This window comes from Nitrospira sp., from assembly GCA_030692565.1.
Classification (GTDB): Bacteria; Nitrospirota; Nitrospiria; order Nitrospirales; family Nitrospiraceae; genus Nitrospira_D.
On sequence record JAUYAO010000056.1, the window covers coordinates 1 to 56,074 of the forward strand.

Genomic DNA, 56,074 nt, shown 5'->3' on the forward strand with positions numbered 1-56,074 from the left:
CCAGACAGACCTGACGGACCGAACAGACGAGACAGACAGATACACGGCCTTTGGCTATCTATCTCATTCTCGGAGTCGAGTCGAACCCCGGTGGCAGTTTCTTTTGTGCCTGTTCCTCGGGAGTGTCTATGCCGAGGATCACCCGGTCGCCTTCTTTCACTGGTCCTTCGGTAATTTCCGTAAACAGGGAGTCTGCAATACCGGTGCTGACGTCGGCCTGATGGGTTGTGCTCTCCAGATCCAACACCCAGACCCGCGACGCTTTCTTGTCCACTGGAATGTTAGGCATCCGGAACCGTAGCGCGCCGTTCGGCACGCGCAGCGGAGATTCTTTCTTGGCGGTGACGATGGTTACGTTGGCCGTCATGCCCGGCTTGAGCTTCAGGTCTTTGTTGTCGACCGTGATGACGACATCGTATGTTACGACGTTCTGCACGCTGATCGGCGCATTCCGCACCTGTGTGACGGTTCCATCGAAGAAGTGTTTCGGATAGGCATCCACGCGAAAGCTGGCCGTCTTTCCTTCAGCCACGCCGCCGATATCGGACTCGCTGACATTGGCGTTCACCTGCATCCTCATCAGGTCCTGCGCGATGACAAAGAGGGTGGGTGTTTGAAAGCTGGCCACGACGGTCTGACCGATGTCCACGGTGCGGGAGATCACGATGCCGTTGACCGGCGAGTAGATGGTGGTATAGCCGAGATCCAACTCGGCGGAGGCGAGCGTCGCCTGCGCCTGGTCCACCTGCGCCTGCATCACCTGCACATTGGCTTCGGCGTCGCGATAGTTTGTTTCGGCCAGATCGAGGTCCGCCTGCGAGACGAAGGCCTGCTTTCGAAGAGTGGCCATCCGGTCGCGCTCTCGCTTTCGCTGGGCTCCCATGTTCGTGGCCTTGGCCAGGTTGCCGGCGGCGCTTTTCACGCCGGCACGCGCCTGGTTGACGCGTGATTGGAATGGGAGTGGATCGATCTGGGCAAGAGGTTGGCCTTGTTTGACCACGGCGTTGAAATCTACGAAGAGCTTCGCAATCTTGCCGGACACCTGACTGCCGACCAGGACGGACATGACTGGATTGACGGTTCCGGTGGCGGTGACGAGGGATGTGATAGGGCCCCGGTCGGCGAGGGCTGTCTTATACTGGATCGGGGGGGGACCGCCGTTGAACCAATACCAGATGCCGGCGCCGATCAGGAGCAGTGAGGCCATACCACCGAGCAACCAGGGGCGCCCCGATCTGGCTCGTCTCTGCGGGAGGGGAATCACGGTGATGGGGAGCGGACGTTCATGTTCTCGTGCTGGATCGGATGGAGGCGAGACCGCCGGGCGTGGGATCACCTCGCTGACGGGGACATGCCGGGTTGGCTCATTCGGGTCGTCGGTCATAATGCACTCGCTTTCTGTACCAGGTCAGTCGGCGCACGATGACGCAGCCTGTTCGCAATGATCTTACGAGCTTCCTCTGCCAATAACAGCATGAGGGCGCCCAGCGCGAGCGGACCGAAGATCCAGGCAGGCACAGGGCTCGTTCCAAAAATCTCGTGGCCTATCGGCGTATAGGCAATGGCGGCCAGCAGCGTCAGCTCGACAGCAATGCCCCAGAGGATGAGGGGGTTGCTGAACCAGCCACTCCTGGTGGCGCTGAGTCGATCGGACCGGCAGGCAAACACATTCGCCACCTGGGCTAAGACGATTCCGGCGAAGGTCACGGTCGTGGCCTCCTTATAGAGGGGTGAAGACCAATCCAGATGAGTGCCCCAGGTCCATCCCTGGCTCGTGAGGTAGAGAAAGAATCCACTCATCGCCACGATGGCTTCGATCAGACCGAGAAACAGGTACGCGCGCAGCAGGAGCGGGAGATTCAGGAGCCGTTCGGATCTCGGGCGCGGCGGAATATCCATGACGTCGGCCACCGGGCGTTCTGTGCCGAGGCCCAGCGCCGGAATCATGTCGGTGCCGAGATCGACTGCCAATACTTGCGGAATCGTGAGCGCCAGCGGGATGCCGAAGAAGCCATAGCCCAGGAACGGCACAATTTCAGGGACGTTGCTGGCCAGGATATAGCTGGTGAATTTGCGAATGTTTTCATAGACCGCCCGGCCTTCTTCGATCGCACCGACGATCGTGGCGAAGTTGTCGTCGAGTAAAATGATATCCGCGGTTTCCTTGGCGACATCGGTTCCGGCGATGCCCATGGCCACTCCGATGTCGGCTTTCTTAAGGGCCGGCGCATCGTTGACGCCATCGCCGGTGACGGCCACCACGTGACCCATATCTTTGAGCGTTGAGACGATGCGCATCTTATGGCGCGGCGCCATACGGGCAAACACCGGATCCGGCTCTCCCGATCGCGACGGGGTCAGTAGTTGGCGAAGCACGTCATCGCTCATGCCGTCGAGCTGTGTCCCCTCGATCACCGGGATAAAGCCGGTCAGTTGTTGCGGTGCCTGTTCCGGCGCCAGGCCGATCTTGCGGGCAATCGCCAGGGCGGTGAGGGGATGATCGCCCGTGATCATGACCACACGCACGCCGGCTTTGCGGCATTTGAGGATCGCCTCGGGGACTTCCCGGTGCGGCGGGTCCATCATGGCGATGAGTCCGAGAAACGTCAGATTCTCCTCGATGGTCTCCACTTCGATTTGTTCGGGCTGATGGGCGACTTCGCGCATCGCCACGGCGAGCACGCGGTATGCCTGTTCGGCGAACGTCCGGTTTTGATTCAGGATCCGCGCCCGCTCGTCCGGTGTCATGGAGATGGCTTCGCCATGAACCAATGCTGTTGTACAGAGTGTGAGCACGGCTTCCGGGGCGCCCTTGGTAAAAGCTACGAGACGGCCTTCTGACCAGTGCAGGGTGCTCATCCGTTTGCGATCGGCATCGAAGGCCAGTTCTCCCATGCGGCGCAACGGGGGACGGTGGGCCAGCCCATGCTCGATGGCAAATTCCAGGAGCGCGACTTCCGTCGGATCGCCCGTGACGACGAACCGTCCGTCCGAGTGCCGGACGCGCTTGGCGTTGTGGCAATTGACGAGGGCGTCGAATAAGGGTTGCCACTGTTCGGCGTCCGCCGTCGTGATCAAGCGGCCTCTGGTGAAGAGGCATCCCTCGCGCGATTCGATCACGAGCCCGTCGGTGCAGAACCGATCCACTTTCATCCGATTTTCCGTGAGCGTGCCGGTCTTGTCGGTGCAGATGACCGTTGTGCAGCCGAGCGTTTCGACGGAGGACAGGTGCTTGATCAGGGCGTTGCGCTTCGCCATCCGTTGGCTGCTCATGGCCAGGGCGAGGGTGACTGTCGGCAGGAGACCTTCGGGCACGTTCGCCACGATGATGCCGATGCCGAAAATCGCGCTGATCCAGAAGCCGAGTCCGGTGCCCATTCCGATCACAAAGAAGGCCGCTCCCATGGCCAGAGAAATGGCGGCGACGATGCGGGTGACAGTAATAATTTCTTTTTGCAGCGGGCTGAGGCCGATGGCGACCGAGGTCGTGAGATTGGCGATTTTGCCGAACTCTGTGTGCATTCCGACCGCAAATACGACCGCGCGCCCATGGCCGGAGAGGATGGTGGTGCCGGCGAAGACGATGTTCGGGAGGTCGAGCCAATGGCCATCCTTAGTAGATTCGGCAATCCGTCGCTTCGGGTTCGATTCACCAGTCAGAGCGGCGTTGTCCACTCGCACGCCGGTGGCTTCGATCAAGCGCGCATCTGCCGGGATTCGTTCCCCTTCCTCCAGGATGAGGATGTCGCCCGGTACGATGTCACTGCGAGGACGTTCAAGCGGTTGTCCTCCTCGCATGACCCAGGCCTTCTCTGGCAGCAGGCGATGGAGTGCCTGCACGGCGCGCTCGGCTTTGTACTCTTGAAAGAAGGCGAACACAGCATTGATGACGATGACACCGAGGATGGCCCAGCCCAGGGTGGCCATGCCCTCGCCGGGTTTCAAGAAGTCGGCGGCGAATGCGAGGCCGGCCGCGATCCAGAGCAATAGAGCGAGGAAGTGGGTGAAGTGGCGGGTGAGTCCTCGCAGGAGGGTGTAGCGATCAGGTCCCGTGAGCCGGTTGGCGCCGAATTGGACAAGCCGTTGCTGGGCCTCTTCCGGCGTGAGGCCGCCGGTGGCGGTCTCAAGCCGCTTCAGCACCTCGTCGAACGCGAGGGTTCCAATATCGTGGTACCGGAACTCAGGCACGTGTGCCTCGCACGAGGAGGACCGAACAAGGCGCGTGGCGCAGAAGCGTTTCGGATACGCTGCCGAGATGCAGTCGCTCGGTCTTGGTCAGTTCACGAGAGCCGAATACCAGGAGATCATCGTGTTCGGCCTCCACGTGTTTGACGATGGTGTCGATCACATGATTCATCCGCACGTGGGGCACCGCCGGGTATCCGTCCTTGATAAAGTCCTCCCGCAAGGCATCGACGAGGCTGGAGGCGCGATCCATGACCGGTTGGGTCAGGGCTGTCAATTGCGATTCCGACAGATAGCGGGAGGCAAGGTCTGTCACCGGGCTTTCGGCGGAAGTCAGAATCGACACCGTCGCGGAGTCCGGAAGAATGCGGGTTCGGAGAAAACGGGCTGCGGCCCGTGAGGGTTTCGAGTCATCCACTGCGAGCGTCACATGGCTGAACCTAGTGAGGGGCTGTTTAACCACCAAGAGCGAACAGGGGGCGACGGCCGCCACTTGCCGGGAGGTGCTGCCCAGCAGAAAGGCTTTGATGTCGCTTAATCCTCGAGACCCCATCAGGATGAGATCCGCCTTCAACCGTTTAGCCTGCCGGGCGATCGTCTTGGCAAAGGGACCGTGCGCGAGGATGGTCTGGAATTTTGTGCGAGGGCCGGTGCCCGCTTGGCTGAGGGCGACCCGTGCTGACCGTTCCGCTTCACGTAAGAGTAATGTGCCGGCCTTCTCTAAGGCAGCGAGGGCGCGTCTGACGGCCACCGGATTTCTCCCTTTGGCCGCCTGGAGCAGCGAAGGATCGACGACGTGCAAAAGCACCACATGCTCAGGTTCCCGGCTGGCGAGCGCTTGGAGTGCCTGGACTCCCCACTGAGCATACTCTGACCCATCGACCGCACAGACAATGCGCATGAGAGACTCCTTCTTCTTCTAAAAAGCTTCAGCGACCGCGAACATGTCAGGTATCTAATCTGCATTGGATATGCCTGTGGAGTCTGGCAATGGCTGTGGTGAATCTGCATGGTTTCCAGGGTTTGAAGGCAATCGATGCCTCCATCGAACGGAGTACTGCGGCTTTTTGCAGCAGAGTCGAAATGGTGACTGTGGTGATTGGCCTCAGTCTTCCCAGGGGGAGGACGAGTTGAATTGGGAATGCGCGTGCCTGTGTGGAAATCCTGATTCCGAGCGATGGCACGTTATGGCATTGTCATTGCGTGAGTGAAGGAGTGAGCCAAAAGGAGGACGTATGAAACGAAGTCTTGTATGGATGGTCGGGTTTTCAGCAGTCTTCAGCGGGGAAGTGGGGCTGGCCGATGGCGGCGCGGTGGCACGGATCGGGGCTTCAAGTGAGTTTGTCGAGTTGAGTCATCAGATTGAAGGCCGTACGACGGTCGACTTGCTGCCTCTTCACCGGGCCGGCGACGTGCGGTATTTCAGTGCCGGTATCGGCCTTGAAGAGCGGGCGGCCCAGTACCCGCCGTTTTCGTTGAAGCTCGTCTTTACTGCAGGAGGGAAACCGTTCCTCTCTGGGGTCTCCGTGACGATCCAACCGGTCAAAGGCGGAGCCGCCGTGACGATCCCTCAAGAACAGGTGGAGGGGCCTTGGCTCTTCGTTGATTTGGCGCCGGGTAGCTATAACGTCACGGCGATCCATCGGGACCGGAAGCAGGAACTAAAGGGGATTACAGTTGTAGCGGGGAAACAGAAAACGATGCATCTCCGATGGTCAGAGGATCGCGGCCTTGCCGGAGCGTGGCCGGCCGAATAAATGACCCCGTAGGTTGGTACTGTCTCTGCAATATGACCAAAGAAGGAGCGTGATGTCATGCCGAAGACGATGAACAAGAAGCCGGCAAAGAAGCCGGCAAAAATTTCGAAAGTGCCGGACTTTGCTTCGATACTGGTGAAGCCGGTGATGGAAAAACGGGTGCAGTCCGCCCGCGTGAAGACGAAGGGTGATGTGATTGCGTCTCTCATGATCGAGGGATTTGGCGCGGTCCCGGTGGTGGATGGCGCGAGAAAGCTGATCGGGATTGTGAGTGAGCATGACCTGCTTGCCGCGATGGACGATGGGCACGCACTGGGGGAGCTGACGGCGGCTGATGTCATGACGGGGAATCCCTATTCGGTCCGGCCCGAAACGACGCTGGGAACGCTGGTGCATGTCTTACGGGCCAGCGATCTTGTCCGTGTGCCGGTCGTGGATGCCAAGGATCGACTGATCGGTATCATTGCCCGGCGCGATATCTTGCGAACCTATTTGGGCGGCGGTTCAGCCAGAAGAAAGTGAGGGAAAGGCGATGCGACAAACAGAATTTTTCCTGAAAGCCTGCGATCCAAAAACCTTGACCGTCGGTCAGTTGATGCAGGACTCGGTCACACGCTGTACGTCGCGGACGGACGCGCTGACCTTGACCCACATGATGACCCATCGGAATTTCGGGAGTCTGCCCGTGGTGGAGGAGGATGGGACGCTGGTGGGCGTGGTGAGTGAATACGATCTCTTGCAGGTGATGATCGAAGGGCGGGATCTGCGCAAGGTTCTGGCGACCGAGATCATGTCGGCCTATCCAGTGACGGTGACGGAAGACCAGACTCTCGTGCAAGTGGCCGATCTGTTCCAAGACCGGTATCTCACGCGAGTGCCCGTCGTGCGGAACGGCAAACTGGTCGGTATTCTGGCGCGACGGGATCTGCTGTTCGGGTATACGCAGGCCTCCCAGTATTGGTCTTAGTCGGCTGTTGAAAAGGCCCGCCAGCGGCGTTGCCGGGCAGTCAGTTTGAGCGCAGCTCGACCGTGCAGGTTAAGGAGTACTCTATGATGATCGATCACAATCACCGTCTCCGGGCCGAGTTGGATCAGCATGAGCTGGCGGCGCTTCAGCGTTTCATGGTGGCGATTCAGGAGGAGCCGTATGAATCCAAACCCCGTGTCGATGTTACGGAGGTGTTTCGCGGATCGGAAGGGCAGATCTTCGTGCCGGTGACTGTTGCCGGAGAGAGCCCTGACCCGCATCTCGCGATGCTGATGGGGCACAAGGCGGAACAGTTCTATAAACAGAGCGGGTGCCGGTTTGTTCTCCTGCAGCGAATCGACAGCGATCCTTCGCGGCAAACCTATGTGTGGGATGGGGCGGCTTGGAAGACGGTGCCGTAGTCCGCATGCGTCGTGAGTGTGTCTGCTATTTGCCGCCGGTCGGGCTAGGGGCGAGTGGCTAGGGGCGAGACAAGATCCTCATTCGTCAATGGTCATTCGTCAATCGGCGGAAAACGCATGTCGAGTTCGTCTCGCCGTTCCCGCTTGTCGGGCGATTCTCGCTTTGCTCGTGATGCTGCTCATCGCAGTGCTTTCTCCCGCCGCCTATTCGGAGCCTTCCAAGAAACATCCCAGCCCCTGTCAGATCGCCTATCCCAGCGATGCGACTATCGAGTGGGACTGTCGGACGGCGCGATGTCCGCCAGGATGCGGCGTGTTTCGTCGAAGGGCACGACGAGCACTCCCCCCTGTCGCGCCAGGTGCTCCGTGAGCAGTCGCTGGGCTTTCGTCTGGATCTCGTCAACGAGCTGAGCCAGGATCACCGACTCGATTTCTGGTGACGGCGCTTCGTCAAACGAATGGATCTGGGTGCTCTTGGTGATCGGAGCTTCGAGAATGATGGGTTCCACGACGACTTTCAGCGGGAGTTTCTGGGCCGCACCTGGTGATCCGCCCAAACCGGCGCAGCCGGATAACGCAACAGAGATCAGACAGATTCCGCCAAACAGAGATCGGGTCAAGAAATCCTCCTACAATCCGAGTCGGAGCTGGCGGTTTGTCAACAGTACGCTACTCAAGATGACCCGGGCGAATTGGTGCTCCGGCTTAATGGACATGCCCGTGTCCGTCATCCACCAAGCCCGTCTTTCCGGGAACGTGCACATTCCGTAAGGGTGGGGAATTCCAGATGACAGTGTGGCCCGGCGCCAAGTTCGCGGCCTCGATAAAATGGCGATCTCCTTCTTTGAAGTCTTTCAGTTTGTACAGCGCCATCCCGAGATTGTAATGGGCCTCCGCCAGGCCCGGGGCTGCCGTGATCGCGGCCTCGAAATGTTGTCTCGCTTGCGGCCACTGATTCTGCTCGTATGCCAGGATGCCCGCTTCATGGTGCTGCACCGCCGTTGTGATCGTGCCCGTCGGCGCGGACAATGGCTTGCGCGCGGGGACCGATTGGCATCCGCTTGCCAGGGCAAGCCCGATCACGAACGCGAGCATCACACCTACTGTACTGTGCATGACTTTCCTCCTTTTCTGAACGATCCCGTCTCCAGTGGTTCGTACACTTCCAATGGCCTCATCGCCTGTGTTGGCGCCGCGTGCCGGCGCTGTGGCAGAGCGTGCTGTTTCCTCCAACACCTCCGACGGCCAGCTCGGGGCGCGCCCTCACTCTGGTTTCTTCAAGATCAGGAGGAGGCGCGCTGGCTGACCATTCCCTGTGACCGCTGCGGCAAGCTCCCACCCAGTACTTCCATGCTGACTCAACGCGGCTTGCACTCTTTCGGCATCGGCCGCCACGTCAATCACCTTGTACTCGAGCGGCTTGGAGTGGTGTGGCCACACGGCCAATACGATGGTCGCCACCAGCAATGTCCCGGCCACACCCCATATCCAATTGAAGCCATCAGGTTTCATGACAGACCTCCTCCTCTCGTCACTTGCTTCATCCCAGCAGTTGATACCCGAACAGGCAACAAAACCGGAACGTGTGTGCCCATCATTTGGTACAAGGGGCAGGACTTTGAAGCTCTACCCGTTGCCTCATCGCTTCTGCCAGCGCTGCTGGCGTCGGCGGATAATTCTCTACGGCATCATGACTTCCTTCTCTTTCGCGAGCCGGCTCAGGCTACTCTCACAGAGGCGCCCCCGTGTCGAGACGTGGTTCCCTGTGCCAACCGACCCGCAGTCCATTCGCGACGGCCAAGAGTTCGCTTGTCTCGTGAGCGAGGACCACAAGAGCGACGCTGAGCAAGCCGCTGACTGCCAGAGGGATCAGCACAGCGAGGAGCAGGAGGGAGAACGCGATGTTCTGCGCACTGATTTGTCTGGCCTTGCGTCCCAGTCGAAGCGCTTCGATCACCTTGGAAAGGTCGTCGGCCATCAATGCCACATCTGCCGCTTCAATAGCCGCATCCGTGCCGACTGCACCCATCGCCACGCCGCAGGTGGCGGCCGCCAGGGCTGGGGCGTCGTTGATCCCGTCCCCGACCATCAGCACGGCGCCATAGCGGGCTTCCAGGTCCTGCACTGCTCGGACTTTGTCTTCCGGCTTGAGCTCCGCCCGGTAGGAATCGATACCCAACTTCTGGGCCACGCTCTGCGCCGTTCGCGCATTATCTCCCGTCAACATGACAATGCGGACGTGCATCCGGTGGAGATCGGCAATGACGTTTCGCATCCCCTCGCGGATACGGTCCTGCAGCGCCAGCAGGCCACGCAGTTCTTGTTGTCTCCCTACCAGCACTACAGTCTTCCCGTCTGCCTGTAACGCTCGCAGACGGTCCTGCACCGGCTTCAGGTCCACGCCAAGCTCTTGGAACAGATCGGGACTCCCGACGTACCAGCTCTGATCTCCCACCACCGCCGTCGCGCCAGCGCCTGTGAGCGCCTGAAACGCTCGCACTTCAACAGGGACGATTCCCTCAGTCCGCGCCCGGTCCACGATCGCCCGCGCCAGCGGATGCTCGGAGCCATATTCCACACCAGCAGCAATCGCGAGGATCTCAGCTTCTGAGCCGGTAAGGGAAATGAAGTCGGTCACGACTGGCTTCCCATACGTCAGGGTGCCGGTCTTGTCGAACGCGATCACGCGAATCCCTCCGAGATGCTCCAGGTGCACCCCACCCTTGATCAAGATCCCGCGCTTCCCCGCGGTGCCGATCGCGGCCGCGGTCGCGACCGGCGTGGACATCACGAGCGCGCAAGGCGCAGCCGCGACGAGAAGCACCACGGCTCGCCTCGCCCAGTCGGCCAGTGGCCATCCCAAAAGCCACGGCACGAGAAGACACCCAAAGGAGGCGAGCAGGACCAGCGGGCTATAGCAGCGACCGAAGCGCTCAATCCATTGCTGTGCCGCGCCCTTCCGTTCCTGCGCGTCCTCAACCAGATGGATGATCTTGGCCAGGGTATTGTCCTGAAACGAGGCCGTCGCCTCCACCACTAAGAGTCCTTGTCGATTGAGCGAGCCGGCGAACACCTTCATCCCTGGGCTCTTGTCCACCGGAATAGATTCTCCCGTAATCGGGGATTCATCGAGGCTCGAGCTGCCTGATCGGATGATCCCGTCGGTGGGGAGCGCCTCGCCAGGGCGAATCAGGAAGTGATCGCCCACTTGGAGGCGGTCAGCCGGGATGGTCAGCTCCTCTCCGTTGCGCAGGACATGGGCTTCCTTCGGTGCGAGATCCAGCAAAGCCCGAATCGCCGACCGCGTCCGGGCATAGGTGTACTCCTCCAAGCCTTCAGCGGACCCGTAGAGAAAGACGAGAAAGGCCGCTTCATCCCAGAGGCCCAAGATGCCGGATCCCACCGTCGCTGCGAGCATCAAGAGGTCAATCCCCACGACCCGGTCGCGAACCAGTGCTTCCACAGCCTCGCGACTCCAGTGATACCCGCCTAAGGGGATCGCCAGGAGGTAACACACGTCCTCGGCTTGCGAAGAGATCAGCCCCAGATGGGCGAGGACGAATCCCGCACCAGCCAGCGCGCCAGCCATGAGCGCGTTGCGAAGCACGGGGTAGCGCCACCATGGCCCGTCAAAGCCGTCCGTGTGATCACGTCCTTCCGGCATCACTGGGCTCATTCTGCTCTTACACATGCTGTTCCTCCCTTGGTCGCCCAGACCAGTCACGCTCAGGGGTCTCTTCCTTTTGAGCGTCGCCAACCCCCCTCTGATGCGGGAGCTTCCCGGCGTGCCAATCAGCGCTATCCGAAGTCCTTAAAGAAGATCCTTGCGCTTCTCTTCGAATTCCTGCTTATTGATCTCCCCACGGGCGTAGCGCTTCTTCAGAATCTCCAGGGCCGATTCCGGCTCGCGAGAGGATGACCCAAATCCCTTTTGTTCCAACCACGACTTCATCCACAGCACCACAGCGACCGTCCCCACCGCCCAGAAGATAACCATCAAGACATAACCGACCCAGCCCCAAAGCCCCACCATTGGTTCGTGCATGGCTGTCTCCTTCAGCTTTCCATTAACTCCTCATCGCCGCGTGTCTCCGGGTTCCTGTTCGGGACCACAAGGCTTCAGTCGAAGCGACTGGCCCGCTGCATCCGCAACGTCTCTGATGGCGCGTTCCAGGTTGACCCCAAGTTGGACCTCTTTCCGCCGTCGCTCTTCGGGAGGGAACACGGCGAGAGTTTTCCCAGGAATCAGGACCATGACCGTCTGCGTACTCCAAAGCGGTCCGCCACAGGGTCCTGTCTGCACGGCCTCGACTTGGACCCGCACGGGTCGAAGTCCCCACCCAAAGGCATAGGCCCCGCCCCACCAAAAGGGCAGATCCGTGGAAAGATCGAGAGCCATGAAGCCGCCCACGACGGCCGGGTTCCAGCCTGAGGCGAACCCGACAGTCATGAGATGAGCGGTCGCCGTCATCGCCCAACCTCCCACCCAGTACTGCCAGTGCACGGCACCATAATCCGGGAGGCGTCCTGTGACAATGATATCGGCCCCGCTCTCGTCGGCAAGGGCACGGAGTTGCGCTTCACTGAGCCGTTCCCGCCGAACGCCGAGATTGCCGAACATACGCCTGGTCTCGCCGAATGGCACGACCCGGAATCCCGGTTGCGCAGCCAACTGTTCCGTCAACAGCCGCTGCGCTCTGAGCTCTACCTCCTCGATAAGCTGAGCCCGGATGGCCGGTTCGACCTCTGGAGACGGCGTCTCCTCGAACGTCTGCATCTGCGTACTTTTTGTGATGGGCGCGTCCAGCGTGACCTGCACCACAAGGAGCTTGAGCGGTGGATCAGGCGGAGGCAGCTCTCCTGACCACCAGCCTGCGCACCCGCCGCTAGGCAAGACCACGAACAGGAGTAGGGCGCTATGCAGGAGAAGCTCTCCCCGCTTCCCCTCCCGTTGCTCGGAACGTCCCGGCCAACCCACTTTCAGCCCGATAACACTTGAATAGGTCACTGTGCACTTCCCTTCGCGAGGTTCTCTTCTTACTGCGGCATACAATGCTGGAAGATGTCCTCACAATGCTCATGCGACTCCGATGATTCCGGCATCGCCCGATACTGCACCTCGATGACGCGATGGTCTTGCAGCGTCAGGATCGCCGTGCAACTGTGCTTGGCTCCCTCGGGGCGGCTGCCTTTGGTCCCAGGAAATGATCCTTCGAGCGATCCACTTTCTTTTGAGTAGGTCAGGATTCTCACATTGTCATGGGATGCGACTGTCCGCGGCGGGCCCGCGCAGACCACAACCTCCGCTTCGGACTTGCCGATCAGCGTCTGCGTGACATAGAAGGGTTGCGGGGTCGTCTCGACGCAGCCGAGATACGCGAGCGGGACGAGTGTGACAACGAGGACCGCAAGAACCTCTCGACAGTCGGCACGGTACAAGCGCGTCATGCTGTGCCTCCATAATGGCGTAGTCGTCATAGTCAGCACGGCGCCAGGTCTCATCCCCCTCATCACGGACGAGTCGCGTACATGATCATCCCCATGCCGGCCGGGCAGATGATCGCTCCCATGGCATCGAAGCGATCCGGTTTGGTTCCGTCGAAGCTCCAGCCCCAGAGAAGCGACAGTACGATGAACATCCCACCGTAGGCGGCGTGCACCCGGCCGAAGTGCGCCGGTTGGAAAGTCGGAATCACGCCGCACAGGATCAAGATGGCCGCCCCGGCAACGGCATATCTCCAGTGATGACCTTCCCTGAATGAGCGCCATACGAGATCGCCGCCGCCGATTTTGCACAGCCGGCGAGTACAAATGATCCCAGTGAACCGGGCGGACTCATGGTGATCTCTTCTCCATCTATACAGGCATAGGCAGGCGCAGGATGCACACGCATCGGAACCTCACCTGATTCCTATTCGATCTGAACCGGGTTCGATCGTTCCTCCACGATCTGCAGCGTGACATGGTCAATTCCGAAGCGATCTTGCAACAGCTGTTGCAAGCGCCCCAACACGGCGTCCCGATCCGCTCCAACAGAGACGATCACGTGGGCACTCAGGGCGTCGAGGCCGGAGGTGATGGTCCAAATATGCAGATCGTGAATCCCTTTCACGTCGGGCACGCCGGCCATGGCTTGTCCGACCTCTTTGGCGTCCAGATGAGTCGGCACGCCTTCCATGAGCACATGCACGGCCTGAGTGAGCAGTCCCCACGTGCGCCAGACGATAAAGATACTGATGCCCGCGCTCAGAAAAGGATCGATGAGCAACCACCCGGTGAGCCAGATCGTGACCCCCCCAAGGATGACTCCGACCGAACTGATCGCGTCGCTGAGCACTTCTAAATACGCACTGCGAACATTCAGACTCGACGCGGATTCGTCAGCGAGCAGCTTCATGCCTGCGATATTCACGGCGAGACCGACGAGTCCGATGAGTAGCATCGGCACGCCCAGCACGTGGGGCGGCTCGAAGGCACGCCGGTAGGCCTCGTACAGAATCCAGATGGCCAACAGCAACAGCACCACCGCATTGATGACCGCGGCGAGGATCTCGGCGCGGTGATATCCGTAGCTCTTCTCCGGCGTCGAGGGTCTGGCCGCCATCCACATGGCAAAGGCGCTGAGTCCAAGGGCTGCTACATCCGTCAACATATGGCCTGCGTCGGCCAACAGGGCCAAACTTCCCGTGAGCAGACCGCCGACCACCTCGATGACCATGAATGTTCCGGTCATCAGCAGGACGATCAGCAGGCTCCGTCGTTTCTGCGTTCTATCTTGTCTCGAGTCTTCCACAGAGCCCTCCAGTGCTTCACTCAGAAACACACCATCCTATTTGTCGATCGACACCCGTTGTGCATTCAACGAGTACAGTGGGCTCCAATCTTTAATGCGAATGGGGAGGCCATTCATCATGAGTGTGGTTGGCAATGGCATGGTGCACTTCGCCAGAAGCCGTGGCCGGGTCAATATGAATGGTGGCATTGGAGAGGTATTGCAACTCATGCAGGAGATTGTGGCGCACCTCCTTGGCAATGTCATGGCCTTGCTCCACCGAGAGATCCGCCCGCACCGCAACATTGACCTCAGCATGGAGCCGATGGCCCAACCATCTGACTCGGACTTCACTGACGTCACAGACCCCTGAGGTGTGATGGACGGCATGAGTAATCTCATCAATGACCTCGGGATCGATCCCATCCAGCAGCCGCGTGAAGACGGCCTTGCCGGATTGCCAGACGATGCGCACGATGACTGCCGTGATCACAAGACCTACAATCGGATCTGCCAACGCATATCCCAGCCAGACGCCGACCGCACCGAATAAGACCGATAAACTCGTCAAGCCATCGGCCCGGGCGTGGTAGCCGTCGGCGATGAGCGCGGTGCTGCCGATCTCTTTGCCTACCCGTATGCGAAAGATCGCCACCGCCTCATTGCCGACGAACCCAATCAGTGAGGCGGCGATCACAGCCCCCACATAGGAAATCGGTTGGGGGTGCAGCAGCCGCTCCACGGAAAGATAGCCAGTGATCAGAGCGCTGAGCAACATGATGCCGACAATCACGACGCCGGCTACGTCCTCTACACGCCCGTACCCGTAAGTGAATCGCCTGGTGGGTTGCCATTGCCCGAGCCTGAATGCGATCCAGAGCGGAATAGCCGTCAGCGCGTCCCCGAGGTTATGAATGGTGTCGGCCAGCAGGGCGACACTTCCCGTGATCCCCACGATGAGAATCTGCAACAGGGCCGTGGCGGCCAATCCGAGGAATGACCATTTCACGGCCCACATTCCTCGTTGCGTCGTCAAGAGCGCGGGATCGATCGCTCCGTGAGTATGGCCGTGTGTCTTCTCTGCGTGGGACGCATCAGATGGTCTATGGTGGTGGGACTCGTGTTTACGCATCTGTCGACCCTCCGCTGATTGTCTGCTCCACCCCTTGGAGCTTATTAGAACGTTTCTCACCGATTCTGCCATAGAGCGCCGGGATGACCAGCAACGTTAAGATCGTCGATGTGATCAATCCCCCGATGACGACGGTGGCGAGGGGCCGCTGGACCTCGGCTCCCATGCTGGTCGCCACAGCCATGGGGAGAAAGCCGAGGCTGGCGACGAGTGCGGTCATGAGCACGGGCCTGAGCCGGTCCATGGCTCCCTGCATGACAGCCTCATCAGTTGGGAGCCCTTCTGCTTCGAGTTGTCGGATGTGGCTGACCAGCACCACACCATTGAGCACCGCAATGCCAAACAGAGCGATAAATCCAATGACCGCTGAAATACTGAGTGGCAGGCCACGCAGCCAGAGGGCGAGCACACCACCGGACAACGCTAAGGGCACATTGAGAAAAATCAGCAGCGCGGGGCGCATAGCCCCGAAAATGACCGACAGCACACCCAGGATTAGAAGGAGGGTGATGGGCACGACCACGGCTAATCGGCTGGTGGCTTCTTGAAGATGCTGAAACTGTCCACCCCATGTCAGTTCGTACCCTGTCGGGAGCGATACCTCACGTGCCACGACGCGTTGAGCCTCTGCCACGAAGCTTCCCAAGTCCCTTCCCCGGATGTTGTTCTCCACCACGATGCGACGCTGCACATGCTCCCTGCTGATCTGAGCCGGTCCCGTGTCTACTCGGATGGCCGCCACGCGGGAGAGGGGGACAAGTTCACCCTGACCGGTGGGGATGAGCAGATTGCCCAACGAAGCAGGATCTGCCGAGGCACTGTCGGCTAACCGGACGACGAGATCGAACCGCCTGGGGCCTTGAACCACGGTGCCGACGACGCGTCCCACACGGGTCGTTTGCACGAGGGTCAGCACGTCGTCTGCCGTCAGCCCATAGCGCGCGATCTGTTCACGGTCCACAATCACTCGCAGAAGTGGAAGGCCCGCCACTTGCTCGACTTTGACGTCTGCTGCGCCGCGGACAGTTTCCAACGCACGAGCCACTGCCTCGGCCTGTTGCTTGAGGACCTCCAGGTCAGGACCGAAGATCTTGACCGCCAGATCGGAGCGCGTCCCCGCGATCAACTCGTTGAAACGCATCTCGATCGGTTGCGTAAAGCCGAGGCCGACACCCGGAACCGCATCGAGAATGGCGGGCTTCATCTTGGCGATCAGATCTTCGCGCGTGCCGGCCGTCGTCCATTCCTGCTGCGGCTTGAGAATGACAAACACATCGGACAGCTCCACTCCCATCACGTCGGTCGCCACCTCAGGGCTCCCGGTCCTGCTCACCACCTGCACGACTTCCGGAAACTTCCGAAGCACTCGTTCAACATCCAGGGCATTCTTGACCGACTCACTCAGCGACACGCTGGGCAATCGCCAGATTTGAATGGCCATGTCCCCCTCGTCGAGGCGCGGCACAAACTCGATGCCAAGCCAGGCGCTCAATCCGAGGCTCACGACGAACAGACTGACCGCCGGCGTCACCACCCAGGCCGGGCGCGCCGTCGCCCATCTGAGACAGGGTTCATAGGTACGGCGCAGCAATCCGAACAGGCGCGTGTCCTCGTGTCCCGATTGAGCCCGCACAAACCAGAAGGCGAGCAGAGGCGTCACCGTCACCGCGAGGAGGAGCGAGCCGGCCAGCGCCAGGATGACGGTGAGGGCCATCGGCCGGAACATCTTCCCCTCGATCCCGGTCAGCGCCAGGATAGGCACGTACACAAGAATGATGATGGTGACGGCGAGGGTCATGGGACGCAGGACCTCGCGGCCGGCTGCCAAAATCTCGTTCAATCGCTCCTCCTGGCTCATCACGCCCTTCTTCGCCAATCGTCGAAGAATGTTATCGATCATCACGACCGAACCATCCACGAGCAACCCGAAGTCGATCGCGCCGAGGCTCATCAGATTGCCGGAGAGTCCGGCCTGCATCATTCCGCTGAATGCGATCAGCATCGACAAGGGAATGGCGGAGGCCACGATCACACCGGCGCGAAGATCGCCGAGAAAGAGGAACAGCACGGCAATGACGAGAAGTCCTCCCTCCAGCAGATTATTGCGCACGGTATGGATGACCTTCGAGACCAACAGCGTTCGGTCATAGTAGGGTTCGATGGTCACACCTGGGGGGAGGGTCGCTTCAATCTCTCTCACTCTGGTCTTGACCCGCTCGACGACCTGTTGCGCATTCTCGCCCGCCAACATCTGCACCATGCCGATGACGGTTTCGCCTTCTCCCATCGCAGTCGCCGCGCCGATGCGAAGCGCCGAGGCCTCCTTCACCTCCGCGAGGTCTGCAATGTAGATCGGTACTCCCCCGGAGCCGTGCGCCACGACAATCCTTGCAAGGTCGGCCACCTGCGTCGCTAAGGCTTCACCGCGAATGAGCAATTGTTCGCGTTGACGCTCAATGTAGCCGCCGCCGGCGATGGCATTGTTGCGTTCGAGCGCCTCAAACACGTGCCGAAGTGACAACTTGTAGGACAGGAGCTTGGCCGGGTCCACGATGACTTGGAACTGTTGCGGTTCTCCTCCCCAAATATTCACTTCCACCACGCCCGGCACCGCCCGCAGCCGCATCCCGATCTCCCACTCAAGAAGCGTTCGCAGCGCCATGGGGCTATAGCCATTTCCTTTGAGTGTGAATTGATAGACTTCGCCCAATCCGGTCGTCAGCGGTCCCACGATTGGACGGCCATACTCGACCGGGATACGTTCCATCGCGCGGGTCAGCCGTTCGGTGACCAACTGTCTCGCGCGATAGATGTCCGTCTGATCTTCGAAGATCACCGTGACCACTGAGAGCCCATAGCGCGACACAGAGCGGAGCTCGCGCAGGGCAGGCAATCCGCTCAGCGAGGCCTCGATCGGAAATGTGATGAACTGCTCCACTTCAACTGGGCCGAGCGCTGGTGAACGGGTGAGGATTTGGACCTGGACCGGCGTCAGATCCGGCATGGCGTCAATGGTGAGGTGGGTGAAGGACCACAGGCCCAGAGCGATCACGAGGATGATCGCCACCAGAGTGAAGAAACGGTAGCGCAGCGAGAGGGTGAACAGCCGTTCCATTTTATTCTCCCTCTCCGGACCCGATGTGTTCTTTGAGTAGGACGTTCTTCAGATCAAAGACGCCGTCGATCACCACCTGCTCGCCCGCAGTCAGTCCTTTCTTCACTTCAACCCAACCCCCGCCCTCGCGGCCGGCTTCGATCGGCACGAATACATACCCGGTCTCGCGCTGAACGAAGATCCCGCGCACGTTGTCCACCACCGTCAGGGCCGACAGGGGGACCGCCAAGGTTGGTGGACTCACGGTAGCCAACTGAACGTCCACATACTCCCGTGGCTTCAGGCTCTGCTGCTGGTTCGCGACCTCGAAGCGAACTCGAATCGTGCGGGTCGTCTCGTCCGCGACCGGCGCAAGATAGGTGAGCGGAGCCGTGACCGGCTCGCCGCCCTTTGGCAGGATCGTTCCCACATCGCCCTCCTTGAACTTTCGGGCCTGCTCGATCGGCAGATTGGCAAAGACCCAGACTCGGCTCGTGTTCACGACTTCGAATAATGCGTTTCCCGGCGCCACACCCTGGCCGCGCACGGCATTCTGTGCGATGACCGTTCCAGCGATCGGCGATGTCAATGTATAGCGATGACTCTCCTCATGCTGGCCTCGCTCAAGCGCGGTCAGTTCCGCCATCGAGAGGCCCATGTTCAGGAGTTTTTCGCGGATATGCTGGTATCGTGCCTTTGTTTCCAAATATCGCCCCTTGTCTTCGATGAGCTTCCGCTCGGTCACGATGTCGTCGGCTCGCAACTTCTCCGTGCGCCGGAAGCTGTTCTCGGCGACATCGGCCTGCGCCTTCCCGACAAGGTATTCTTCGATGAGTTGATCGAGCTGCAAGCTGCCGATGGCCGCCAGTGGTTGACCTGGCTTGACTCGATCACCCAATTGGACGTGGATCGTTTCAACCTGCCCTTCGATACGTGAGGTGATCTTCGCCACCTGCTTCAAATCCAGTGCGACCTCGCCGGGAGCCGTGACCACATCGGGAATCTGGTGCAGGGTGACGGATTCTGTTCGTAGGCGATCTCGGACGACGGAGGGCGGTTGGAGTCGGTGGGGGGCCGTCGTGCTAGTCTTCGACCCTGCGGCCGAAGGGTGTTTGGGCGGCTCTGTTCCTCGATCGCCACAACCTGCAAGAATCAGGATGATTGTAGCGATCATTCCAGTTATCGGTGTTCGTGGTGTCATTGGGATACTCCCGTCTCATCCATCGGCAACTGTGACGTACTCATAGCGGCGCACCCAGGGATCGCTCCAACCGGACGAAGGCGATTGAGAGATCCGCGCGCGCCTGGGCATATTCCAGCAGGGTCTGCCGGTAGACACGCTGGGCATCCAGCACATCCAACAAACTCGCCGCGCCCTGCCGGAAGCTAGTGCGGGCCACGGTCAAGGTCTGTTCCGCTTGTTTGAGCAAGCCGGTCTCAAAGACGTGAAGTTGATCCTGTGCCGTGCGGACTTCTTGCACATGTTGAGTGATCGCTTGTTCCAACTCATTCTGGGCCCGCAGCCGCTCAGCCTCCGCGCGGTGTTTCGTGCCCAGGGCGGTCTCAATCTCCCCCTGCCGTCGATACCAGAGGGGGAGCGGCACGCTCAGCCCGGCGGTCATCGACTCATCGCCGGCTTCCCGGTGATATTGTCCTTGCACACTGATGTTGGGCACCCGGGATTCTCGCTCAAACCGCACGGTATGCTCGGCCTGCTCCGCGAGCTTGGTCAGACGCCGCAGGGAGGGGTGTTGCTCAAATGCCTGAGCGGTCAGACGATCCAGATCCAGTCCTTGTTTCGGAGACTGGAAGTCCCCTTGGATGGAGAACTGTTTTCCCAATGCACCGGCGGTAAGGGTATTGAGGCGGGTCTTTGCTACCAAGAAGGCATTCTGTGCGCGGGCGACGTCTTTCTGGGCCTTCTGTACCTCGACGCCGGCTTTCATCGTATCGAAGGAAGTCGCTTCGCCCGCCGCGACCCGTGCTTTCACCGTACGCAACACCTCTTCGACCGTGGTCACGTTCTGCGCGGCGAGCTCAGCATCACGTTGGGCGAAGAGCAGCGAATAAAATGCCACTTTGACATCGGCGAGGAGCGTCAGTCGGGTTTCTTCCAGCGCCGCACTGGCGCCAGCAACGCCGGCATTCGCGGCCTCTTGGCGGGCCTGCCGCTTGCCTGTCCATTCAAGCGGTTGTTCGACCGTCACGGTCCGTTCGGTGATGCGCACACCGGTGCTGGGGTCGCGAATGGCGCCGCGGCCGGCACTACCTGAGACCGACGGATTCGGGTAGGCCCCTGCCGCGATTTGTTGCCCGTGACTTTGTCTGACGAATCCCTCAGCGCCGGCCAGGGTCGGACTGCGCTCGATGGCCAAGGCCACGATGCTGTCGAGCGAGTAGGTGCCGGTGAGGGGATCGGCTGCCCACGCCGTTTCGGCTGTCTGGCTTAGACCGCTCACTCCGCATAACAGCACGAGAGAAACGAGTATACGAGTAATCATCTGAGCCTCCTCTGCTCAACAGATACCGGGCTCAACTCGTGAGGAGTGAGCCTGCAATGCCACGATGCCTGTGATGGCGTGGATTCGTACCGACGGATTTAGAGAAGGAGTGAGGGGGGCGCACGGGAAGGGAACTGATGCACAAAGAGGGTGGACACCGGAATGGCAGCCAGGTCTTCTGCAGCTCGTTCGCGGCACTCTATGGTGGTGGTTTCTCCGATAGGCGGCACTATGGTCTGCACGAGAAGCGGCTTTAGATCTGTGCGATGGTGCGAGTCGGTGAGCAGCGAGAATCCCAACTCCGAATGCTCGAACCAGGTATGTGAAAGATGAACGGACTTGTCGGCAGCGGAGTGGGTCGACGCCTCGTGGATGTCGAACTCACCGTCGAGGTCGGCAGAAAATACGGTGTGCACGGTTCCGCTATGTATAGCTTCATCGTGACCTGAGTGCTCGGCAGATTCGGGATGTACGTGGAACAGAGGGACCGAGAGGACCCACAGCACGACCCACACCCGAATGATCATGGGCGCCAGCCGGTGCGTTAGGATATGAAGAACGTTACGCATCGTGTCCTCTCGTCTTCAAAACTACGCTATCACAATCGCGGTCCACTGTATATGCGATCTGTCGATCGATGGAAATGAAGTGTGCCTATTCACGGTTCGGTGATGATGCGTCCGTTCGAGCGCTCTTCGCCTTCGCCCCATTCCGCGACGGCCTGTGCCATTTCGGCGAGGGGCCGAAGAGCGAATGGTGATGATGTTCGATGCCGGTCAGTTCGTCGATCAGTGAGTTCGGTCATCTATTGATTCAGTCAAGGCTCTCAGCGCGTCAGAGATTCGTACTTCGTAAGGAGCGGCTATTTCGAGTTCCCGCAACAAAGCAGGGAGTTCTGTTAGTTGCGCAGCGGCGCGGGTGCGGCTGGCGGCGAGGGATGGGAGCGGGGCGATGAGCTGGCCGTCGCGCATGACCGGTTGGAGGAGGCCTTGTCCTTCGTGTCGATCCGTACTCGTCGTCAGCAGATCGTAGGCCCATTGCCCGTCGGCGGCGCGTTCCCGATAGACCTGTTTGCGTCCCGGCCAAGTGGCTTTGCCTTCGGACCGTTTGCGGCAGGGCCGACCGGCGTATTCCTGCAGTTTATAGGCGCAGTCCAGCGAAGGCGCATCGGCTGACGTCGTCATTGCCGTGCCGACGGCAAAGCAGTTGATCGGCGCGTGGCTTTGGATCAACTCTCTCAATCGGTGCTCATCGAGATTGCCGCTGGCCAGGATCGTTGCGTGCGGCAAGCCGCCCTCGTCCAGAATCTTTCTGACCTTCCTGGCATGCTCGGCAAGATCGCCGCTATCTAGTCGAATGCCTTTCACGGGGATGCCTTTGGCGAGGAGCGAGGGCGCGAGTGCCACGACTTTATGCGCAGCGGCTTCGGTGTCGTAGGTGTCGATCAGCAGCACGACGTTATCCGGCTGCGCCTGCGAGAAGTGGGTGAAGGACTCGGATTCGTCCTCGTGGGCTTGGACGAACGAATGGGCCATGGTGCCGAAAATGGGGAGGCCGAATGCTTTGCCTGCCAGGACGGTGGCGGTTCCGGCAAAGCCGGCGAGGTAGCTGGCGCGAGCGGCATAGAGACCGGCCTCGGCGCCGTGCGCGCGGCGAAGACCAAAGTCGATGAGCGGCTTGCCCTCTGCGACCATGACCGAGCGCGCGGCTTTTGAGGCGATCATCGTCTGGAAGTTGAGCAGGTTCATGATGCGGGTTTCGACCAGTTGCGCTTGTGGCATGGGTGCGACGATGCGCAGAATCGGCTCGGTGGGAAAAAAGATTGTTCCTTCTGCCATCGCCTCAACCGATCCGGAGAAGCGCAGTGTTTCGAGATAGCGCAGGAGCGTCGGCGAGAGGCGGCCGGTCTGTGCGAGCCAGGCGATGTCGTCGGAGGTGAAGCGTAAGGTGGAAAGATAATCCACGACCTGCGGGAGTCCGGCAGCCATGAGGAAATTGCGATGGGGCGGCAGGCGGCGGACGAAGAATTCGAAGACGGCCGGTTTCTCCATCCCCTGCTCCAGATAGGCTTGGGCCATCGTCAACTGGTACAGGTCCGTTAGGAGTGCGTGGTTGGATGGATTCATTGAGCGAGCTGTTCCAACCGGATGGGGACAGCGCCGCTGCGGATCATTTCGTCGATCGCCCGCTGACCGTCTCCCGGTTGACGATTGACGGCGGCGATGCCGTCGAGCAGGAGGCAGGTCTCGTAGCCGAGTCTGCGCGCGTCTCTTACGCTGTAGAGCACGCAATAGTCGGTGGCCAGGCCGCCGATGAAGATACGCCGCACATGATCGCGCTGGAGCAGTTCATGCAGCGGCGTGTCTTCGAAGACCGAGTAGACGTCTTTGTCCGGTGTGGTGGCTTTGTAAATCGTCTCGACGGTCGATGGGATTGGGAACTGCGTGGGTGCCAGCGAGCCGGGCGTATCTGCCACGCAGTGCACGGGCCAGGGGCCGCCTTGTTCTCTGAACGAACAATGGCGCGGCGGATGCCAATCGCGCGAGAAAATGATTGGGAGGCGGCGTGTCACGAAACGGTCGCAATAGTGGCGCAGAACCGGCAGGAGCCCGTCGCCTCCGGCAATGCCGAGTGCGCCGCCGGGAAGAAAATCATTCTGCAGGTCCACGACCAACAGCGCATCGCCCGGCGCGAGGACGACATGGTTAGACGATGGAGTTGCCGGATGGGTCGAGAGCAGCGTCATGGGTATTCCCGCTAAGCAGGCGGTCAGGCCAGTGGAGTCTCGGTTGCTCACGGTTCCGTGATGATCCGTCCGCCGGGTCGTTCCTCGCCTTCACCCCATTCCGCCACGGCCAGGGCCATTTCGGCGAGGCGTTGAGCGGCACGGCCAAACACCGTGTCGGGAGGATAGTCCCCGTCGATACCGCGTTCTCCGGCCGTCACGCCGGTGAGCAATTCAATGGCCTCTTCCAGCGTGTTCACCGCGTAGACGGTGAACTGTCCCGATTCCACCGCTTCGACTACATCGCGGCGAAGCGCGAGATGTTTCGTATTACGCGCCGGAATGATCACGCCCTGTTTGCCGGTGAGGCCGCGCCGTGAACAGGATTCAAGAAATCCTTCGATTTTCTCGTTGACGCCGCCGATAGGCTGGACTTCGCCCAATTGGTTGACGGATCCGGTAACGGCAAGATATTGCCGGATCGGCAGATCGGCCAGGCTGGACAAAATTGCGGTCAACTCGGCGACAGCGGCGCTGTCTCCTTCAATCTCGGAGTAGGTTTGTTCGAAGGTCAAGGACGCGCTCATGGCGAAGGGGTGTAGTCCGGCGAACTTGCCGGCCAGATAGCCGGCGATGGTCATGACGCCCTTGCTGTGGATGTTGCCGGCGAGTTCCGCTTCCCGTTGCACATCGATGACGCCTTTGGTGCCGACATAGGTGCGCGCCGTTATGCGGGTGGGGCGGCCGAACGCATAGTCGCCGAGTTCATGGACGGAGAGACCATTCACCTGGCCGACGCTCTCGCCGTCGAGATCGACCATCAGGGTACCTTCTTTGATTTCGTCCTGGATCCAATGTTCGGCCAGATTCGACCGGTGGCGTTTGTGCGCGATGGCCGCGTCCACATCTCCGCGCGTCACAAACGAATGACCTTCTTTCCTGGCCCAGTAGCCGGCCTCGCGGATGAGGTCGCTCACGAGGCTGAATCGCAGTGACAGACGGTCGTGCCGATCGGCAAAGCGGAAGGCTTGCCGAATCACTTCGGCGACCGCATCGGCGCCAAAGTGCGGCAGCCCTTCTTCGCGGCAGAGCTTTGCGATGAAGCGGGCGTACTGGCGATCCTGCCGTTCGCTTCGGACCACTTCCGTGTCGAAGTCCGCCTTCACTTTAAAGAGCTTGGCAAAGTCCTCTTCGTAGGCCTGGAGCAGGTGGTAGATCATGGGCGGCCCGACCATGATGATTTTCACCGTGACGGGGATGGCTTGCGGCCGGAGGCCGGCGGTGGAGAAACCATAGAATTCGGCGGGGTCTTCGATTTTCACTTCAGCCGTTTTGATGACTCGCTTCAGCGCGTCCCAGGAAAAGGGTTGATGCAACATGTCCAGCGCGTTCACGATCAGGTAGCCGCCGTTGGCTTGGAGGACGGCGCCGGCACGGATTTCAGTGAAATCCGTGTACATGACGCCCATATGGGCGCGGCGTTCGATTTTGCCGATCAGGTTGGTGTAAGTCGGGTGCGATTCGTCGATGACGGGCGCGCCGCCGGTCGAGTCATGCTCGACGATGAGATTCACGAGATAGCGGGTCATGTCAGGCCGACGGAGTTCCAAGCCGGGAATGGGTAATGCCGGTCCTTCATGGGGAAGAAAGTCTTTGTAATGGTGGATGACGTTGTCTTTCACTCGCTCGAGATAGGCGGAGACCGCCGGTAGACTCTGGTAGGACCGCAGTAAGGTCTCATACCGGCCTTCGAGCACGTTGGTCACCACCTGGTGATCGAGGTGGCGGAGCTGGTGCTCCATTTCTTTATCGAGTCCGTGGAGGCGCACATGAAAGTCACGGATCTCGCCTTCGAGGGCGAGCCGGCGTTCGGTGAGGTCCCGTTGCTCTGATTCGGTCATGGCCTCCATGGCTTCGTCGGTCATGGGATGTCCGTCTTTGAGCGGCACGAGTCCGAATCCCGCCGGCGTTTCGTCGAACCCGAACCCGCGGGCGAGACTCAACTTGGTGAGCTCTTGGAACAGCGTTTTCTTCTTGGCCTCAGTTTCGTCATGCAGCTTGGCTTTGCCGTCGAGGTACTTCTTGCTTTCGAACGCGGCAGGGATGTCACGCCGGAAGCTCTCGATGAACGTGGCCATGTCCCCTTTGAAGGCACCGCCTTGTCCGGCGGGAAACGAGAGACTGACCGGCCGTGAGGGGTCCTGAAAATTGTTGACGTAGCACCAGTCGGAAGGAGCCTGGGCTGTCCGGGCCAGCCGTGTCACCATCTGACGGACTAGGGTGGCTTTCCCTGTGCCGACCGGGCCGGAGACGTACAGATTGAACCCCGGGCTCTTCATCGAGAGACCGAACTCCAGCGCTTCGACCGCCCGTTCCTGGCCGATAATATCGGTGAGCGGTTCGAGTTCGCTCGTGTCTTCGAACCCTAACTGCGCGGGATCGACTGTGGGCGACAGCATCGAAACGGGAACTCTAAATTTGTCCGTGCTCATCTACACTGCTTTCGTTGCGACCACCGGAGGTGGCTGTACGGTTGTGGCCTGGGGGCCTTTCTTGCCTTGCTCCACTCCGAACACCACTTCTGTTCCGTCTTCGAGCTGCTCAAACGTGAGGCTGTGAAGTGCATTCGCATGAAAATACACTTCCCCGCCGCCCTCCTGGAGGATGAACCCATAGCCCTCCTTCGGGAAGAGCTTGCAGATCACTCCGCGATTAGGCGGAACAGGTGAGAGGCGTACTTCGGTCTGTGCGCGTTTCTCACGAAACTTCCGCAGTTCAATCGTCACGGCTTCAAAGGCGCTCCGGATGGCTTCTTCGAATGTCTTATCCTCCTTCCGGGCCGTCAAAGTATGCCGACCGGGTAGCGTGACGACCACGAGCGCCTCGGCGACATGGTCCTGCTTTTTGTGATGGCGGTTCTTTGTCAGCGTGACACGACCGTGTGTGAGGTCATCATGACCCCGCCGGAGATCCTCGATGCGCGCTTCGATTTCTGTCTTCCAACGGGGCGTCATCTCAACATTGCGGCTTTGGATTTCTAAGTCCATCTGGTGCCCTCCTTTTCTTCAGTTCTAACTATCAGCAAGCAGGATGCCGCTTGCGTCAAATCCACCGGTTGGAGAATGGCCTCAGAAAGAGGCCATCGTTTACGCCGTTTTGCGAATGGCCATACTTTTCACGCGGTGAATGACAAGGCAGACTGGCGCATTTCTCCTCAGTGATCGTGATGCGGGTGAAGCGCAATGCGTCACTTGCAGCACCGTGAGAGGAGGTAGGAGATGGCGAAAGCGGAAATGTATCGTTGGGATCGCTGTTACAGGCGGTCGTTCAGATGGCTGTTCGATTGGAATGTGACTTGCGTGTCATTTCTGTATGCCGACGCTGAGAAAACAGGCTCTCGAAGAGTATCTCCAGTCGCGTTTTGGACCTGACGTTACGTTGCTGTCGTTCGGCGTGATTGGAAAGGCAAGTTCAGAAGGTGCGCATAAACAATACGGCTATGGGATACCGGTCAAGCTGACGTTCCGTGTCGGCAACGATGTACGGTCGGCTGTGTTGGAAACTATGAAGCCCGGTCCCTTCGGGCACGAGCACATGGCTGATCGGGCGCAGGCGATGTTGTGGGACTACGAGTCCTATGGACGGCTCCCGCGGCATGTGAAGGCGCTCGACGTCGGCATCTTTACAGGCACACAGAAATTGTTGTCTGTTGCAGAGGGGCGGGAATACTTTGTCCTGAATCAATGGACCGAGGGGATAAGTTATCACGAAGATCTGGAACGACTCGCCGAGGGGCGATCGCTCCGTCCGCTCGATCGCAAGCGGACCGTCGCCCTTGCGCGTTATCTGGCGCAGATCCACGCGCATAAGAAACGGGATGCCGATTTATACCGCCGCCGTTTGCGGGAGTTGATCGGTCACGGCGAATGCATCATGGGGCTGACCGACAGTTACCCCGAGCGGTTCGGGTTTATCACGGAAGACTTGTTGCGCGGAATTGAGGATGCCGCCAACCGTTGGCGGTGGCGTCTGCGCGGACAGACTAAACGATTGTCGCAAGTGCACGGGGATTTCCACCCTTGGAATGTGTTGTTCAAGAAGGGTGTCGATTTCGCAGTGCTCGATCGCTCACGCGGGGAGTGGGGTGAACCGGCGGACGACGTGACATCCATGACGATCAACTATTTCTTCTATTCACTCTGCCGGTGGGGACGGCTGAAGGGGCCGTACGAAGTGCTTTTCCGCCTGTTTTGGGAGGAGTATATCGAGGCAAGCGGCGATGAGGATGTGTCGGCAACAGCGGCGCCGTTCTTTGCGTTTCGCGGCTTGGTACTGGCGAGTCCTGTCTGGTATCCCACGTTGCCGATCGGTGTGCGTCGAACCATCTTTCGATTTATAGATCAGGTCCTCGCTGCACCGCGCTTCGATCCGTCACGGGTGAATGAGTATTGTGGTCGATGAAAGACCCGTCAACCGTCAAGCGTCAAACGGGGGGAAGTGCGGTGGCGGGGGATGGCACAGGTCGTAATGTTTGAGGGGAAGCTCTTCTGACACGATTGACGAATGACCAATGACGATTCACGGATCTTCACGAGCCTTCGCCATCTGGATTACGGGCCTGCCGGCTTCCGGCAAGAGCACGATCGTAAGGGCGCTCACGCCGCAGCTTGAAGCGCAAGGCCTGAGAGTGGAAGTATTGGAGTCGGATGAGGTCAGGCGTGTGCTCACGCCGGAGGCAACCTACTCGCAGGCCGAGCGGGACCTCTTCTACCGCGCTTTAGCGCTGATGGGGGCGAAGCTGGTGGCGCAGGGCGTGACCGTGATCTTTGACGCCACAGCCACCCGGCGTGAGCATCGTGACTTTGCCAGGAGACTGATTCCCCGATTCATCGAAGTGGCGGTGGAATGTCCGCTGGAAATCTGCACGCAGCGTGACTACAAAGGGACGTATCAACGAGGACAGCGAGGTGAGTCCAACACTGTGCCGGGGTTGCAGTCCCCGTATGAACCGCCGGTCAGTCCGGATCTGACCATCGATACGACGAAAGTCCAGGCGAGCGCAGCGGCGGAGAATGTTCTCGCGCTTGTGAAGAAACGATTTCTTCAGTAAATAGCCGCTTCTTTTTATTCTTTTGCTTTTCCCTCTCGATGAAAGTGCCGCAGAAACCACTTGCATGCGTGCTTGGCAACCTGTTCCAGCGTGCCTGGTTCTTCAAATAGATGTGTGGCTCCGGGGACGACGATCAGTTTCTTCTCACAGTTGAGCATTTCGTAGGCTGATTGGTTCATCTCAATCACCGGTTCATCCCATCCACCGACAATCAGCAGAGTAGGCGCGGTCACCGAGGGCAGGTAGGCTTCTGCCAAGTCGGGCCGTCCGCCTCGCGACACGATGGCCTGGATGTTTTGTGGGTCTCTGGCAGCGGCTTGCAACGCTGCACCGGCTCCGGTGCTGGCGCCGAAATAGCCGATGCCAAGCTTCTTTGTGCGCGGGTCTTCGTCCAGCCAGGCTTTGGCCAGCAACAGCCGATCGGCCAGCAGATCGATAGCAAACACTTTCCGTCGATCCTCGGCTTCGTCCGGCGTGAGCAGGTCAAGCAGCAGCGTCGCGAGGCCGTTCTGCTGCAGATGGTGGGCTACGAAGTTGTTTCGCGGACTTAATCGGCCGCTGCCGCTGCCGTGAGCAAAAACGATGATACCGCTTGGATCTGGCGGGAGGCCCAGGATGCTTTCAAGAGCCAGCGCTCCCTGGATGATCCGGACATTGTGCTCGTGGTTAGTCATCATCGCTTGATCCGATCGTTCATATTTGAACTACGTTCGCAAGTAGTTAATAAGTTAGAATAAAATAAAGAGCGTTTTGATCTTTGCTGTGAATATTTTCTCTAGAAGCGTACTCGCATGAAGACGGTTTTGACTAAGACTCTTCAGAAATCGATGTCCCGAGCAATGCTCAGCGTATAAATGCTACAAGCTGTACAATAATGTACGTATAAGTAGTCTCCACAGAGACAATTTTAGGCTATTTGTATTCTAAGTTATTGATAATTATAAAACTGAAATACTGGATCGCAACTTGCTCAACCCCTCAGGCATACGTCAACTTTCACCTGGGGAGGAAATAATCATGGGTTGTCCGAAATGCAAAGGCTTGATGATGTTGGAGCGCTTCTCGGATTTCTTTCTGGTGTTTTATGCTTGGAAGTGCGTCAATTGCGGAGCGATCATTGATCGGACGATCTCCAACAACCGCAAGAACAGTCTGGCTGCCAAAGCCGCGAAAGAAGTTGAAACCGCCGCTGCCTAACCGGTTGTCCGTTAGGCATTGGAACTCCGGCACGGTGCGTTCGGCATCGTCGAAATTGTGGGACTGTGCCGGCTGGAGTTCTTAGGTGGAGGCCCAGCCACAACCATTCATGGCCTGATCACAGCAGGTTGCCTGTCACGTCGATTCTTTCTGTCGCTCGTGATTATCCTCACCCTAAATCACCCCGCTGCCTCTTAACTCCCTCATGCTTCGTCGCCGCCGGCATGCCAGCTATCGACCTCCGGCTTTCTTCTTTGTCACTGCGCAAGGCGCCGGTCGACTGAGCTCCGCCGGCAACAGAGTCTGGTTATCGACACAGGCGGTATCCAGCTGCGCTTGGGTCAGTCCGGCCGATGAGGCCAGATTGGCTCCGTAGAAGTTCGCCTGACGGATGTCGGCCGCATCAAGGCGTGCGCCGCTGAGATCTGCCCCATTGAATGAGGCTCTCTGCAGCTTGGCTTCCTGCAGATTGGCGTGGGTCAAATTCGCATGGCTGAAATTGGCATCACTCAAATCGGCGGCGACGAGATTGGCTGAGTCGAGTGTGGCCTCATTGAATTGTGCCCTAGGCAGGGATGCTTTGGGGGCATAGATCTCGTGCAGGGCGGCTTTGGTAAAGACGGCGTCGGCGCCGTGTGTGCCGATCATGACGGCATGATGCAGGTTAGCGTCGCGAAAGTCGGCCTTTTCAATGACAGCCTTGTAGAGAATCACCATGCGCATTTTTGCTGATTGGAGTGAGGCCTTGATGAGGCGCGCGCCTTCCAGATTGGCGCCTTCAAGATCGGCTTGTGCGAGGCGGGTACCCTCCAGATTTGCATGACGGAGATCCGCTCCGCGGAGGATGGCATCGCGAAGATCGGCGTGTCGAAGGTCGGTATCATCCAGATAGGCGCTTTCTAGATCCGCTTCCATCATACGGGCGTCATTCAAGCGAGCTCCGTCGAGCAGCGCCCCCTGCAGATTGGTCTGAAGCAGTAGGGCCTTCGACAAGTCGGTCCGGCGAAGATCCGCACCCATCAAATCGGCTCCGGTTAGGACTGCCTTCTGAAGATTGGCTCCGTAGAGGTAGCTGTCGACCAGCGTCGCGTTCGTAAAGTCAGCCGACGATAAATCGGCTCCCTCGAAATGGGCTCGCTCGAAGATGGCATCGTGTAGCTGGGCGCCGGATAACGCGGCGTTGTACAGCGCCGCTTCATCGCCGATCGCACGGAGGAGGTTGGCATGTGTCAGTTTGGCATGACGCAAGTCCGCACCGACTAAATTGCTGTCTTCGAGGTTGGCTTTGGTGAGGTCGGCGCCGGCAAGGCTGGCTTGCGTCAGGATGCTTTGTCTGAGATTGGCCTGCCTGAGGTTGACGCCTTCCATCCGGGCACGTTCGAGATTGGCCCCTTCGAGGGAGGCCTGCCGTAAGTCGGCTCCACAGAAATCCGCCCGTTTATGCCCGGGGCTGTCTCGCTGTTCGAGCCATTCCTGGTGTGCGTGGAGTGTGCTGCGGATGGCGGCTGGAGACAAGGTGCTTTTCTTGTGTGGTTGCTCGCATCGCTGGACATGGTTTGGTGGAGGTGTTGTGGTTGCTGCCAGAATTGGGGTTGTGGCAATGGTGGATACGATCAACAGGAACAGTCCCTGGCGTACGGCGGAATGGATCATCTCGGTCTCCTCTAGATGGTTCGTTCTTACGGGCAATAGTCAATGGAGGTATGTCACTTGCCTTGCTGGGAGAGCAGCCGCACATAGGCCAACACATCAATCATTTGGCCCTCGGTCAGGCTGCCGGTCCAGGCATGCATGGGACTGAAGACGATCCCATGTTCGATCGTGCGCAGCAGCTCCTCATCGGATTTCAGAAAGGATCGAAACAGATGGAAGTTAGCCGGCGCGACTCTGAGCGATGCAGCGGTGGGGCCGTCTCCCCAGCCGGTTTGGCCGTGGCAAGTTGCGCAGTGGTTCTGATACAGCGCCTTGCCTCGGTGCAGGTCGGCGGGAAGATCCTGGGCCGCAACGGACAGGGCACTGAGTAAGAGACTGACGCCGGCGGCGAATACGAGCGTTCGAGATGTCTTGTGCATCATCAACTCTTCTTGGTGGTGTGGGCAATGAATGAGGTGAATAGTTGTTGTAGTTTCTTACTGCCGCAGGACGGACATTGCACTTCACCGCGTTCGTGCTCTTTCAGAGTCACCACGATCAGCGATTCTTTGCCGCAATCGAGACATTTATAATCATACATTGGCATATCAGCAACGGCTCCGCTAGTGGAAGACCAAGAGTGGACATGGCGCATGATGAAGGACCGCGTGCGCGACGCTGCCGAGCACCATCCGGCTCAGCCCGTGGCGACCGCGGGACCCCATCATCAGCAGATCGGCACTGATGGCTTTGGCCTCTTGGAGAATCGCTTCGACCGGAACGCCCAAGGTTGATTTCGCATGAGTGCTGTAGCCCATTTGTTTCAGATCCGCTGCCACGGAGTTGATGAAGCTTTCGGCGCTCCGGAGCGCCTGGCCTTCCATTTCGCGCTCCGCGACGGCGTCGACCGGCCACGGCGGCCTGGTCTGCGGGAGCACCGTGAGCGCAGTGATCGTGACTGCTTCCCGGAATGGATGCTGTCGGAGGAACAAGAGCGCTCGCTCGGCGTCTTGTGATCCTTGCAGCGGCAGCAACACCTGTTTTAGGGACTTCACAAAGTTCGGCAGGATGAGGACGGCGCTCTTGGAGAAGGTGAGCACCCGATGGGAGACACTGCCGATCAGCCGTTCCTTGATCGGTCCAAGCCCGCGTCCTCCGACAAGAATGAGGTCGATCTGATGCTGCGCTGCATACTCCACGATCCGATCGGCGGGTGAGCCGATCTCCATATGTTTGGTCACGGGGCCAGAATCCATCGGCAGGAGCGACACAATGCGATCAAGCAACCGTGCGCCATCTTCGCGCATTGTGCGCTCGATGGTCGTATAGAGTTCTTGTGCGACTTCCGGCACCATCATCGGATAGGCCGGTGACGGGACATCCAGGATATGCAGAATATGCAATTCCTCAGCGCGGGAGAGGTATTTGAGCGCACGAACCGCCTCATAGGATTGATCCGATCCATCGATGGCCAGCAGCATTTTCATCGGCGACCTCTCTGTTGCTCAGTGACAGTCCGTTGGACAGAAGAAGAGGAGATACAGGCCGACCGCCACACCCAGCCCAATTGCTCCTACCAGAATCCAGTGCGTGCGTGTCATAGGCGTCTCCTCTTACTCGGTGGAGTCAGCAAGTCCAATGCCGTTCCATCGTTTCAGATCGCAGGGGAGGAGGGTGAGGTGAAAGCGCAAGGGACGAAAGGGTTTCTCGCTGAATGATGTCTTGAGCCCTTCTGCGTCCCTCTGCACTGAGCGCAACGTCTGTTGCCTTCTGCCCCAGGAGGCATCGCGCGACTGTAGCAGGCCTCCCCGATGGGAGAGACAATAGTGAAGGCCCGGAGTGTTCGGGATGGGCAGCGGCGAGCAAGCCGTTGTTTCTATGCGAGGTCAGTCTCAGGATCGTGATTGTGATGCAGTGGCATTGGCCTTGCTGATAGGGGAGAGAGATCTGTTGAGTCGAGAGGTTGCCATGGGAGACAGATTGTTTTCCTCCATTCTAGTGCCGGTGGATTTTTCGCCTTGCTCGGAAGAGGCCTTCCGGGTGGCCTGCGGGTTGGCGCGGCTGTGCGGCGCCGAGGTCCTGGTGGCGCATGTGATTGACACGAGCGCGCTCAGCGCTTTTAATCGGATGGGGTTGCTTGCGGTGCCGTCTGATGGGACGGCCCAGAAGCGGCGTCTGCGGCATTTTGCCCGGTTGAATGTTCGTCGATTGCTCGATTCCGAGGCGGCAAAGGGGATTGCGATGACTCGGGTCGTGTTAGAGGGCGCGCCGTTTGTGGAGATTGCCAAGACTGCCAGGGTCGAAAAGGTCGATCTCGTCGTCATGGGCAGCTACGGAGGACGGTCGGGGAGCGTTGATAAGATTTTCTTTGGCAGTACGGCAGAAAAGGTGGTGCGGACAGCAGGATGTCCAGTGCTGACGGTGCCGCTGCCGGTGAAGCCGCGATGATCACTATAATCTGCAATCAAGGAGGCCTGGCACGATGAGAACGCAGAGAGGGCGGATGTGGGGATGGGCGACCGTGGTGAGCATGACCTGGGCTTTATGGAGCGGGGCGGAGCTTCCGCTCTGGTCGCAGGCTGAACAGGTCGTGGACGTCACGATTAAGGATTTCAAGTTTATGACCAAGCAAACCACGCTTCGGCTGGGTGTGGCGACGGTGATCAGGATTAAGAACGAGGATACGGAGCGCCACGATTTCGGTTCAACCATGTTTGAAGGGATTCCGACGCAGGTGGAGAAGGACGGCGTGATTGTCTATGGACGAGGGGTCGGGGGGGTCTTCCTCGATGCCAAACGGGATGCGGCATTGCGGTTCAATATGTCCCGTCCTGGCCGTCACGAATTTCGCTGCTCAATCCATCCGAATATGAACGGGGAGCTTCTGCTCTTGAACGTGGAGGCCGTGTGAGCGGAGAGACCGACAGACCACGCATTCTTCTGGCAACCGATTTTTCCAAATGGGCCCTGCGGGCGGAGGAATACGCCTGTTGCCTGGCCGCGACATGGCGGGCCACGCTGACCGTCCTCACGGTGCTGGAGTTCCCGCCCGGCATGAATCCGGAGTATCCCGTCAACCAGGTCTATCTCGGCGAGCTCATGAAAGCAGGGGCAAAGCAGTTGGTGGATTTGAAGGCGCGGGCCTCGGCTCGCGGGATTTCTTTGCATACACGGATCGCCACAGGAATTCCTTGTGACGAGGTGTTGGCGGCCGTGAAGGCGGAGGATTCGGATCTGGTGGTCGTCGGCACGAAAGGCAAGTCCGGTCTGGCGCATGTGCTGCTCGGAAGCACCGCAGAACGAGTCATTCGCACGGCGCCCTATCCGGTGCTCACCGTGCGTATGGATTCGGATGAGGTGTCTTCAGCGGAGGCGGGTCCGTGTGGGGGAATCAGTCTCAATCGAATTCTGGTCCCGGTCGATTTCTCAGATTGTTCCCTGGAAGCCGTGGAGTACGCCGCACTCATGGCTCAACGGCATAGCGCATCTCTGACGCTGTTGCATGTGCTGGAACCTGTCTCCTACGGCTTGGATTTCACGCTCTTGCATAGCGGCAAGCGGGAGGAGATGCGGGAGCGGTTGACGGCTCGATTGGGTGATATGACGCGGGCGCTGGCCGATGCCAAGATTCAAGCCGATTCGCAGGTGCGTGGGGGAACCCCGTTTGAATCGATTCTCGACAGTGCCAGGACTATTCCGGCCGATCTGATTGTCATGGGAACGCATGGGCGTCGCGGGTTGTCCCATGCACTGAGCGGGAGTGTGGCGGAGGCGGTGCTACGCCAGTCTCGTTGCCCGGTGCTCACCGTCCGCAGCCCGAAATATGCCTCGGGGCATCGCCGGGTGTTACCCGGAATGACCACATAAGTGTCCAGTCTTTTACCAGGGGGGGCTATTATGGCGACCGTGATCCGAAAGCGAAAGAATCCACCGGCCAGCCGGCCGTCACGCACGGCCAATCCGATCGAATTGCCCGATGGCATGAGGGATCGTATCGCCGCGAAGGCGTATGAATTATGGCATGAGCGGGGTCGTCAAGAAGGCCGGGATCTCGAAGATTGGCTCGATGCGGAGGCGATCGTGATGGAAGAGATTCATGAAGCTCGCGAATGAATCAACGGCCGGTGTGTGGGCGCCGTTGCCGCCGGGGCTGGATGGCCTGGTGGATCGGTTGGAGGCGCTGTCCCTCGGTCCGATGTTTGCGGCGGAACGGGATCGTGCCTTGCGCCAGGCGTTACGTCCGTATTTTGAGTTTGCCGGGAACGCCCCGCTTCCCCCGTTTGCTCAGGAGGTCGATCTCGCAACGTTCACGATCTATGCGGACTACTATCCCCAGGACGGACAGCTGACCCTGATCGAGCAGTTGCGCGATGTGGTGACTGAGCATATTCCTGAGGAAGAGCGGGCCTGGATGGATCCGCTCAAACACTCGTATCTGGACCTGGTCGAAATCGTACCCGCCGGCGACGCGACGGGGAAATGGGCCTGCCGGTCTTTGGGAAACGGCCGTCTTTATCAGGTGCAAGGCGGTGAGTTTAGCCTGGGGGCGCAGGCCGGTCAGGTGTTGTTGACGCGATTCGTGCAACAGCCCGGTGACCCTGAAACGAACGAGGTCGTACTCGGCGGGAGTGCGCTGCTGCTTTCTCCTGAGGAAGGCCGAACGTTGTACGACGCTGTCTGCGCATTGCGTCGCCAACGGGAAATCAATGCCGGGTCTTTCGAGCTCGGCGACTGGCATGAGTTTGCCAAGCGATTCGGATATGAGTTGCTCTGGGTCTATTCGCAGATGCGTCTGCGAGCGCTCTACCAGGTCGTGGCCGGAATCCGGTACTGTCATCCCGATGGGCAGCCGTATCTCTATTCGTTTGCGCTCTACGAGCATCGGGAATTCAAATTTCTTCGTGAGACCTTGGCCGGAATGAGTGGTCTGGATCCTGATCCGGCGACTGTTCACACATCAGGCGGATCGGGCGCACGCATGCGGTGGGTGCAACATGGATCGGTTGAGGCGGGCAATCCGGCGGTCGTCACTCGTCTCACGTTGACGTCTACTCAACTGTGGGTGGAAACCGACTCGCGTGAACGGCTGGATACTCTGAAGCACCAGTTGGCGTCGGCCTTAGGTTTTTCGCTCCATTTCCTGGGAGAAGCGACCGTCCCTCCGCCACACCTGTTGAGTGAGGAAGAACTCGATGCCGAACAGCCGGTACGAGTCATCGTGACTCAGGAGCAGGATGCGACGTTGTTGCAAGCGTTTTTGGAGACCGCCTATCTGGATTGGACCGATCGGGAAGCGCCGGTGCTGGGGGGCAAAACGCCGCGCCATGCCGCCACGACGCAGGACGGACGTGAACAGGTGGCCCGGTTGCTCGATGAGATGGAACAGAACGATTTCGGCTGGTCCCGTATCGGCCGACCGGCATTTGACTATAACGTGCTCCGCGGGCATGTTGGCATCGATGAGGTACGCCGTGAAGACGCTCCCGCCGAACGCGCTTGATGACCTCCTGACCCGTGCACGCCCGGCCGAGGGCGCGTCCCCGAACATCCTTCGCGTACTCCATGCTATCCACGATGTGTGCGGATTTATCGATCCAGGACTTATCCCGGCTATCGCTCGCTCGCAAGGGGGCACCGAGGCCGAGGTGGCCGGTGTGTTGTCCTACTATCCTTCGCTGAATACTCAGCCGGTCGGGCGACATCGAGTTCAGGTATGCCTTGGCGAGTCCTGCCTTGCCAATCGATGCGATCGAGTGGTGGAGGTGATTCAGTCAAAGCTGGGGATCGATTTGGGCCAGACGACGTCCGATAGCCGGTTCACGCTTGAGCCGGTGTCCTGTGTCGGCAATTGTGCGGTGTCGCCGAGCGTGCGAATCGACGGAGAACTACACGGGCGGGTCCGGCCTAGCGATGTCCCTGGCCTTCTGGATCGTTATCGATGAGCCGCATCAGACTCTACCTTTCCAACGACACCTCATCTTGTGCGGCCGGAGCGGAACGCCTCGCCGAGGCTTGGCGTTCACGGTCCGACGTTGAGCTAGTCCGAACGTCTTCCCGCGGCGCGTTCTTTCTTGAGCCGATGGTCGAGCGCGATAGTCCTGATGGGCGCCTGGCCTGGTGCCAGGTGGCGCCCGCCGATCTTCCCAGGATTCTGGCAGGCGACGGCGGCGTTCCGGTTTCCACTATTCCATTCCTTGCGAAGCAGACGAGACATACGTTCGCCTCATTTGGCGTGACCGAGCCCTTGTCGACGGAGGCGTATCAGGCGCATGGCGGTCTTGCCGGTCTTCGTGCCGCGCAGCAGGTGAGTCCTGCGGCCATTATCCAGGAGATCAAGACGTCTCGATTGCGCGGACGGGGGGGCGCTGCCTTTCCTGTGTGGAAAAAGTGGGAGGTCGCTGCCGCGACCACGGCGGACCGCAAGTACGTGGTCGCCAATGCCGATGAGGGCGATGCGGGAACCTACTGTGACCGGATGATCATGGAGGGCGATCCGTTCCGCCTGATCGAAGGCATGCTGATTTGCGGGCGGGCCATCGGGGCGCAGGCCGGTTACGTCTACTGCCGACGGGAGTACCCGACCGCCACAGCCGGCTTGCATGCGGCCATTCGGGCGGCGGAGGCCGCCGGGTGGCTGGAAATTGACGGGCGGCGGTTCTCCATCGCGGTGGTGTCCGGAGCAGGTTCCTATGTGTGCGGCGAAGAAACGGCCCTATTGGAATCGCTGGAAGGGCGGCGCGGTGTCGTGCGTGCGCGGCCTCCGCATCCGGCGCAGTCCGGTCTCTACGGCCGGCCGACGATTGTCAGTAACGTCCTCACCTTTGCCACGATCCCGAATATCCTCGCGCGGGGTGGAGCCTGGCATGCGTCGATGGGAACAGAGGGTTCGCGCGGCACCGCAGTCCTTCAACTCGGCGGACGGGTGAAGCAGCCGGGACTCATTGAGATTCCGTTCGGTCTCACGCTCCGTGAGGTGCTCGATCAATTCGGACAGGGAATGGCAGATGGCGCGCGCCTGAAGGCCGTGCAGGTCGGAGGACCGCTCGGCAGCCTATTTGCGGACGCGCAGTTGGATATTCCGATCTGTTTCGATGCGTTTGCCAAGGCGGATGCGATTCTCGGTCATGGCGGTATCGTCGTGTTCGATGACGAGACCGATATGTTGGAGCTCTCCCGGCATCTGATGGCCTTTGTGGCGGATGAGTCCTGCGGGAAATGCGTGCCTTGCCGTATCGGATCTCTGCGGGCGCGCGAGATCCTTGAAACGGTTCAAGCGGGGCAGGCGACGGAGGCGGATTTGGCCCTGCTGACTGAGCTGGGCGATACGATGAAGGCAACCAGCTTGTGCGGACTGGGATCGCGAGCTCCCTATCCGGTGCTGTCGGCCTTAGAGCAATTTCCCGTGGATTTTCGCAGCCGGGTGCGATCATGAGTGATTCAATATTGATGACGATCGACGGCTCGCCGGTGACGGCGCATGCAGTCGATACGGTATTCACCGCTGCCAAGCGGGCGGGCTTGACGATCCCCGGCCTCTGCACCTCTGACCATCTTGCGCCATTCGGGTCGTGTCGGCTCTGTGTCTGTGAAGTGGAAGGACAGAAAGGGACGCCGGCCTCCTGCACGATGCCTGTACAGGCCGGTATGGCGGTGCATACGCAGACCGACCGGCTGGTTCGGCTGCGACGGAACGTGACGGAACTCTTGCTGTCAGAGCAGCCGACAGATGGGACGTTGCCTGCCGTGCTCCAAGAATTGGCGCGGTCGGTGGGCCTCGACCATGTTCGGTACCGCCAGCCGACTGTCCGGGATCAAGTACGGGACAGCTCGAATCCGTTTTTTACCTTTGATAATGCCAGATGTATTTCCTGCGCGCGCTGCGTGCGGGCGTGCGACGAGATCCAAGGGACGTTCGCCCTCACGATGGTGGGGAGGGGATTCGGTGCCAGGCCGATGGCCGGCGCGGCTTTCTACGGGGACGCTTCCACGGGGTTTGCTACCTCAAATTGCGTGTCCTGCGGGGCTTGCGTGAAGGAATGTCCGACCGGTGCTCTGGTCGAGAAGACCGTACAGCAGCATGGTCACCCAACGGAGACTGTCCGCACGACCTGCGCCTATTGCGGTGTGGGCTGCATTTTCGACGCCGGTCTTCGGGACGGGCGGGTGGTGACGATGGTGCCGGCCGATGACGGACCCTCCAATCACGGTCATGCCTGTATGAAGGGGCGATTCGGCTGGACCTATATCTATGCAGAGGACCGGCTGAAGACGCCGATGTTGCGCACTGGAAACACCTGGCAGTCTATCTCCTGGGAAGCGGCCCTCGACCGTGTGGCTGACGAGTTCACCAGAATCAAGAAGGAGTTCGGTTCTGATGCGCTGGCGGCTATCTCTTCCAGCCGGGGGACGAACGAGGAAAATTATCTCTTCGGGAAATTCATTCGCTGCGTCATGGGGACCAATCACATCGACAACTGCGCGCGGGTCTGCCACAGCGCGACCGTCACCGGCATGATGGAGACGCTGGGCGCGTCCGCCGCCACCAACTCGATCCAGGATCTCGATCAGGCCAAGCTCATCATGGTGGTGGGCGCCAACCCGACCGAATCGCATCCGGTGGTCGGTGCGAGCATCAAACAGGCGCATCGCCGGGGCGTTCCGCTCATTGTGATTGACCCCCGAAAGACCGAACTGGCTCGGCTGGCGACGCTGCACTTGCCGCTCAAGCCCGGAACGAACGTCGCTCTCCTGAACGGCATCGGTCATGTGATCGCGAAAGAGGGCCTGCTCGACGGCGCCTTCATCGACGCTCGAACCGATGGCCTCGACGATTGGCTGAAGGCCGTTGAGCCCTGTACCCCGGAAAGAACGGAGCAGATCACCGGCGTGCCGACCGATCTGATTCGTGAGGCGGCCAGGCGGTATGCGACGAGCGGCGCGTCTTTGTGCGTGCACGGCCTGGGTATGACGGAGCATCGCTGGGGGAGCCACGGTGTGATGGCCTTGGTGGATCTGGCGCTGGCGACGGGGAATATCGGCCGGCCAGGGACCGGCATCAATCCGCTCCGTGGCCAGAACAATGTGCAAGGCGCGTCGGACGTGGGCTGCTTGCCGGTGTATTTTGCCGGCTATCAATCGTTGGACGATGTAGAGCTGGGAAGGCTGCATCAGCAGGTCACCGGGCGGCCCTTGCCGACGAAACGCGGGATGAAGACGCCGGACATGTGGGACGCGGCGTTGGCCGGACGGTTGAAGGGTTTGTGGGTCATCGGCTATGACGTGGCGCAGACCGATCCTAATCTCAAGAAGGTCCGTGAGGCCTTGAGAAGCATTGAGTTCTTGGTGGTGCAGGATTTGTTCATGAGTGAAACGGCCAAGCTGGCCCATCTCGTCCTGCCCGGCGCCTCGTTCCTGGAGAAGGACGGCACGTTCACGAACCTGGAACGGCGGATTCAACGCATACGAAAAGCGGTCGATCCGCCTCAGGGTGTCTTGTCGGACTGGCAGGTCGTCTGTGAAGTATCGACTCGCATGGGCTATCCGATGAGCTATCGGCACCCGTCGGACATCATGGATGAGATCGCGCGGCTGACGCCGATGTTCGCCGGGGTGTCGTATGACCGGCTGGAGGCGCCGGAAGGGTTGCAGTGGCCGGTTCCTGCGGTCGGGCATGGTGGTACCGCGCTCATGCATCGCGACCGGTTCCCGAAAGGAAAAGCGCACTTCGTCGGGGTGGACTATCTGCCGCCCGGCGAATCGCCGACGGAGGAGTATCCCTTTACGCTCGTGACCGGACGGATCCTGCAACATTACAATTGCGGCGCACAAACGCGGCGGACCGATATTCTCGAGGTCGTGGATGTCGATGTGCTGGAGATGCATCCGGAAGATGCGGCGAGGATGCAGGTCGGGGGAGGGGATCTGATCCGGCTGGTGAGTCCGAGAGGGGCCGTCCTCTTGCCGGTGGTAGTCAGCGAGCGCGTGCAGCCGGGACAGCTCTTTACCAGTTTCCATTTTCCCGCCAGCGACGTCAATTCTTTGCTGTCCTCCAGTTCCGATGACCTGTCGCGTTGTCCGGAATACAAGGTCTCGGTCGTCCGGGTCGAACGAGTGGAACGGGAAGAACTCGATGCGGAGGATGAGCGAGAACTGGAAGCCGTCCACGTGAGACTGATTACGTGAACGCGCCGCTGCCCACGTCTCCCTCAACCATTGTGCCCATGCCAGACGCCTACGCTCCGGCGGAGGTGGCGAAGCGGGTCCGCGATGTCGGGGGGAAGAAGGCGACCGCTCCGGCAGTCACCCTGTTGGCCCTTGCGGTTCTTGCCGGAGCCTTCATTGCGCTCGGCGCACTGTTCTATGTCGTGACGGTGACAGCCGGGCCTGGCCAAACGAGCCATTTCGGATTCACGAGGCTGATTGGCGGGGCGGCGTTCAGTCTCGGGTTGATTCTCGTGGTGGTCGGCGGGGCGGAATTGTTTACCGGCAATAATTTGATGGCGATGGCCTGGGCCGCCGGGCGCGTGACGGGTGTGCAAGTGTTGCGCAACTGGGGATTGGTCTATCTTGGAAATCTGGCGGGCGCCATCGGGACGGTCGCGCTGGTGTTGTTGGCCGGGATTCCTCAACTGGGTGATGGCGTCGTCGGCGAGACGATGATCCGGATTGCGCGCGCAAAAGTCACGCTCGATCCCGTGTCGGCGCTGGCGCGAGGGGTGCTCTGCAATGTGCTCGTCTGCCTGGCGGTCTGGCTCTGTATGGCGGCGAGAAGTGTAACGGATAAGATCCTGGCGATCGTCTTTCCGATCAGTGCGTTTGTCGCCTGCGGGTTCGAACATTCCGTGGCCAATATGTTCTTCCTTCCTTTGGGGATCGCGTTGACGGCTTCGGGGGGCGACCCGATCGCCTGGACAGGGGCCTGGGTCAATCTTGCGGTCGTCACCATCGGCAATGTGATCGGCGGAACAGGGCTCGTAGCCTTGGTCTACTGGTTCGTGTATCTTCGCGGGGACGGCATGAGTCCCGAGGCCAGGGGGTAGAGGACGAAGACGGTTCTCCCTACGGAGCGGCGCGCGAGATCCTATGATTTATACGGTCACTCTCAATCCGGCGTTGGATCATTTTCTCGATGTCGACGATCTGCGTGTGGACGATGCGAACCGAGTCAAGGGCGAGTGCCTCTATGCCGGCGGGAAGGGCATCGATGTGTCGCGCGCGATCCGGCATTTGGGCGGAGAGAGCATGGCGCTGGGATTTATCGGCGGGCATACCGGCCAGGTCATGATCGAGTTGCTGAAGGCGGAGGGGGTGACCTGTTATTTCACCGCCATTGCGCAGGAGACGCGGCGCAATATTATCGTGACCACCGCGCGGGGGCGTACCCAGACGATGCTCAATTCGCGCGGGCCGATGGTGACGAAGACAGAATGGGCCGCCTTTCTCGCGCACCTCACGCTGCTGAATCTTCGGGATGCCTACGTGGTCGTGAGCGGGAGTCTTCCGAGGGGCGTTCCGACTGATGCCTATCGTCAAATCATCGCGTTAGTTCAATCGCGCGGCGCCCGAGCGGTCCTGGATGCTGATGGCCCCTGTCTGAAATCGGGCCTTCGGGCAAAGCCGTTTGCCATCAAGCCGAATGTGAATGAACTGCGCCGGCTGACAGGGCGACCGCTGCGGTCTGAACGCGATCTCATTCGGGCCGCCGAACGAGTGCGGGATTCCGGGGTGGAGGTCGTCATGGTATCGCGAGGGGCGCAAGGGGTTGTGGTGCTTGGGCCAGGGGAGCGGTATCGGGCGAAGCCCCCGGCGGTGAAGGTCCGCAGTACTGTCGGAGCGGGCGATTCGACGGTGGCGGGATTTGTGTTCACCCATGCCGCAGGAAAAGGGCTGGAGGCCTGTGCGCGGATCGCCACGGCGGCGGGGACTGCGGCGACGCTGGCGCCGGGGAATCAGCTGTGCCGCGTGGACGATGTGCGGCGATTGGCTCTCAAAGTGAAAGTGGTGTCGTTTTAATCTCGTGCACGATGGAGGACGTATGAAAGTGCTTGTGGCGACCGATGGATCGAAATATGGCCGATGGGCAATTGAATGGGTGGCGAAACTCCCGCTGACGGTCAAGCCGGGCGTGCGGGTGTTGCATGTGGTGGATGTCGCGAGCCTCCGTGCGCCGTTCATGATTCAGCCGGTGGTGGTGGGGACCGAGCGATACATTCAGCAAGAAGTGAAACGCATGGAAGCGGCGGCGGCGTCTGCGAAGACGGAGTCGAAGGACTTGCTCTCGTCGTTGGGCATGAGCGGTACGGTCACCCTGGAGCGGGGCGCGGTGGCGGCGACCATCACGAAGCATGCCTCGCGAGGCGTCGGGTTGCTGGCGCTTGGGTCACGAGGGCTGGACGCGTTGGATCGTTTCATGCTCGGGAGCATCTCGACCCATGCGATCCATCATGCCGCCTGTTCGGTGCTGATCGTCAAAGAGGCCTCTCGTCCGCTCAAGCAGATCGTCCTGGCGATCGATGGGTCTGCGGCATCGGACAAGGCGGTTCGGTTTCTCGTCAAAAATATCAATCCGCAGTCGAACGGGCCTGAAGAGCAACCGGTGAACGTCACCGTGGTGCACGCGATGCCTTTCCTCAAATATCCGGAAGTCCGGGAAACGGGTAAGGCGATTGTTCAGCGGTATGCCGACAAATTGGCCAAGGCCGGGTTTCAAGTTCAAGAGGCTCCGAAGCTCGGCAAGCCGGCCGAGGAGATTCTCAAAGTCGCCAAGGCTCATAAGGCCGATCTGATCGTCACCGGGGCCAAGGGCCTCGGTGCCATCGGGCGAGTCTTGTTGGGGAGTGTGTCGACGCGCGTGGTGCAGCACAGCACCTGTTCCGTCCTGGTTGTCCGCTGAGCGCGGGAAGCGGCCGTCCCAGGTTCGGTTAGGCGCGGTAGATGATGTGGACGCGGGAGAGGAAGTCTTCGAGCGCGGCGGTCTGTCTCTTGATCGCGGGTTCGTCGCGTCGGCCTGCCGCCAACTCCATCACGCCGCCGATGTCGCTAATGGCGTTGAATCCATACCCGCCCCCGTCGCCCCGCATGCGGTGACCCAGGATGCGAATCGTCTCGAAATCCTTTTCGGTCATGGCGGTGCGGAGCGTCTGAAGATCCTTCTGGCGGTTGGCCAGGAAGGTGGGGATGATGTCCTCCAGATCCGGATCGATATAGACGGTGATGCGTTCGGGAGAGGCGAGCTTCGGATTGGTCATGGGCGGTGTCCTTTACAGGCTTGTAAGAGCTCGATGAGGGTCGTCTTTTTGACGGGTTTGGTCATGTGCGTATTGCACCCGGCCTCGAAGATCTTCACCGCTTCTTCCTTCAAAGCCAAGGCGGTGAGGGCGATGATGTGTGTGGCTGGCAGATCGTGATCGCGCTCCCACCGGCGAATGGTTTTCGTGGCGGTCAGGCCGTCCATCACCGGCATTTGCATATCCATCAGAATCAGATCGTAGTGGCCGTTCTTGAATTTTTCGACGGCGATGGCTCCGTTATCCGCAATATCCAGGCGGTGGCTGGTGCTTTTGAGATAGGAACGGATCAGCAGCTGATTGTCCGCGGAGTCTTCGACCAGCAGGACTCGCAGGGATGTTGCCGGAGTGGTGTGTTCCGGGATGGCTGTGTGAGGCACAGGTACTGGTGTGCCTTTGGTGCGCCCCAAGGCAATGCCGATCGTTTGGTACAGATCGGATCGTCGGATCGGCTTGACGAGATACCCTCCCAACCCAAGGTCATAGGTGCGGGCGATATCGTCGGCCCAGTGGTTGGACGTGAGCATGATAACCGTGAGCCCTTTTCGACTCGGCGAGGCGTTCAACGCTTCGGCCACGGCGAATCCGTCCATGCCGGGCATACGGCAATCCAGCAGGAGCAGTTCGTACGGCGTGGCGGATCCGGATGCACGTTCGAGTTCGGCCAGGCCCGCGGGACCGTTCTCTGCCTCGGAGACGGTGGCTCCCCAGGCACCTAACGTCTCCCTCAGAATCAGGCGATTGGTGGGGTGGTCGTCGACGACTAACGCATGCACGCCTGACAAGTTGATTTGCGGGGGCATCCTGCTCCCAGGCGGGTTGGAGGCGACGCCAAAGGCGAGCGTGCAATGAAACGTGCTGCCCTGTCCCACCGTACTGTCAGCCCAGATCTGCCCGTTCATCCGTTCCGCCAAGTGTTTGGAAATGGTCAGGCCCAATCCGGTCCCTCCGTAATGTCGAGCGGTCGAACTATGGGCTTGGGTAAAGCTTTCGAAGATCTTTGCCAGTTGCTCAGGCGGAACCCCGATTCCAGTGTCGGTGACGGAAAAGCGGATCACACCCGGAGTGGCGGCACCCGGCTCATTGGAAATCCGGACGATTACCGAGCCCTTGTCCGTAAACTTCAACGCGTTGCCGATCAAGTTAATCAGAATCTGATTGAGCCGATGCGGATCGCCGATCAGCGAAGACGGGACCTCCGGTGCCAGATGACAGGCGAGCTCCAACCCCTTTTCGTTCGCGCGCATGGCGAGAATCTCGATCGCTTTGTCCAGGACTTCGTTCAGGTCGAAGTCGATGGATTCAAGGTCCAGATGACCGGACTCCACTTTTGATAAATCTAAAATATCGTTGATCAGGTTGAGGAGGTTCCCGCCGGCCCGTCGGAAAATACGCAGGTACTTTCGTTGTTCCGGCGTCATCTGGGTTTCCCAGAGCAGATCGGCCATGCCAATAATGGCGTTCATGGGGGTACGAATCTCATGGCTCATGCTGGCGAGAAATTCGCTTTTCGCCTGACTGGCCACTTCAGCCGCCTCTTTTGCGACACGGAGAGCCTGTTCGACCTCCCGCCGCTCGGCGGCCTCTAGCGCCAGTGTGGCCATGGTGGCGAGGGAACTGGTGAGATGGGCCTCATAGGGCGTCCATTGGCGACGTCCGCCCACGTGTTCTGCACAGAGGATCCCGACCACCTGTCCTTTTTGTCTAATCGGCGCATCGAGCATGGCCCCGATGCGGAGAGGGCGAAGATAGGTTTCGGCAAAATCGGCTGTGCGTGGATCGGACAGGGCGTCGTGGGCGGAGATCGCATGTTCTTCGCCGGCGAGTGCGCGGAAGTAGCGCGGGTAGTCCGCGACTGTGAGGGTGGTATCAGGCCGGGCGGGGTGCGTGCCTCGTTCATACAGATCGGTCTGGGATATGGCGAGCCGGTTCTTATCGAAGAGCCAAATGCCGGCGCGGTCCACTTGCAAGAGGTTTCCGCACGCGGTCGTAATGGCCTGAAATGCGGCGGGCAGATCTCCACTGGTCAGTGCGTCATTGTGGGCGAGGGTTTTGAGGGCATCCTGGTATTTCTCCAAGAGCATGGCAGGAGTGGTGCGAGGTCGTTTCGAAGTAGCGCTACGTGTAGTCGATGGGGTAGTGCGGGCTCGTCGGCGTGGATCGGCGGCTGATGGTCTCGTCGATTCCCGTCGAGGAAGATCTGGGTGACGTGGCATACCGCTCTCTTCTGGACCAGTTCGGATGACCTTCTCGACTGAGCTTAGCTGTCGCGGGTGTCTTGGACCAAGGAGAGGATCCCGGCTGGTTTGACACGGTTCCGGCCTTCCTGTTTGGCCTGGTAGAGCGCTTGGTCGGCGGCCTTGATGAGATCGGTCGGCGAGGTATGGCGATTGGGAACCATGCTGGCATAGCCGACGCTGACCGTCACCAGGGCGTCGTCAGTATGAGAAATCCGTAACTCCTCGACCCGTCGTCGGAGACCTTCGGCGACTTGTGCCGCGCCATCGATGCCGGTGCCGGGAAGGACGATGACGAATTCATCTCCGCCGTAGCGGGCCACCAGGTCGCCTGGCCGGTTGACGGCTCCCGTGACGGCCGTGGCCACTTGTTTGAGACACTCGTCTCCCGCTGTATGACCTTTGCTGTCGTTATAGGTCTTGAATCGATCGATATCGAACATGATGAGCGAGACCGGGGTCGACTCGCGGACGGCGCGTCGCCATTCCTGGTCGAGGAAATCGTCGAATTGACGCCGATTCGTAATGCCGGTGAGGCCGTCCAAGCAGGAGAGCCGGAGCAGCATCTGGTTGGCTTCCTGGAGCTGCCGCATGACTTCAAGGAGTTCCTGTTCCCGCGCCCGCCGTCGGTCGATTTCATGGACGAGGCGGAGCACCGACCGCACGCGGGTCAGCAGTTCGATCTTATTGACGGGCTTGGCGACGTAGTCCATGGCGCCGGCGGCAAACGCGAGTTGAAGTTCCACCGGGTCTGTCTTGACGGTCACCATGATGATGGGCGTATCCCGGAATCGGTCGTTCGCTTTAATCTGGCGACAGGCTTCGATCCCGCTCATGGCCGGCATGAGGATGTCCATGAGAATCAAGTCGACCCTGGCCGTGGCTTGTTTCCCGTTATCCAATCCGATGAGTTTGAAGGCATGATTGGCCGACTCGGCCACGAGAATTTGCTCGTATCCGGCGGCGGAGAGGATCGATTGCAACAGCAAGCGATCATCGGGAGAATCGTCGACGATCAGGATAGCCATGTGTGTAATGTACTCGTAGTAAGCTGCTTGAAGAACCGTACCAGCTAGTCCGGATAAACACCAGGATAAAGCTTTTTGACACAGGGCTGGCAGAGGCCGTGGCTGAATTCGGCCTCGGAGTGGTCGCAGAGATATTCTTCCAGCTGCTGCCAGAAGCCCCCGTCGTTGCGGATCTTCTTGCAGGAGGCGCAAATTGGAATCAGGCCGCGAAGGACTTTCACCTCTTTGAGTGCCCGCTGCAATTCGTCGTTGCTCCGCTGTAGCTCGCTTTCCCGTTCTTTCCGGCAATCCATCTCGTGCTTGAGAGCCAGGGCAGAAGAGACGCGCGCAAGGAGTTCCACGCTGTTCACGGGCTTATTGATGTAGTCCATGGCTCCGGCTGCAAAGGCCTCTTTCAGATTGCTGAGGTCGTTTTTTGCAGTGACCATGATGATCGGGATGTCGCGGAGGTGGCCGGTACTTTTTATCTGTCGGCAGGCAGAGACGCCGTCAAGGTCCGGCATCAGCACGTCCATGAGGATGAGATCGACCGGGGTGGACAGCGCGGGTCCCTCCAGATTGAGGGTGGCAAACGCGGCTTTGGCGGATTCCGCCGTCAGGATATCTCCGTGCCCCGCCTTGGTCAGGAGCGAGCGCAGGAGCAGATGCTGGTCAGGGGAGTCATCGACAATAAGAATAGCCATGATACTTTCTCTTAACGGATGATTGCAGAAAAAACTGGAGAGGGCATGGACGTCCATCCTCTCCGCGGAATATTTCCTAAGTATAGCAAATGCGATGGGGGAGTCCGAGCGAGGCCGGGAAATGGTTACTGGAGTTTCGACTTGACGAGATCGCTGATGACTTTTCCGTCGACGGGTTGTCCGGCCAGGCGGACCATCACGGCTTTCATGACCGTGCCCATGTCTTTCAGTGCGCTCGCGCCCGACTCAGCGATCACGCTTCCGACAAGCTCCTCAAGCTGTTGCGGAGAGAGTGCTTGCGGGAGATAGCCTTCAATGATCGTGATTTCCTGGCGCTCTTTTGCCGCCAGCTCAGGCCGCTGAGCCTTCTCGTACTGTTCGACGGAGTCACGGCGTTGCTTGATCAAGGTCGTCATGATCTTGCTCATCTCCGCGTCGTCCAGATCTTTCTTGAGTTCCATTTCCTTGTTGATGATCGCGGCCTTGACCATCCGGATGACATCCATCCGAAGCTGATCCCTCGATTTCATCGCGAGTTTCAAATCTTCTGTTAAGCGGTCGCGTAACGACATGATCACCTCAATCGTTCATTGGAATCAGTTTCAGCGATTCAGAATACTCTGGCCCCATGAGCGAGTCAACGAAGGGGGTGTCGTGGCGTTGGATGACATGAAAGCGTATGATGCATGACATGGAAAGCAACCGGAGCGAGGTGGTCGGATAGGCGAGAGGAAAGGGGAGGTTATGAGGAATCGCGTTCGAGTGACGGGAGTCGGAGCGGTGATGGCGAGTATGCTTCTGAGTCTTGGCGGTTGTGCGAGCGAGGCTCCGAAGTCGACGTCTACGATGACGCCGGAGCAGGTGCGCGGTCATGCCGACAAGGCCTTTGAGAAATTGAAGCTGGAAGAGCAGGGACGCTCGGCCGATCCCGCGATGCCCCGTTAGCGAGAGGATTGCTCCGGCAGTCGAAGGAGCAGCGCGCCCAGGGGTTTGATCAGCGGGAGTTCCAGAAATAATCGCGCCGAGGTTCGCTGTTCGACTCGCCGGGGTTCGTGAAATGTTCGGAGCAAGGCCAGAGAGATGATGAGTCGCAGGCTTCCTGAGATGAAGAAGATGAACGGGAGATTCGATACAGGATCAATGTGAAGAGTTCCGAATCGGAGATCCCCCGGCACGGTGCCGATGAGCCAACTGCCGACAAGCGTGCCCATGGCCCATCCGATCGCATTCACGGTGCTTGAGACAGCCACCGCTTTTGCCCGATCCGCCGGACGCACGGCGTCGAAGACGTAGTTGCTCAGCCCGAGCGACAATCCCGCCCAGACCACCCCTCCCAAAAAATTCACGAGCACCAGAAACAGCCACGTCGTGCTGATCAGATACAGCATGGGGAGAAACGCCACGAGCAATCCTGTAAAGGTGAGCAGCGCCTTGTTCCCAAAACGGTCTCCGAATTCGCCCCAGCCTGGGAGGGTCACAAACTGGCCGACAATGGCGGCAGCGGCCCAGGTACCGTAGGCCCAGTACGAGAGATGCAAGTCCTGCAGCATATAGATCACGAAGAACGGACCGGAGATCAACACGGCGAGGTGCATCAGGCCTGAAAAGAGAAGGAAGTGGCGGAAGTCTCTCGAGGTGCCGGTGCGGAGAAAGGCAAGAAATCCACGGCTTGCCGGTTCTTCGTGTTGGATCTGGAGATCGGTGACCTTGGCCAGCGAGAGCGCGGATAGGCTGCGGAACACTCCTGCGATCAGGAAGAGCAGGATGAATCCGACCCAGAGGCGGTCATAGTGTTCGAAGAGACTGAGGAGTGCGCCGCCTAAGCAAAGCGCTGCAAAACTCGTGATGGCCATGAGTCGCGAGCGCCGGGCAAAATAGGCGCCTCGCTCGTTGGCGCTGAGTAGATCGGTGATCAGGCTTGTCCAGGCAGGGGAGGTGAAATGGGTCGCCCCAAAGTAGAGAGCCGATCCGGCGACGAGCAGCCATGGCCCCCATTGGGGGAAGAGGAGCGGAAGTGCCAGGATGGGCAGCCAGGCGATAGACTGGCCGATGATGCCCCAGAGTACGTGGGTCTTGCGATGGGGAAACCAATGCGACACTTTCACGGACACGAATTGGGCCCAGGTGCCGAGCAGCTGCGGGAGCGCGGAGAGCAGGCTCAACTGAAACGGGGTGGCGTGGAGCATGAGGGCAAAGGCCGAAAGATATTGCTCGCCGGCCCCCTGTGTCGTGGCCTGAAAGATGCCGTCGCGCAGACCAAACCGCCGGCCTGAATCATGCGCGGCGGCTGTTTCGGCTGATTCCTGAGTCGAGGCAGCGGGGATGGCTGAATTCATTCGGTTATGTTCACAAGGAAGTAGGACCGTCACGGCACTCTATCACAGGACGCGACCAACCAATCTCCTCATCGGTCGAGGCGAGCGGATGGTTGACCCCTGTTGCTGAGTCCCGATACCATGAGTACGAGGATGAGGACAATGGGAAGTCTCTGGCTCAGAGTTTGTGAGAACCGATGGCGTACCTTGGTGACGTCATCTCCTGTGGGATGCTGCCTCTTGGTCCTGGGCCTCTGGATCTCTCCGGCAAACGGGAAAGACTTGATGCCTCAAAAGGAACAGGAAACGACGGAGTTTGGATCAACGCAAAGCCCCTCGTTCGACGATCAGAAAGCCGGAATTCCTCAGTCGCTGTTTACCTGGATCAAGATGGCCAGGGGGTACGAAGTCGAGTGGGATACGTTCGGCCGAAAGGGCTGGTACACGCAGGACCCACGATTGAAGCCTGTGGATCCCACCTCGGTGTTCCCGCCGGATGCCGCGGCGGTCTACATTGTGTTTGAATCGGCTCCCTTGGAAGACCCCACACAGTTTAGTGCGCAGTGGTTCTTGGAGGGGGAGGGCGGTACCCTGCCGGCCAAGCCGTTTGGGCAGGATATTCTGGAACTGCCTGGCTATGAACGGTATGGGTTTCTTGAGTTGAAGCGACCGGGCGAACGCTGGCCGATGGGGAGCTATGTGGTCAAGTTGTATATCGCTCCGCATGGGCAACAGTCCTTTCATGCGGTCAATCAGGTGGGGACGTTGCGGTTTACGATTACCGACAAGATGCTCCCTTCCCCTCCGTCGGCGCGCTGAGCGATACCGATTCTCACACGATTTCATTTCGAGACTACGAAGGAGTACAGGCCACGATGGGAGAACGCGTGAAGGTGTCTGATCTAGAGAAACTGACCTTGCTCTATGAGCGATTTCGGGATGTCTGTCTGGTCGAAAAGGAAGTCTGGAAAGAGATCTTCATGCCGCGGGATATTACGTTGGGAGGGCCTGTACGGACCAATATTCAGGATCGCTACGATGTCGAGATCGATGATAACGCCATCGAAGATACGCTGGAGGCGAACATTCCCCTGGGCAAGGCGTCACTCGAAGCCGCGATACAGGAGTATCGGCAGCACATCACGTTCTATCGCAGAGCGTGATGCGACTACTTGGTTGCGAGTACCCGTTCTACTTCTTTGACGATTTCAGGCGATGACGGCTTCATGCGGTGCGGAAAGCGCGCCACGACATTGCCGTTTCGATCGACCAGGTACTTCTGGAAATTCCATTCCACTTCGCCGGGGAACGGACTTTTTTCAGTCAGGTATTGATAGAGCGGGTGCTTGTCCGATCCCTTGACGCTGATTTTGCTGAAGAGGGGAAAGCTGACGCTGTACTTCGTCAGGCAGAAGCCCTTGATCTCCGCGTTTGTTCCCGGTTCCTGCTGGCCGAAATTGTTGGCAGGAAACGCCAGAATCTCAAACCCCTTGTCATGGTATTGCTCATAGATGGCTTCAAGCTCTGTGTACTGCGGGGTATTGCCGCAGAAGCTGGCCGTGTTGACGACCAGAAGCGCCTTGCCTCTGTAGTGTCCGAGGTTGACCGGTTTCCCATCGATATCGTCCATCGTGAAGTCATAGAGGCTGGTCGTTTTCGCCGTCATCAGTAGTCCTTCCGGTTCAGCTTGCACAGCAGGGACCGCCATGAAGAGCCCGCTCATGAGCGTCGCTAGAGATGCTGCAGTGAGGAATGTGTTCATCATGGGCTCCTTCTTCCTTTAGAGCTGTTCTAGTGCCGCGACCCGCTCTTCGATCGGCGGGTGTGTGGCGAGGAGATGCATGAATCCTGAGGTGTTTCCGGATATCTTCATCGTGGCCAACGCATCCTGGCCGCTGGGCTGAAACTGCGTGCGGCTGACCCATCGATCGATGCCGCGCAACGCCCCGATCATCGAGTCTTTCCCATAGACCTTGGCTGCAAAGGCATCGGCGGCAAACTCACGCCGGCGTGAATGCCAGCTTACGACGATCATGGCGAGGAACGAGAGCACCACTTGCAAGACGATGTAGACCACCAAGCCCAGAATCGGGTTGCCTGCGGAGCTGCCTTCTTCCCGGTCCTGCCCCGAGGGTTGCCCCACCATGCTGGAGAGGAAATTGCTGATGTAGTGCACGAAGGTGTTCATGAGCCCGGCGAGTACCGTGGTTGTGAACATATCGCCGTTATAGACGTGTCCCATCTCATGGGCGAGCACGGCCTTCACTTCAGTGTCCTTCAAATTCTGTAGCAGCCCGGTGGAGACAGCGACCATGGAGTTGTTCTTACTGGGACCGGTGGCAAAGGCATTGGGGTCCGGTGAGCTGTAGACCCAGACTTCGGGCATGGTAATCCCCAACCGTTGAGCAATCTCCTGGACCGATCCAAAGATCACATGCTCCGCCTGCGTCCGGGGCTGGGTGATCTGCTCGCAGTCGAGCATCGCGCGGGCCATCTGTTTCGAGAAGGCCAAACTGATGAACGCGCCGCCGAATCCGATCACGAGCGACCAGACGAGCAGTTGCTGGCTAAACACCCCGCGCACATCGATGCCGAATGCCGGGAGCACCGTATTGACCAGCAGGTTGGCCGTGAACGAGAGCGTCAGATAGATTAAGAAGTTCGCAATTAAGAAGAGCCCAATGCCCTTAAGCCACTTCATCGATATCCTCCTTGGGGACAGAAACTCGCCGCCGGTAGGGGGTGAGTGATTTTGTTGCTTTGATTATACACAAACCGCTCGTTCGAAATGTAGGCGACGGTATGTGGCGTCCCGAGAATGGAATATAAGGCTCGATCGGCAAAGGTCAAGACACCGGAAGCTTCTGAATGTGTGGGGGAAAGTTGACCCCTTCGTCGTGATCCTGTTAGAAGGGTCTCATCGTGGAGGTGCACATGGGAGCGTGTAGGCTGATCGGTGCGGTTGGATTGATGATCGCCTTGCAGATTGCGGTTGCCCAGGCTGCGGATATTGCCCAGCCGGTTCCACCCTTTGTGGTTCCTCTGGCGGCTGATGGGGTTCAGCGCGCCACGATCACCCTCGACAGCTACTCCTATACGCCCAACCATGTCATTGTCGAATCGGGGAAGCCGGTGGAATTGATCTTGACGAGTATTACGACCATTACGCCGCATAACTTTATTATCAAAGAGCTCTCTGTCGAGCAGGACGTGTCGGCAGGGAAGACCGTCGTCGTCAAATTCACACCGACGCAGACGGGCGTGTTTCCTATCTATTGTGACAAGCGTCTCTGGCCCCTGCCCAGCCATCGCGACAAGGGGATGGAAGGCAAGTTCGAAGTAAAGTAGAGGTTGTTCCACGAGTACGAATCCCTCCAAGACTGGGCTGCTTCGCGACCTGCTCAAGCAAGTGTCCCGCCTGTTCTATACGACGTTAGTCGTCGTGCCGGCAGATGTACGGGATCAGGTCGGCTTGGGCTACTTGTTTGCCCGTGCCGCCGACACGATCGCCGATACGGATCTGATTGATCGTTCGCGGCGTCTCGACTTCCTCAGTCAGTTGAAAGCGCAGTTTGTGAGCGACCAGATCTCCTGGTCGCAGATTCGTGACATCCAGCAGGCGATGGGCCCGCTCCAGCAGGATTCGTCCGAGCGTGTGCTGCTTGAACGGCTGGAAGACTGTTTTCGACTCTTCCAGGACTGTTCCCCGGAGGATCGCCGTCGTATACAGCGGCTCATGACGACACTGACGCAGGGCATGGAGTTGGACCTCAGCCGCTTTTCCGGACAGTCGGCCGACGAGCTGACGGCGTTGAAGACGCTCGACGATCTGGATCGGTATACCTATTACGTGGCCGGTTGCGTCGGCGAGTTCTGGACCGATCTCATGTGCGCCCATCGAAAAGCGTTGGCCTCATGGAATGTGAAGCACATGTCTGACGTGGGCGTGCGGTTCGGGAAAGGACTGCAGCTCACGAACATTGTGAAAGATGTCGCGCACGATCTGCAGAAGGGGCGCTGCTACATTCCGGAGACGATGCTGGATGAGGCGGGGCTCACGCCGCGCGACCTGCTGAACCAGGCCAATCTGTCACGCTTTCGGCCGGTCTTGAGCAAGCTGATCCGCATGGCCACGGAGCATCTCGATCAGGGCTGGATGTATACCATGTCGATTCCGCGCCACGAAATGCGGCTCCGGCTGTCCTGCATGTGGCCGATCCTGTCAGCCGGCGAATCGCTCAAGCTGGTGTTGCAGTCGCGGGATCTGTTGAATCCCGCCGTGAAAGTGAAGATCCCGCGCAGTAAGGTCTATCAGATCCTGGCGCTGACCACCTTCACCGGTGCCTGCGGTTATGTCGGGACGGCCTATTGGGGAAGACTGAGGAAGCAGATCGCCTAGGCTGGTTCTACTTCTTCTGCGGCTCCAGGAGCTTTTCGCCCTTCTTGAACACCGCGAAGATCGCTTGTGACGGGCAGGCGTCCAGGCAGAGACGGCAGCTTTCCAGGCAGCGGGAGGGATCGAACTTATAGGGAGGCGTCGAGATCCAGGCGCTGGTCGGGCAAATAGGGATGCAGATCCCGTTGTGCAGACAGCGGTCGGGATGGCGGACCAGGTGATCGCGAATGACCATCATAGGCTTTACTCCTTCAAAGAGACCTTGGGAGAAGATCTCAAACATGTTTTTGTCGGGAAGACTGCTCACTTCCACTCCTTCACGAGGGCTTTCAGTCGATCTTTGAGTTCGGGAATCTGTTCGAGATTATTCTCGATCGCGCCGATGATCTTTTCCACTCGGGCTGACTTCAGGGCATCCTTATCTTTCTTAGCTAGACGATCAAACTCCGCATAGGCTGCCTGGTGTTTGGGTTCAAGATGGGCGCGGGCATCAATCAGGGCCTGTCCGAATTCCCAGGCTTCCGGCGCCAACGGGGGCACGATGGTAAAAGAACCGTCGGTGAAGACGACTACCGCAGCGCCTTGTTTCCCGGTTAAAGAGAGCACGGCTTGAACGGTTTTGCCTTCACAGGCTT

The 56,074-nt window shown here is 59.4% G+C and carries 59 protein-coding genes (1 of these 59 cut by a window edge); 23 read left to right on the forward strand and 36 right to left on the reverse strand.

From position 1 onward, the window contains the following. Positions 1-58 precede the first annotated feature (58 nt). From Q8N04_15295 to Q8N04_15305, 3 genes are read right to left on the reverse strand one after another with little or no spacing between them, the layout of a single operon-like run. Positions 59-1,384 carry an efflux RND transporter periplasmic adaptor subunit gene (locus Q8N04_15295; GenBank protein ID MDP3092038.1) on the reverse strand — a complete coding sequence of 442 codons (1,326 nt, stop codon included), beginning with the start codon at positions 1,382-1,384 and terminating at the stop codon, positions 59-61. Continuing rightward, positions 1,381-4,188 (reverse strand): cation-transporting P-type ATPase, encoded by a 2,808-nt coding sequence (locus Q8N04_15300; protein MDP3092039.1) that lies wholly within the window; start codon positions 4,186-4,188, stop codon positions 1,381-1,383. Before Q8N04_15300 ends, Q8N04_15295 begins: the two co-directional genes overlap by 4 nt. Next, on the reverse strand, positions 4,181-5,086 hold the full coding sequence (locus Q8N04_15305) for a universal stress protein (protein MDP3092040.1): 906 nt from the start codon (positions 5,084-5,086) through the stop codon (positions 4,181-4,183). Before Q8N04_15305 ends, Q8N04_15300 begins: the two co-directional genes overlap by 8 nt. Positions 5,087-5,420: 334 nt before the next feature. Here Q8N04_15305 and Q8N04_15310 point away from each other — a divergent pair, with 334 nt between their 5' ends. The 4 genes from Q8N04_15310 (at position 5,421) to Q8N04_15325 (ending at position 7,331) form a co-directional block, all read left to right on the forward strand. Then, a complete protein-coding gene (locus tag Q8N04_15310; GenBank protein ID MDP3092041.1) occupies positions 5,421-5,942 on the forward strand; it encodes a hypothetical protein in 522 nt (173 codons plus the stop codon). 57 nt (positions 5,943-5,999) lie between these two features. Next, positions 6,000-6,464 carry a CBS domain-containing protein gene (locus Q8N04_15315; protein MDP3092042.1) on the forward strand — a complete coding sequence of 155 codons (465 nt, stop codon included), beginning with the start codon at positions 6,000-6,002 and terminating at the stop codon, positions 6,462-6,464. A gap of 10 nt (positions 6,465-6,474) precedes the next feature. Continuing rightward, on the forward strand, positions 6,475-6,909 hold the full coding sequence (locus Q8N04_15320; protein ID MDP3092043.1) for a CBS domain-containing protein: 435 nt from the start codon (positions 6,475-6,477) through the stop codon (positions 6,907-6,909). A gap of 83 nt (positions 6,910-6,992) precedes the next feature. Continuing rightward, positions 6,993-7,331, forward strand: coding sequence for a hypothetical protein (locus tag Q8N04_15325; protein MDP3092044.1), 339 nt, complete (start codon positions 6,993-6,995; stop codon positions 7,329-7,331). A gap of 266 nt (positions 7,332-7,597) precedes the next feature. On the opposite strand, the gene Q8N04_15330 is transcribed toward Q8N04_15325, so the two are convergent. The 18 genes from Q8N04_15330 to Q8N04_15415 form a co-directional block, all read right to left on the reverse strand. Then, the gene (locus Q8N04_15330; GenBank protein ID MDP3092045.1) at positions 7,598-7,951 is read right to left on the reverse strand and encodes a hypothetical protein; all 354 of its coding nucleotides are present in this window, start codon (positions 7,949-7,951) and stop codon (positions 7,598-7,600) included. Positions 7,952-8,036: 85 nt separating this feature from the next. Then, a complete protein-coding gene (locus Q8N04_15335) occupies positions 8,037-8,447 on the reverse strand; it encodes a tetratricopeptide repeat protein (protein MDP3092046.1) in 411 nt (136 codons plus the stop codon). Between the two features lie 147 nt (positions 8,448-8,594). Next, on the reverse strand, positions 8,595-8,843 hold the full coding sequence (locus Q8N04_15340) for a hypothetical protein (GenBank protein ID MDP3092047.1): 249 nt from the start codon (positions 8,841-8,843) through the stop codon (positions 8,595-8,597). Positions 8,844-9,060: 217 nt separating this feature from the next. Further along, a complete protein-coding gene (locus Q8N04_15345; GenBank protein ID MDP3092048.1) occupies positions 9,061-10,995 on the reverse strand; it encodes a cation-translocating P-type ATPase in 1,935 nt (644 codons plus the stop codon). Positions 10,996-11,142: 147 nt separating this feature from the next. Next, positions 11,143-11,376 carry an SHOCT domain-containing protein gene (locus Q8N04_15350; GenBank protein ID MDP3092049.1) on the reverse strand — a complete coding sequence of 78 codons (234 nt, stop codon included), beginning with the start codon at positions 11,374-11,376 and terminating at the stop codon, positions 11,143-11,145. A 30-nt stretch (positions 11,377-11,406) separates the two neighbouring features. Continuing rightward, the gene (locus Q8N04_15355; protein MDP3092050.1) at positions 11,407-12,339 is read right to left on the reverse strand and encodes a hypothetical protein; all 933 of its coding nucleotides are present in this window, start codon (positions 12,337-12,339) and stop codon (positions 11,407-11,409) included. Between the two features lie 29 nt (positions 12,340-12,368). Next, complete coding sequence (locus Q8N04_15360; protein ID MDP3092051.1) at positions 12,369-12,779, reverse strand: hypothetical protein; 411 nt, start codon at positions 12,777-12,779, stop codon at positions 12,369-12,371. 62 nt (positions 12,780-12,841) lie between these two features. Beyond that, positions 12,842-13,120 (reverse strand): YnfA family protein, encoded by a 279-nt coding sequence (locus Q8N04_15365; protein ID MDP3092052.1) that lies wholly within the window; start codon positions 13,118-13,120, stop codon positions 12,842-12,844. A 122-nt stretch (positions 13,121-13,242) separates the two neighbouring features. Next, positions 13,243-14,124 (reverse strand): cation diffusion facilitator family transporter, encoded by an 882-nt coding sequence (locus tag Q8N04_15370; GenBank protein MDP3092053.1) that lies wholly within the window; start codon positions 14,122-14,124, stop codon positions 13,243-13,245. A 91-nt stretch (positions 14,125-14,215) separates the two neighbouring features. Beyond that, positions 14,216-15,112 carry a cation diffusion facilitator family transporter gene (locus Q8N04_15375; protein MDP3092054.1) on the reverse strand — a complete coding sequence of 299 codons (897 nt, stop codon included), beginning with the start codon at positions 15,110-15,112 and terminating at the stop codon, positions 14,216-14,218. A 115-nt stretch (positions 15,113-15,227) separates the two neighbouring features. Continuing rightward, positions 15,228-18,350 (reverse strand): CusA/CzcA family heavy metal efflux RND transporter, encoded by a 3,123-nt coding sequence (locus Q8N04_15380; protein MDP3092055.1) that lies wholly within the window; start codon positions 18,348-18,350, stop codon positions 15,228-15,230. 1 nt (position 18,351) lies between these two features. Beyond that, entirely contained in the window at positions 18,352-19,503 is a 1,152-nt protein-coding gene (locus Q8N04_15385; GenBank protein MDP3092056.1) for an efflux RND transporter periplasmic adaptor subunit, read from the reverse strand. A 67-nt stretch (positions 19,504-19,570) separates the two neighbouring features. Next, positions 19,571-20,830 (reverse strand): TolC family protein, encoded by a 1,260-nt coding sequence (locus Q8N04_15390; protein MDP3092057.1) that lies wholly within the window; start codon positions 20,828-20,830, stop codon positions 19,571-19,573. Positions 20,831-20,928: 98 nt separating this feature from the next. Further along, on the reverse strand, positions 20,929-21,399 hold the full coding sequence (locus Q8N04_15395) for a hypothetical protein (protein MDP3092058.1): 471 nt from the start codon (positions 21,397-21,399) through the stop codon (positions 20,929-20,931). Positions 21,400-21,618: 219 nt separating this feature from the next. Further along, positions 21,619-22,956, reverse strand: coding sequence for a nicotinate phosphoribosyltransferase (locus Q8N04_15400; GenBank protein ID MDP3092059.1), 1,338 nt, complete (start codon positions 22,954-22,956; stop codon positions 21,619-21,621). Then, the gene (locus tag Q8N04_15405) at positions 22,953-23,576 is read right to left on the reverse strand and encodes an isochorismatase family protein (GenBank protein ID MDP3092060.1); all 624 of its coding nucleotides are present in this window, start codon (positions 23,574-23,576) and stop codon (positions 22,953-22,955) included. Before Q8N04_15405 ends, Q8N04_15400 begins: the two co-directional genes overlap by 4 nt. Positions 23,577-23,623: 47 nt before the next feature. Further along, a complete protein-coding gene (locus Q8N04_15410) occupies positions 23,624-26,047 on the reverse strand; it encodes an ATP-binding protein (protein ID MDP3092061.1) in 2,424 nt (807 codons plus the stop codon). Beyond that, a complete protein-coding gene (locus Q8N04_15415) occupies positions 26,048-26,602 on the reverse strand; it encodes an HPF/RaiA family ribosome-associated protein (GenBank protein ID MDP3092062.1) in 555 nt (184 codons plus the stop codon). Between the two features lie 325 nt (positions 26,603-26,927). On the opposite strand from Q8N04_15415, the gene Q8N04_15420 reads away from it, so the two are divergent. Together Q8N04_15420 and cysC are read left to right on the forward strand one after the other, a co-directional pair. Beyond that, positions 26,928-28,016, forward strand: coding sequence for a phosphotransferase (locus Q8N04_15420; protein MDP3092063.1), 1,089 nt, complete (start codon positions 26,928-26,930; stop codon positions 28,014-28,016). Between the two features lie 109 nt (positions 28,017-28,125). After that, the gene (cysC, locus tag Q8N04_15425; protein MDP3092064.1) at positions 28,126-28,665 is read left to right on the forward strand and encodes an adenylyl-sulfate kinase; all 540 of its coding nucleotides are present in this window, start codon (positions 28,126-28,128) and stop codon (positions 28,663-28,665) included. Between the two features lie 14 nt (positions 28,666-28,679). On the opposite strand, the gene Q8N04_15430 is transcribed toward cysC, so the two are convergent. After that, positions 28,680-29,342, reverse strand: coding sequence for a dienelactone hydrolase family protein (locus Q8N04_15430; protein ID MDP3092065.1), 663 nt, complete (start codon positions 29,340-29,342; stop codon positions 28,680-28,682). Between the two features lie 340 nt (positions 29,343-29,682). On the opposite strand from Q8N04_15430, the gene Q8N04_15435 reads away from it, so the two are divergent. Further along, on the forward strand, positions 29,683-29,862 hold the full coding sequence (locus tag Q8N04_15435) for a hypothetical protein (GenBank protein ID MDP3092066.1): 180 nt from the start codon (positions 29,683-29,685) through the stop codon (positions 29,860-29,862). Positions 29,863-30,093: 231 nt separating this feature from the next. On the opposite strand, the gene Q8N04_15440 is transcribed toward Q8N04_15435, so the two are convergent. From Q8N04_15440 to Q8N04_15455, 4 genes are read right to left on the reverse strand one after another with little or no spacing between them, the layout of a single operon-like run. After that, positions 30,094-31,515, reverse strand: a complete 1,422-nt coding sequence (locus Q8N04_15440) for a pentapeptide repeat-containing protein (GenBank protein ID MDP3092067.1) — start codon at positions 31,513-31,515, stop codon at positions 30,094-30,096. A gap of 53 nt (positions 31,516-31,568) precedes the next feature. Beyond that, on the reverse strand, positions 31,569-31,937 hold the full coding sequence (locus tag Q8N04_15445; GenBank protein MDP3092068.1) for a cytochrome c: 369 nt from the start codon (positions 31,935-31,937) through the stop codon (positions 31,569-31,571). Further along, positions 31,937-32,101: a zinc ribbon domain-containing protein gene (locus Q8N04_15450; GenBank protein MDP3092069.1), complete on the reverse strand. Its 165-nt coding sequence runs from the start codon at positions 32,099-32,101 to the stop codon at positions 31,937-31,939. Before Q8N04_15450 ends, Q8N04_15445 begins: the two co-directional genes overlap by 1 nt. A gap of 16 nt (positions 32,102-32,117) precedes the next feature. Beyond that, positions 32,118-32,981: a universal stress protein gene (locus Q8N04_15455; protein MDP3092070.1), complete on the reverse strand. Its 864-nt coding sequence runs from the start codon at positions 32,979-32,981 to the stop codon at positions 32,118-32,120. Positions 32,982-33,462: 481 nt separating this feature from the next. Here Q8N04_15455 and Q8N04_15460 point away from each other — a divergent pair, with 481 nt between their 5' ends. From Q8N04_15460 to Q8N04_15510, 11 genes are read left to right on the forward strand one after another with little or no spacing between them, the layout of a single operon-like run. Continuing rightward, positions 33,463-33,942: a universal stress protein gene (locus tag Q8N04_15460; GenBank protein MDP3092071.1), complete on the forward strand. Its 480-nt coding sequence runs from the start codon at positions 33,463-33,465 to the stop codon at positions 33,940-33,942. 34 nt (positions 33,943-33,976) lie between these two features. After that, positions 33,977-34,405 carry a cupredoxin domain-containing protein gene (locus Q8N04_15465; protein ID MDP3092072.1) on the forward strand — a complete coding sequence of 143 codons (429 nt, stop codon included), beginning with the start codon at positions 33,977-33,979 and terminating at the stop codon, positions 34,403-34,405. Continuing rightward, positions 34,402-35,361 (forward strand): universal stress protein, encoded by a 960-nt coding sequence (locus Q8N04_15470; protein MDP3092073.1) that lies wholly within the window; start codon positions 34,402-34,404, stop codon positions 35,359-35,361. Before Q8N04_15465 ends, Q8N04_15470 begins: the two co-directional genes overlap by 4 nt. 30 nt (positions 35,362-35,391) lie before the next feature. After that, a complete protein-coding gene (locus tag Q8N04_15475) occupies positions 35,392-35,607 on the forward strand; it encodes a DUF2934 domain-containing protein (GenBank protein ID MDP3092074.1) in 216 nt (71 codons plus the stop codon). Then, positions 35,591-36,994, forward strand: coding sequence for a hypothetical protein (locus Q8N04_15480; GenBank protein ID MDP3092075.1), 1,404 nt, complete (start codon positions 35,591-35,593; stop codon positions 36,992-36,994). Before Q8N04_15475 ends, Q8N04_15480 begins: the two co-directional genes overlap by 17 nt. Beyond that, positions 36,966-37,436: an NAD(P)H-dependent oxidoreductase subunit E gene (locus Q8N04_15485; GenBank protein MDP3092076.1), complete on the forward strand. Its 471-nt coding sequence runs from the start codon at positions 36,966-36,968 to the stop codon at positions 37,434-37,436. The genes Q8N04_15480 and Q8N04_15485 overlap by 29 nt, the downstream gene beginning before the upstream one ends. Beyond that, a complete protein-coding gene (locus Q8N04_15490; GenBank protein ID MDP3092077.1) occupies positions 37,433-38,926 on the forward strand; it encodes an NADH-ubiquinone oxidoreductase-F iron-sulfur binding region domain-containing protein in 1,494 nt (497 codons plus the stop codon). Before Q8N04_15485 ends, Q8N04_15490 begins: the two co-directional genes overlap by 4 nt. Continuing rightward, entirely contained in the window at positions 38,923-41,676 is a 2,754-nt protein-coding gene (fdhF, locus tag Q8N04_15495) for a formate dehydrogenase subunit alpha (protein MDP3092078.1), read from the forward strand. The genes Q8N04_15490 and fdhF overlap by 4 nt, the downstream gene beginning before the upstream one ends. A 38-nt stretch (positions 41,677-41,714) precedes the next feature. Beyond that, positions 41,715-42,533, forward strand: a complete 819-nt coding sequence (locus Q8N04_15500) for a formate/nitrite transporter family protein (GenBank protein ID MDP3092079.1) — start codon at positions 41,715-41,717, stop codon at positions 42,531-42,533. A 43-nt stretch (positions 42,534-42,576) separates the two neighbouring features. Continuing rightward, on the forward strand, positions 42,577-43,506 hold the full coding sequence (pfkB, locus tag Q8N04_15505) for a 1-phosphofructokinase (protein ID MDP3092080.1): 930 nt from the start codon (positions 42,577-42,579) through the stop codon (positions 43,504-43,506). Positions 43,507-43,528: 22 nt separating this feature from the next. Continuing rightward, positions 43,529-44,386: a universal stress protein gene (locus Q8N04_15510; protein MDP3092081.1), complete on the forward strand. Its 858-nt coding sequence runs from the start codon at positions 43,529-43,531 to the stop codon at positions 44,384-44,386. 28 nt (positions 44,387-44,414) lie between these two features. Here the strand turns inward: Q8N04_15510 and Q8N04_15515 are convergent, their stop codons facing one another. From Q8N04_15515 to Q8N04_15535, 5 genes are all read right to left on the reverse strand, one after another. Beyond that, positions 44,415-44,741, reverse strand: coding sequence for an Hpt domain-containing protein (locus Q8N04_15515; GenBank protein MDP3092082.1), 327 nt, complete (start codon positions 44,739-44,741; stop codon positions 44,415-44,417). Beyond that, positions 44,738-46,864, reverse strand: coding sequence for a response regulator (locus Q8N04_15520; GenBank protein MDP3092083.1), 2,127 nt, complete (start codon positions 46,862-46,864; stop codon positions 44,738-44,740). Before Q8N04_15520 ends, Q8N04_15515 begins: the two co-directional genes overlap by 4 nt. Before the next feature lie 176 nt (positions 46,865-47,040). Then, a complete protein-coding gene (locus Q8N04_15525; protein ID MDP3092084.1) occupies positions 47,041-48,045 on the reverse strand; it encodes a diguanylate cyclase in 1,005 nt (334 codons plus the stop codon). Positions 48,046-48,089: 44 nt separating this feature from the next. After that, positions 48,090-48,728, reverse strand: coding sequence for a response regulator (locus Q8N04_15530; protein MDP3092085.1), 639 nt, complete (start codon positions 48,726-48,728; stop codon positions 48,090-48,092). A 125-nt stretch (positions 48,729-48,853) separates the two neighbouring features. Continuing rightward, the gene (locus tag Q8N04_15535; GenBank protein MDP3092086.1) at positions 48,854-49,300 is read right to left on the reverse strand and encodes a GatB/YqeY domain-containing protein; all 447 of its coding nucleotides are present in this window, start codon (positions 49,298-49,300) and stop codon (positions 48,854-48,856) included. 172 nt (positions 49,301-49,472) lie between these two features. Here Q8N04_15535 and Q8N04_15540 point away from each other — a divergent pair, with 172 nt between their 5' ends. Further along, on the forward strand, positions 49,473-49,673 hold the full coding sequence (locus tag Q8N04_15540) for a hypothetical protein (GenBank protein ID MDP3092087.1): 201 nt from the start codon (positions 49,473-49,475) through the stop codon (positions 49,671-49,673). On the opposite strand, the gene Q8N04_15545 is transcribed toward Q8N04_15540, so the two are convergent. Further along, positions 49,670-51,064 (reverse strand): MFS transporter, encoded by a 1,395-nt coding sequence (locus tag Q8N04_15545; GenBank protein ID MDP3092088.1) that lies wholly within the window; start codon positions 51,062-51,064, stop codon positions 49,670-49,672. The two genes, Q8N04_15540 and Q8N04_15545, sit on opposite strands and share 4 nt — an antisense overlap. Before the next feature lie 264 nt (positions 51,065-51,328). On the opposite strand from Q8N04_15545, the gene Q8N04_15550 reads away from it, so the two are divergent. Next, positions 51,329-51,862: a hypothetical protein gene (locus tag Q8N04_15550; protein MDP3092089.1), complete on the forward strand. Its 534-nt coding sequence runs from the start codon at positions 51,329-51,331 to the stop codon at positions 51,860-51,862. Positions 51,863-51,918: 56 nt separating this feature from the next. Next, positions 51,919-52,206, forward strand: coding sequence for a hypothetical protein (locus tag Q8N04_15555; protein ID MDP3092090.1), 288 nt, complete (start codon positions 51,919-51,921; stop codon positions 52,204-52,206). A gap of 5 nt (positions 52,207-52,211) precedes the next feature. On the opposite strand, the gene Q8N04_15560 is transcribed toward Q8N04_15555, so the two are convergent. After that, the gene (locus tag Q8N04_15560; protein ID MDP3092091.1) at positions 52,212-52,808 is read right to left on the reverse strand and encodes a glutathione peroxidase; all 597 of its coding nucleotides are present in this window, start codon (positions 52,806-52,808) and stop codon (positions 52,212-52,214) included. Positions 52,809-52,823: 15 nt separating this feature from the next. Continuing rightward, the gene (gene htpX, locus Q8N04_15565) at positions 52,824-53,744 is read right to left on the reverse strand and encodes a protease HtpX (protein ID MDP3092092.1); all 921 of its coding nucleotides are present in this window, start codon (positions 53,742-53,744) and stop codon (positions 52,824-52,826) included. Between the two features lie 233 nt (positions 53,745-53,977). Between htpX and Q8N04_15570 the strand changes: the two genes are divergently transcribed. Together Q8N04_15570 and Q8N04_15575 are read left to right on the forward strand one after the other, a co-directional pair. Then, positions 53,978-54,391: a cupredoxin domain-containing protein gene (locus Q8N04_15570; GenBank protein MDP3092093.1), complete on the forward strand. Its 414-nt coding sequence runs from the start codon at positions 53,978-53,980 to the stop codon at positions 54,389-54,391. Positions 54,392-54,452: 61 nt separating this feature from the next. After that, entirely contained in the window at positions 54,453-55,442 is a 990-nt protein-coding gene (locus Q8N04_15575) for a phytoene/squalene synthase family protein (protein ID MDP3092094.1), read from the forward strand. 7 nt (positions 55,443-55,449) lie between these two features. Here the strand turns inward: Q8N04_15575 and Q8N04_15580 are convergent, their stop codons facing one another. After that, entirely contained in the window at positions 55,450-55,677 is a 228-nt protein-coding gene (locus tag Q8N04_15580) for a hypothetical protein (GenBank protein MDP3092095.1), read from the reverse strand. Between the two features lie 65 nt (positions 55,678-55,742). Further along, positions 55,743-56,074 carry the 3' portion of a hypothetical protein gene (locus Q8N04_15585; protein ID MDP3092096.1) on the reverse strand. Its footprint extends 82 nt past the window's final position, so the window shows 332 of its 414 coding nt (coding positions 83-414); the start codon falls outside the window, past its right edge; its stop codon occupies positions 55,743-55,745.

Bases quoted from the DNA above. Each gene is read 5' to 3' on its own strand.
- Q8N04_15295 (MDP3092038.1), bottom strand. From the start codon at position 1,384: ATGACCGACGACCCGAATGAGCCAACCCGGCATGTCCCCGTCAGCGAG.
- Q8N04_15305 (MDP3092040.1), bottom strand. From the start codon at position 5,086: ATGCGCATTGTCTGTGCGGTCGATGGGTCAGAGTATGCTCAGTGGGGA.
- Q8N04_15310 (MDP3092041.1), top strand. From the start codon at position 5,421: ATGAAACGAAGTCTTGTATGGATGGTCGGGTTTTCAGCAGTCTTCAGC.
- Q8N04_15315 (MDP3092042.1), top strand. From the start codon at position 6,000: ATGCCGAAGACGATGAACAAGAAGCCGGCAAAGAAGCCGGCAAAAATT.
- Q8N04_15320 (MDP3092043.1), top strand. From the start codon at position 6,475: ATGCGACAAACAGAATTTTTCCTGAAAGCCTGCGATCCAAAAACCTTG.
- Q8N04_15325 (MDP3092044.1), top strand. From the start codon at position 6,993: ATGATGATCGATCACAATCACCGTCTCCGGGCCGAGTTGGATCAGCAT.
- Q8N04_15335 (MDP3092046.1), bottom strand. From the start codon at position 8,447: ATGCACAGTACAGTAGGTGTGATGCTCGCGTTCGTGATCGGGCTTGCC.
- Q8N04_15340 (MDP3092047.1), bottom strand. From the start codon at position 8,843: ATGAAACCTGATGGCTTCAATTGGATATGGGGTGTGGCCGGGACATTG.
- Q8N04_15345 (MDP3092048.1), bottom strand. From the start codon at position 10,995: ATGCCGGAAGGACGTGATCACACGGACGGCTTTGACGGGCCATGGTGG.
- Q8N04_15350 (MDP3092049.1), bottom strand. From the start codon at position 11,376: ATGCACGAACCAATGGTGGGGCTTTGGGGCTGGGTCGGTTATGTCTTG.
- Q8N04_15360 (MDP3092051.1), bottom strand. From the start codon at position 12,779: ATGACGCGCTTGTACCGTGCCGACTGTCGAGAGGTTCTTGCGGTCCTC.
- Q8N04_15380 (MDP3092055.1), bottom strand. From the start codon at position 18,350: ATGGAACGGCTGTTCACCCTCTCGCTGCGCTACCGTTTCTTCACTCTG.
- Q8N04_15385 (MDP3092056.1), bottom strand. From the start codon at position 19,503: ATGATCGCTACAATCATCCTGATTCTTGCAGGTTGTGGCGATCGAGGA.
- Q8N04_15390 (MDP3092057.1), bottom strand. From the start codon at position 20,830: ATGATTACTCGTATACTCGTTTCTCTCGTGCTGTTATGCGGAGTGAGC.
- Q8N04_15395 (MDP3092058.1), bottom strand. From the start codon at position 21,399: ATGCGTAACGTTCTTCATATCCTAACGCACCGGCTGGCGCCCATGATC.
- Q8N04_15400 (MDP3092059.1), bottom strand. From the start codon at position 22,956: ATGAATCCATCCAACCACGCACTCCTAACGGACCTGTACCAGTTGACG.
- Q8N04_15405 (MDP3092060.1), bottom strand. From the start codon at position 23,576: ATGACGCTGCTCTCGACCCATCCGGCAACTCCATCGTCTAACCATGTC.
- Q8N04_15410 (MDP3092061.1), bottom strand. From the start codon at position 26,047: ATGAGCACGGACAAATTTAGAGTTCCCGTTTCGATGCTGTCGCCCACA.
- Q8N04_15415 (MDP3092062.1), bottom strand. From the start codon at position 26,602: ATGGACTTAGAAATCCAAAGCCGCAATGTTGAGATGACGCCCCGTTGG.
- Q8N04_15420 (MDP3092063.1), top strand. From the start codon at position 26,928: ATGCCGACGCTGAGAAAACAGGCTCTCGAAGAGTATCTCCAGTCGCGT.
- cysC (MDP3092064.1), top strand. From the start codon at position 28,126: ATGACGATTCACGGATCTTCACGAGCCTTCGCCATCTGGATTACGGGC.
- Q8N04_15430 (MDP3092065.1), bottom strand. From the start codon at position 29,342: ATGATGACTAACCACGAGCACAATGTCCGGATCATCCAGGGAGCGCTG.
- Q8N04_15435 (MDP3092066.1), top strand. From the start codon at position 29,683: ATGGGTTGTCCGAAATGCAAAGGCTTGATGATGTTGGAGCGCTTCTCG.
- Q8N04_15440 (MDP3092067.1), bottom strand. From the start codon at position 31,515: ATGATCCATTCCGCCGTACGCCAGGGACTGTTCCTGTTGATCGTATCC.
- Q8N04_15445 (MDP3092068.1), bottom strand. From the start codon at position 31,937: ATGATGCACAAGACATCTCGAACGCTCGTATTCGCCGCCGGCGTCAGT.
- Q8N04_15450 (MDP3092069.1), bottom strand. From the start codon at position 32,101: ATGCCAATGTATGATTATAAATGTCTCGATTGCGGCAAAGAATCGCTG.
- Q8N04_15455 (MDP3092070.1), bottom strand. From the start codon at position 32,981: ATGAAAATGCTGCTGGCCATCGATGGATCGGATCAATCCTATGAGGCG.
- Q8N04_15460 (MDP3092071.1), top strand. From the start codon at position 33,463: ATGGGAGACAGATTGTTTTCCTCCATTCTAGTGCCGGTGGATTTTTCG.
- Q8N04_15465 (MDP3092072.1), top strand. From the start codon at position 33,977: ATGAGAACGCAGAGAGGGCGGATGTGGGGATGGGCGACCGTGGTGAGC.
- Q8N04_15475 (MDP3092074.1), top strand. From the start codon at position 35,392: ATGGCGACCGTGATCCGAAAGCGAAAGAATCCACCGGCCAGCCGGCCG.
- Q8N04_15480 (MDP3092075.1), top strand. From the start codon at position 35,591: ATGAAGCTCGCGAATGAATCAACGGCCGGTGTGTGGGCGCCGTTGCCG.
- Q8N04_15490 (MDP3092077.1), top strand. From the start codon at position 37,433: ATGAGCCGCATCAGACTCTACCTTTCCAACGACACCTCATCTTGTGCG.
- fdhF (MDP3092078.1), top strand. From the start codon at position 38,923: ATGAGTGATTCAATATTGATGACGATCGACGGCTCGCCGGTGACGGCG.
- Q8N04_15500 (MDP3092079.1), top strand. From the start codon at position 41,715: ATGCCAGACGCCTACGCTCCGGCGGAGGTGGCGAAGCGGGTCCGCGAT.
- pfkB (MDP3092080.1), top strand. From the start codon at position 42,577: ATGATTTATACGGTCACTCTCAATCCGGCGTTGGATCATTTTCTCGAT.
- Q8N04_15510 (MDP3092081.1), top strand. From the start codon at position 43,529: ATGAAAGTGCTTGTGGCGACCGATGGATCGAAATATGGCCGATGGGCA.
- Q8N04_15515 (MDP3092082.1), bottom strand. From the start codon at position 44,741: ATGACCAATCCGAAGCTCGCCTCTCCCGAACGCATCACCGTCTATATC.
- Q8N04_15520 (MDP3092083.1), bottom strand. From the start codon at position 46,864: ATGCTCTTGGAGAAATACCAGGATGCCCTCAAAACCCTCGCCCACAAT.
- Q8N04_15525 (MDP3092084.1), bottom strand. From the start codon at position 48,045: ATGGCTATCCTGATCGTCGACGATTCTCCCGATGATCGCTTGCTGTTG.
- Q8N04_15530 (MDP3092085.1), bottom strand. From the start codon at position 48,728: ATGGCTATTCTTATTGTCGATGACTCCCCTGACCAGCATCTGCTCCTG.
- Q8N04_15535 (MDP3092086.1), bottom strand. From the start codon at position 49,300: ATGTCGTTACGCGACCGCTTAACAGAAGATTTGAAACTCGCGATGAAA.
- Q8N04_15540 (MDP3092087.1), top strand. From the start codon at position 49,473: ATGAGGAATCGCGTTCGAGTGACGGGAGTCGGAGCGGTGATGGCGAGT.
- Q8N04_15545 (MDP3092088.1), bottom strand. From the start codon at position 51,064: ATGAATTCAGCCATCCCCGCTGCCTCGACTCAGGAATCAGCCGAAACA.
- Q8N04_15550 (MDP3092089.1), top strand. From the start codon at position 51,329: ATGCCTCAAAAGGAACAGGAAACGACGGAGTTTGGATCAACGCAAAGC.
- Q8N04_15555 (MDP3092090.1), top strand. From the start codon at position 51,919: ATGGGAGAACGCGTGAAGGTGTCTGATCTAGAGAAACTGACCTTGCTC.
- Q8N04_15560 (MDP3092091.1), bottom strand. From the start codon at position 52,808: ATGATGAACACATTCCTCACTGCAGCATCTCTAGCGACGCTCATGAGC.
- htpX (MDP3092092.1), bottom strand. From the start codon at position 53,744: ATGAAGTGGCTTAAGGGCATTGGGCTCTTCTTAATTGCGAACTTCTTA.
- Q8N04_15570 (MDP3092093.1), top strand. From the start codon at position 53,978: ATGGGAGCGTGTAGGCTGATCGGTGCGGTTGGATTGATGATCGCCTTG.
- Q8N04_15580 (MDP3092095.1), bottom strand. From the start codon at position 55,677: ATGATGGTCATTCGCGATCACCTGGTCCGCCATCCCGACCGCTGTCTG.